This window comes from Kribbella alba (genome assembly GCF_039529635.1).
In the GTDB taxonomy this organism is placed as follows: domain Bacteria; phylum Actinomycetota; class Actinomycetes; order Propionibacteriales; family Kribbellaceae; genus Kribbella; species Kribbella alba.
Genome location: NZ_BAAANE010000004.1, coordinates 473,770 through 529,114, shown reverse-complemented (window position 1 = coordinate 529,114; position 55,345 = coordinate 473,770). Strand labels below are relative to the sequence as shown.

The 55,345-nt window shown below is 67.0% G+C and carries 61 protein-coding genes, 2 tRNA genes and 2 pseudogenes (2 of these 65 running past the window's edge); 41 read left to right on the top strand and 24 right to left on the bottom strand.

Annotation, left to right across the window (positions count from 1 at the left end):
* Window positions 1-215, bottom strand: partial view of a GAF and ANTAR domain-containing protein gene (locus ABD210_RS09260; protein ID WP_344110559.1) — the beginning only. It extends 484 nt beyond the left edge of the window; 215 of the gene's 699 nt are visible here — the first part of the coding sequence; the start codon lies at window positions 213-215; its stop codon lies off the left edge, out of view.
* A gap of 301 nt (window positions 216-516) precedes the next feature.
* Here ABD210_RS09260 and ABD210_RS09255 point away from each other — a divergent pair, with 301 nt between their 5' ends.
* From ABD210_RS09255 to ABD210_RS09230, 6 genes are all read left to right on the top strand, one after another.
* Window positions 517-825 (top strand): hypothetical protein, encoded by a 309-nt coding sequence (locus tag ABD210_RS09255; protein ID WP_344110558.1) that lies wholly within the window; start codon window positions 517-519, stop codon window positions 823-825.
* A 171-nt stretch (window positions 826-996) separates the two neighbouring features.
* On the top strand, window positions 997-1,980 hold the full coding sequence (locus tag ABD210_RS09250; RefSeq protein WP_344110557.1) for an aldo/keto reductase: 984 nt from the start codon (window positions 997-999) through the stop codon (window positions 1,978-1,980).
* Window positions 1,981-2,290: 310 nt separating this feature from the next.
* Window positions 2,291-5,041, top strand: coding sequence for a helix-turn-helix transcriptional regulator (locus tag ABD210_RS09245; protein WP_344112027.1), 2,751 nt, complete (start codon window positions 2,291-2,293; stop codon window positions 5,039-5,041).
* 425 nt (window positions 5,042-5,466) lie between these two features.
* On the top strand, window positions 5,467-6,060 hold the full coding sequence (locus ABD210_RS09240; protein WP_344110556.1) for a sensor histidine kinase: 594 nt from the start codon (window positions 5,467-5,469) through the stop codon (window positions 6,058-6,060).
* Entirely contained in the window at window positions 6,057-6,683 is a 627-nt protein-coding gene (locus ABD210_RS09235; RefSeq protein WP_344110555.1) for a response regulator, read from the top strand. Before ABD210_RS09240 ends, ABD210_RS09235 begins: the two co-directional genes overlap by 4 nt.
* 133 nt (window positions 6,684-6,816) lie before the next feature.
* On the top strand, window positions 6,817-7,098 hold the full coding sequence (locus ABD210_RS09230) for a DUF3040 domain-containing protein (RefSeq protein ID WP_344110554.1): 282 nt from the start codon (window positions 6,817-6,819) through the stop codon (window positions 7,096-7,098).
* A 101-nt stretch (window positions 7,099-7,199) separates the two neighbouring features.
* Here the strand turns inward: ABD210_RS09230 and ABD210_RS09225 are convergent, their stop codons facing one another.
* Together ABD210_RS09225 and ABD210_RS09220 are read right to left on the bottom strand one after the other, a co-directional pair.
* Complete coding sequence (locus tag ABD210_RS09225) at window positions 7,200-7,490, bottom strand: hypothetical protein (RefSeq protein ID WP_344110553.1); 291 nt, start codon at window positions 7,488-7,490, stop codon at window positions 7,200-7,202.
* Window positions 7,491-7,620: 130 nt separating this feature from the next.
* Window positions 7,621-8,184, bottom strand: coding sequence for a cysteine dioxygenase (locus ABD210_RS09220; RefSeq protein WP_344110552.1), 564 nt, complete (start codon window positions 8,182-8,184; stop codon window positions 7,621-7,623).
* A gap of 528 nt (window positions 8,185-8,712) precedes the next feature.
* Here ABD210_RS09220 and ABD210_RS09215 point away from each other — a divergent pair.
* A pseudogene (locus ABD210_RS09215) lies at window positions 8,713-9,033 on the top strand (integrase core domain-containing protein); the annotation flags it as partial.
* Between the two features lie 55 nt (window positions 9,034-9,088).
* On the opposite strand, the gene ABD210_RS09210 reads toward ABD210_RS09215, so the two are convergent.
* From ABD210_RS09210 to ABD210_RS09160, 11 genes are all read right to left on the bottom strand, one after another.
* Window positions 9,089-9,502, bottom strand: a complete 414-nt coding sequence (locus ABD210_RS09210; protein WP_344110551.1) for a hypothetical protein — start codon at window positions 9,500-9,502, stop codon at window positions 9,089-9,091.
* A complete protein-coding gene (locus ABD210_RS09205; protein ID WP_344110550.1) occupies window positions 9,499-11,760 on the bottom strand; it encodes an ABC transporter permease family protein in 2,262 nt (753 codons plus the stop codon). Before ABD210_RS09205 ends, ABD210_RS09210 begins: the two co-directional genes overlap by 4 nt.
* Window positions 11,761-11,831: 71 nt before the next feature.
* Window positions 11,832-12,419 (bottom strand): ABC transporter ATP-binding protein, encoded by a 588-nt coding sequence (locus ABD210_RS09200; RefSeq protein ID WP_344112025.1) that lies wholly within the window; start codon window positions 12,417-12,419, stop codon window positions 11,832-11,834.
* Between the two features lie 107 nt (window positions 12,420-12,526).
* A complete protein-coding gene (locus ABD210_RS09195; RefSeq protein WP_344110549.1) occupies window positions 12,527-12,868 on the bottom strand; it encodes a hypothetical protein in 342 nt (113 codons plus the stop codon).
* A gap of 490 nt (window positions 12,869-13,358) precedes the next feature.
* Window positions 13,359-13,496 carry a hypothetical protein gene (locus ABD210_RS09190; protein ID WP_344110548.1) on the bottom strand — a complete coding sequence of 46 codons (138 nt, stop codon included), beginning with the start codon at window positions 13,494-13,496 and terminating at the stop codon, window positions 13,359-13,361.
* Between the two features lie 365 nt (window positions 13,497-13,861).
* On the bottom strand, window positions 13,862-13,990 hold the full coding sequence (locus ABD210_RS09185; RefSeq protein ID WP_344110547.1) for a hypothetical protein: 129 nt from the start codon (window positions 13,988-13,990) through the stop codon (window positions 13,862-13,864).
* Window positions 13,991-14,318: 328 nt separating this feature from the next.
* Window positions 14,319-14,394 (bottom strand) — tRNA-Arg (locus ABD210_RS09180).
* Between the two features lie 92 nt (window positions 14,395-14,486).
* The gene (locus ABD210_RS09175; protein WP_344110546.1) at window positions 14,487-15,653 is read right to left on the bottom strand and encodes a chymotrypsin family serine protease; all 1,167 of its coding nucleotides are present in this window, start codon (window positions 15,651-15,653) and stop codon (window positions 14,487-14,489) included.
* Between the two features lie 218 nt (window positions 15,654-15,871).
* Window positions 15,872-16,480 (bottom strand): META domain-containing protein, encoded by a 609-nt coding sequence (locus ABD210_RS09170; RefSeq protein ID WP_344110545.1) that lies wholly within the window; start codon window positions 16,478-16,480, stop codon window positions 15,872-15,874.
* The gene (locus ABD210_RS09165) at window positions 16,477-16,971 is read right to left on the bottom strand and encodes a SigE family RNA polymerase sigma factor (protein WP_344110544.1); all 495 of its coding nucleotides are present in this window, start codon (window positions 16,969-16,971) and stop codon (window positions 16,477-16,479) included. The genes ABD210_RS09170 and ABD210_RS09165 overlap by 4 nt, the downstream gene beginning before the upstream one ends.
* 217 nt (window positions 16,972-17,188) lie before the next feature.
* A complete protein-coding gene (locus tag ABD210_RS09160; protein ID WP_344110543.1) occupies window positions 17,189-17,803 on the bottom strand; it encodes a hypothetical protein in 615 nt (204 codons plus the stop codon).
* Window positions 17,804-18,013: 210 nt separating this feature from the next.
* On the opposite strand from ABD210_RS09160, the gene ABD210_RS09155 reads away from it, so the two are divergent.
* Window positions 18,014-18,157, top strand: coding sequence for a hypothetical protein (locus ABD210_RS09155; RefSeq protein WP_344110542.1), 144 nt, complete (start codon window positions 18,014-18,016; stop codon window positions 18,155-18,157).
* A 62-nt stretch (window positions 18,158-18,219) separates the two neighbouring features.
* Window positions 18,220-18,708: a GNAT family N-acetyltransferase gene (locus tag ABD210_RS09150; protein ID WP_344110541.1), complete on the top strand. Its 489-nt coding sequence runs from the start codon at window positions 18,220-18,222 to the stop codon at window positions 18,706-18,708.
* A gap of 39 nt (window positions 18,709-18,747) precedes the next feature.
* Here the strand turns inward: ABD210_RS09150 and mscL are convergent, their stop codons facing one another.
* Window positions 18,748-19,122, bottom strand: coding sequence for a large conductance mechanosensitive channel protein MscL (gene mscL, locus ABD210_RS09145; RefSeq protein ID WP_425552647.1), 375 nt, complete (start codon window positions 19,120-19,122; stop codon window positions 18,748-18,750).
* A 140-nt stretch (window positions 19,123-19,262) separates the two neighbouring features.
* Window positions 19,263-19,895 carry a CpaB family protein gene (locus ABD210_RS09140; RefSeq protein WP_344110539.1) on the bottom strand — a complete coding sequence of 211 codons (633 nt, stop codon included), beginning with the start codon at window positions 19,893-19,895 and terminating at the stop codon, window positions 19,263-19,265.
* Here ABD210_RS09140 and ABD210_RS32430 point away from each other — a divergent pair.
* On the top strand, window positions 19,894-20,181 hold the full coding sequence (locus tag ABD210_RS32430) for a hypothetical protein (protein ID WP_425552677.1): 288 nt from the start codon (window positions 19,894-19,896) through the stop codon (window positions 20,179-20,181). The genes ABD210_RS09140 and ABD210_RS32430 overlap by 2 nt on opposite strands.
* A gap of 62 nt (window positions 20,182-20,243) precedes the next feature.
* On the opposite strand, the pseudogene ABD210_RS32425 reads toward ABD210_RS32430, so the two are convergent.
* Window positions 20,244-20,336, bottom strand: a pseudogene (locus ABD210_RS32425) (FmdB family zinc ribbon protein); the annotation flags it as partial.
* Between the two features lie 248 nt (window positions 20,337-20,584).
* Here ABD210_RS32425 and ABD210_RS09130 point away from each other — a divergent pair.
* Complete coding sequence (locus ABD210_RS09130; RefSeq protein ID WP_344110537.1) at window positions 20,585-22,912, top strand: hypothetical protein; 2,328 nt, start codon at window positions 20,585-20,587, stop codon at window positions 22,910-22,912.
* 91 nt (window positions 22,913-23,003) lie between these two features.
* Window positions 23,004-25,535 carry a penicillin acylase family protein gene (locus ABD210_RS09125; RefSeq protein WP_344110536.1) on the top strand — a complete coding sequence of 844 codons (2,532 nt, stop codon included), beginning with the start codon at window positions 23,004-23,006 and terminating at the stop codon, window positions 25,533-25,535.
* A gap of 18 nt (window positions 25,536-25,553) precedes the next feature.
* On the opposite strand, the gene ABD210_RS09120 is transcribed toward ABD210_RS09125, so the two are convergent.
* Window positions 25,554-26,105 carry a 5-formyltetrahydrofolate cyclo-ligase gene (locus ABD210_RS09120; RefSeq protein WP_344110535.1) on the bottom strand — a complete coding sequence of 184 codons (552 nt, stop codon included), beginning with the start codon at window positions 26,103-26,105 and terminating at the stop codon, window positions 25,554-25,556.
* Window positions 26,106-26,164: 59 nt separating this feature from the next.
* Between ABD210_RS09120 and ABD210_RS09115 the strand changes: the two genes are divergently transcribed.
* From ABD210_RS09115 to ABD210_RS09065, 11 genes are all read left to right on the top strand, one after another.
* Window positions 26,165-27,553 (top strand): UTP--glucose-1-phosphate uridylyltransferase, encoded by a 1,389-nt coding sequence (locus tag ABD210_RS09115; protein WP_344110534.1) that lies wholly within the window; start codon window positions 26,165-26,167, stop codon window positions 27,551-27,553.
* On the top strand, window positions 27,546-28,016 hold the full coding sequence (locus tag ABD210_RS09110) for a GNAT family N-acetyltransferase (RefSeq protein ID WP_344110533.1): 471 nt from the start codon (window positions 27,546-27,548) through the stop codon (window positions 28,014-28,016). Before ABD210_RS09115 ends, ABD210_RS09110 begins: the two co-directional genes overlap by 8 nt.
* A 10-nt stretch (window positions 28,017-28,026) precedes the next feature.
* Complete coding sequence (gene glp, locus ABD210_RS09105; protein WP_344110532.1) at window positions 28,027-29,253, top strand: molybdotransferase-like divisome protein Glp; 1,227 nt, start codon at window positions 28,027-28,029, stop codon at window positions 29,251-29,253.
* Window positions 29,250-29,732 (top strand): cyclic pyranopterin monophosphate synthase MoaC, encoded by a 483-nt coding sequence (gene moaC, locus ABD210_RS09100; protein WP_344110531.1) that lies wholly within the window; start codon window positions 29,250-29,252, stop codon window positions 29,730-29,732. Before glp ends, moaC begins: the two co-directional genes overlap by 4 nt.
* Window positions 29,729-30,217, top strand: a complete 489-nt coding sequence (locus ABD210_RS09095) for a MogA/MoaB family molybdenum cofactor biosynthesis protein (RefSeq protein ID WP_344110530.1) — start codon at window positions 29,729-29,731, stop codon at window positions 30,215-30,217. The genes moaC and ABD210_RS09095 overlap by 4 nt, the downstream gene beginning before the upstream one ends.
* A complete protein-coding gene (locus ABD210_RS09090; protein WP_344110529.1) occupies window positions 30,217-30,831 on the top strand; it encodes a GNAT family N-acetyltransferase in 615 nt (204 codons plus the stop codon). The genes ABD210_RS09095 and ABD210_RS09090 overlap by 1 nt, the downstream gene beginning before the upstream one ends.
* Before the next feature lie 98 nt (window positions 30,832-30,929).
* Window positions 30,930-31,736, top strand: a complete 807-nt coding sequence (gene sepX / locus ABD210_RS09085) for a divisome protein SepX/GlpR (RefSeq protein ID WP_344110528.1) — start codon at window positions 30,930-30,932, stop codon at window positions 31,734-31,736.
* Window positions 31,737-31,807: 71 nt separating this feature from the next.
* A tRNA-Ala gene (locus ABD210_RS09080) sits at window positions 31,808-31,880 on the top strand.
* Between the two features lie 98 nt (window positions 31,881-31,978).
* On the top strand, window positions 31,979-34,759 hold the full coding sequence (locus ABD210_RS09075; RefSeq protein WP_344110527.1) for an AAA family ATPase: 2,781 nt from the start codon (window positions 31,979-31,981) through the stop codon (window positions 34,757-34,759).
* A 190-nt stretch (window positions 34,760-34,949) separates the two neighbouring features.
* On the top strand, window positions 34,950-35,414 hold the full coding sequence (locus tag ABD210_RS09070; RefSeq protein WP_344110526.1) for a nitroreductase/quinone reductase family protein: 465 nt from the start codon (window positions 34,950-34,952) through the stop codon (window positions 35,412-35,414).
* Between the two features lie 72 nt (window positions 35,415-35,486).
* Window positions 35,487-36,395 carry an SDR family NAD(P)-dependent oxidoreductase gene (locus tag ABD210_RS09065; RefSeq protein ID WP_344110525.1) on the top strand — a complete coding sequence of 303 codons (909 nt, stop codon included), beginning with the start codon at window positions 35,487-35,489 and terminating at the stop codon, window positions 36,393-36,395.
* An 8-nt stretch (window positions 36,396-36,403) separates the two neighbouring features.
* On the opposite strand, the gene ABD210_RS09060 is transcribed toward ABD210_RS09065, so the two are convergent.
* A complete protein-coding gene (locus tag ABD210_RS09060; RefSeq protein ID WP_344110524.1) occupies window positions 36,404-36,931 on the bottom strand; it encodes a cupin domain-containing protein in 528 nt (175 codons plus the stop codon).
* Between the two features lie 54 nt (window positions 36,932-36,985).
* On the opposite strand from ABD210_RS09060, the gene ABD210_RS09055 reads away from it, so the two are divergent.
* The gene (locus ABD210_RS09055) at window positions 36,986-37,468 is read left to right on the top strand and encodes a winged helix-turn-helix transcriptional regulator (RefSeq protein ID WP_344110523.1); all 483 of its coding nucleotides are present in this window, start codon (window positions 36,986-36,988) and stop codon (window positions 37,466-37,468) included.
* A 291-nt stretch (window positions 37,469-37,759) separates the two neighbouring features.
* Window positions 37,760-38,434, top strand: a complete 675-nt coding sequence (locus ABD210_RS09050; protein ID WP_344110522.1) for a PIN domain-containing protein — start codon at window positions 37,760-37,762, stop codon at window positions 38,432-38,434.
* Between the two features lie 277 nt (window positions 38,435-38,711).
* On the opposite strand, the gene ABD210_RS09045 is transcribed toward ABD210_RS09050, so the two are convergent.
* Window positions 38,712-38,975: a hypothetical protein gene (locus ABD210_RS09045; protein ID WP_344110521.1), complete on the bottom strand. Its 264-nt coding sequence runs from the start codon at window positions 38,973-38,975 to the stop codon at window positions 38,712-38,714.
* A 410-nt stretch (window positions 38,976-39,385) separates the two neighbouring features.
* On the opposite strand from ABD210_RS09045, the gene ABD210_RS09040 reads away from it, so the two are divergent.
* Window positions 39,386-39,745, top strand: coding sequence for a YciI family protein (locus tag ABD210_RS09040; protein ID WP_344110520.1), 360 nt, complete (start codon window positions 39,386-39,388; stop codon window positions 39,743-39,745).
* A 276-nt stretch (window positions 39,746-40,021) separates the two neighbouring features.
* Here ABD210_RS09040 and ABD210_RS09035 read toward each other — a convergent pair whose 3' ends face one another.
* Together ABD210_RS09035 and ABD210_RS09030 are read right to left on the bottom strand one after the other, a co-directional pair.
* On the bottom strand, window positions 40,022-40,228 hold the full coding sequence (locus tag ABD210_RS09035) for a DUF4177 domain-containing protein (protein WP_344110519.1): 207 nt from the start codon (window positions 40,226-40,228) through the stop codon (window positions 40,022-40,024).
* A gap of 153 nt (window positions 40,229-40,381) precedes the next feature.
* Window positions 40,382-40,939, bottom strand: coding sequence for a group II truncated hemoglobin (locus ABD210_RS09030; protein ID WP_344110518.1), 558 nt, complete (start codon window positions 40,937-40,939; stop codon window positions 40,382-40,384).
* Between the two features lie 66 nt (window positions 40,940-41,005).
* On the opposite strand from ABD210_RS09030, the gene ABD210_RS09025 reads away from it, so the two are divergent.
* From ABD210_RS09025 to ABD210_RS09000, 6 genes are all read left to right on the top strand, one after another.
* Window positions 41,006-41,389: a hypothetical protein gene (locus ABD210_RS09025; RefSeq protein WP_344110517.1), complete on the top strand. Its 384-nt coding sequence runs from the start codon at window positions 41,006-41,008 to the stop codon at window positions 41,387-41,389.
* Window positions 41,390-41,399: 10 nt separating this feature from the next.
* On the top strand, window positions 41,400-42,254 hold the full coding sequence (locus ABD210_RS09020) for a hypothetical protein (RefSeq protein WP_344110516.1): 855 nt from the start codon (window positions 41,400-41,402) through the stop codon (window positions 42,252-42,254).
* Window positions 42,255-42,383: 129 nt separating this feature from the next.
* A complete protein-coding gene (locus ABD210_RS09015; protein ID WP_344110515.1) occupies window positions 42,384-42,764 on the top strand; it encodes a hypothetical protein in 381 nt (126 codons plus the stop codon).
* A 19-nt stretch (window positions 42,765-42,783) separates the two neighbouring features.
* Entirely contained in the window at window positions 42,784-42,963 is a 180-nt protein-coding gene (locus ABD210_RS09010) for a hypothetical protein (protein ID WP_344110514.1), read from the top strand.
* Between the two features lie 160 nt (window positions 42,964-43,123).
* A complete protein-coding gene (locus ABD210_RS09005; protein WP_344110513.1) occupies window positions 43,124-44,110 on the top strand; it encodes a response regulator transcription factor in 987 nt (328 codons plus the stop codon).
* 106 nt (window positions 44,111-44,216) lie between these two features.
* On the top strand, window positions 44,217-45,239 hold the full coding sequence (locus ABD210_RS09000; RefSeq protein ID WP_344110512.1) for a metallophosphoesterase: 1,023 nt from the start codon (window positions 44,217-44,219) through the stop codon (window positions 45,237-45,239).
* On the opposite strand, the gene ABD210_RS08995 is transcribed toward ABD210_RS09000, so the two are convergent.
* Complete coding sequence (locus ABD210_RS08995) at window positions 45,229-46,056, bottom strand: alpha/beta fold hydrolase (RefSeq protein WP_344110511.1); 828 nt, start codon at window positions 46,054-46,056, stop codon at window positions 45,229-45,231. The genes ABD210_RS09000 and ABD210_RS08995 overlap by 11 nt on opposite strands.
* Window positions 46,057-46,117: 61 nt before the next feature.
* Here ABD210_RS08995 and ABD210_RS08990 point away from each other — a divergent pair, with 61 nt between their 5' ends.
* On the top strand, window positions 46,118-46,864 hold the full coding sequence (locus ABD210_RS08990) for a TetR/AcrR family transcriptional regulator (protein ID WP_344110510.1): 747 nt from the start codon (window positions 46,118-46,120) through the stop codon (window positions 46,862-46,864).
* A 319-nt stretch (window positions 46,865-47,183) separates the two neighbouring features.
* Here the strand turns inward: ABD210_RS08990 and ABD210_RS08985 are convergent, their stop codons facing one another.
* The gene (locus ABD210_RS08985) at window positions 47,184-48,020 is read right to left on the bottom strand and encodes an ROK family protein (protein WP_344110509.1); all 837 of its coding nucleotides are present in this window, start codon (window positions 48,018-48,020) and stop codon (window positions 47,184-47,186) included.
* Between the two features lie 80 nt (window positions 48,021-48,100).
* Between ABD210_RS08985 and ABD210_RS08980 the strand changes: the two genes are divergently transcribed.
* The 8 genes from ABD210_RS08980 to ABD210_RS08945 form a co-directional block, all read left to right on the top strand.
* Window positions 48,101-48,712 carry a hypothetical protein gene (locus ABD210_RS08980; RefSeq protein ID WP_344110508.1) on the top strand — a complete coding sequence of 204 codons (612 nt, stop codon included), beginning with the start codon at window positions 48,101-48,103 and terminating at the stop codon, window positions 48,710-48,712.
* Window positions 48,713-48,768: 56 nt separating this feature from the next.
* Window positions 48,769-49,440, top strand: a complete 672-nt coding sequence (locus tag ABD210_RS08975) for a YcnI family copper-binding membrane protein (protein ID WP_344110507.1) — start codon at window positions 48,769-48,771, stop codon at window positions 49,438-49,440.
* 2 nt (window positions 49,441-49,442) lie between these two features.
* Window positions 49,443-49,955 (top strand): copper resistance CopC family protein, encoded by a 513-nt coding sequence (locus ABD210_RS08970; protein ID WP_344110506.1) that lies wholly within the window; start codon window positions 49,443-49,445, stop codon window positions 49,953-49,955.
* Window positions 49,952-50,935, top strand: coding sequence for a CopD family protein (locus tag ABD210_RS08965; protein ID WP_344110505.1), 984 nt, complete (start codon window positions 49,952-49,954; stop codon window positions 50,933-50,935). The genes ABD210_RS08970 and ABD210_RS08965 overlap by 4 nt, the downstream gene beginning before the upstream one ends.
* Before the next feature lie 48 nt (window positions 50,936-50,983).
* On the top strand, window positions 50,984-51,478 hold the full coding sequence (locus ABD210_RS08960; RefSeq protein WP_344110504.1) for a MarR family winged helix-turn-helix transcriptional regulator: 495 nt from the start codon (window positions 50,984-50,986) through the stop codon (window positions 51,476-51,478).
* A 93-nt stretch (window positions 51,479-51,571) separates the two neighbouring features.
* Window positions 51,572-52,135, top strand: coding sequence for an NADPH-dependent FMN reductase (locus ABD210_RS08955; RefSeq protein ID WP_344110503.1), 564 nt, complete (start codon window positions 51,572-51,574; stop codon window positions 52,133-52,135).
* A 1,542-nt stretch (window positions 52,136-53,677) separates the two neighbouring features.
* Window positions 53,678-55,207, top strand: coding sequence for an ABC transporter substrate-binding protein (locus tag ABD210_RS08950; RefSeq protein ID WP_344110502.1), 1,530 nt, complete (start codon window positions 53,678-53,680; stop codon window positions 55,205-55,207).
* Window positions 55,208-55,345: the 5' portion of an ABC transporter permease gene (locus ABD210_RS08945; protein ID WP_344110501.1), read on the top strand. It continues 801 nt past the right edge of the window; only the first 138 of its 939 coding nucleotides appear in the window; the start codon lies at window positions 55,208-55,210; the stop codon falls past the right edge of the window.

Below are 55,345 nucleotides of genomic sequence, written 5' to 3'. Positions count from 1 at the left end.
TACTGCGCCATGTCGAGATCCCACAGCAGCGCGTCGGTTGGCGCTGCCGTTTCCAATCGGCCGTCGGCATGCATGACTGTGATACTCGAGTAATCCACCTCTGGTAGCACCTCGACCGCAGCCGCAGTGATCCGGCTCAGAGTGTGGTCCAAGTCGCCCGGCGTCAGCGACTTCGACAACCGTCGCGCTGCCGCTACCAGTCCGTCGCTTTCCATTGTCGCCCGGTACCCACCGTATTCCGGGCCTAACTGGTGAGCGTGGCGTAGATGCCCGCACCGGCTGACGACTGAACTGATCCTGGGCGGGGAGCCCGCCGGGACAATTCCCCAGTCATTTAAGGACGATGCAGGTGGGGTCGGATCCCTGAGGGCAACCTCAGGTCGGTGACCTGATGGGCGACTTCGTTCACGGGCTGCAAGCGGGGTAAGGATTCGATAGACGGGCAATTGCGATCGAGGATTACAAGGGACAGCGGCGGGGTATTGCGGGCTCTTCGTCGATTAAGGAGAGACACACATGGCTCGGAACACGCTGGCTCGCTCAATGCATGACGTCGGACTCGCTGCCTGGTTCGGCGGCACTCTCGCTAACGCCGTGGCCCTCAACTCCGCGGCGTCGCAGGCCGGCACCCCCGGCAAGACAGGCGCGGTGGCCAACGTCGGGTGGAACCGCTGGACGTCCGTCAACGCCGCGGCCATCGGCGCGCACGTGATCGGGAGTGTCGGCCAGCTGGCTGGAAATGCCGGTCGGGTGCGGGGACAGAGAGGCGTTGCCTCGATGGCGTTAGCGAAGACCGCGTTGACCGGCTGGCCCGACGGTCCTTAGCGGCCCGGAGGGCGTGGTGTTTGTCACGTGCACTACCAGCCAGCCGGTACTGCGCGGCTGCGGCTGGCTGGAAGCGGAGTTGGCCACTGGCCCCGTCGCAATCGGACACGGCTCACGCGATGCTCGAGGCATGGAGATTTGCCGTCCGTGGAACCCGCGAAGGAGACGTTCGTGAGCAATCAACGAGAGCTAGGACGACAAGGGCTTGCGGTCTCGCAGATCGGGCTCGGCTGCATGGGGATGTCCGAGTTCTACGGCCGGGCCGACGAGGACGAGGCCGTCGCCACCATCCATCGTGCCCTCGACCTTGGAGTGACGGTCCTGGACACCGCCGACATGTACGGCCCGTTCACCAACGAGCGGCTGGTCGGTCGAGCTATCGCCGGGAGGCGGGATGAGGTGGTCCTCGCGACGAAGTTCGGCAACGTCCGGGGGCAGAACGGTGAGCGGCTCGGGATCCGGGGCGACGCCGAGTACGTCCGGCAGGCCTGCGATGCGTCGCTCCAGCGGCTCGGGGTCGACCATATCGACCTCTACTACCAACACCGGGTCGACCCTCGGACGCCGATCGAGGAGACGGTCGGCGCTATGGCTGAGCTCGTCGAAGCCGGCAAGGTCCGCTACCTAGGGCTCTCCGAGGCGGCACCGGCGACGATCCGCCGGGCCCACGCAGTGCACCCGATCACCGCGCTGCAGACCGAGTACTCGCTGTGGAGCCGGGACCCGGAGGACGACATCCTGCCGACGGTCCGCGAACTCGGCATCGGCTTCGTCGCCTACAGCCCGCTCGGCCGGGGGTTCCTGTCCGGCCGGTTCCGTTCGCCTGACGACTTCGACCCGGACGACTTCCGCCGGCACAATCCGCGCTTCCAGGGGGAGAACTTCGCACGGAATCTCGACCTGGTCGAGCGCGTCCAGGAGATCGCCGCAGAGAAGGGCGTCACGGCCGCGCAGCTGGCCTTGGCATGGGTGCTCGGTCAAGGCAACGACATCGTTCCGATCCCAGGCACCAAACGCGTTCCGTACCTCGAAGAGAACGTCGGCGCGCTCGATGTCCAGCTGAGCGCCGACGACCTCGCCCGGATCACGGATGCCTTCCCCAAGGGGGTCACCGCCGGCGAGCGCTACCCGGACATGTCGGCGGTGGATGTCTGACAGTCGACGGTGCCTCGGATAGCTACGCTGTTGAGACCGGCGATGCGGATCGTCGTGCCAGCTGCGGCCATCAGGCCGTCACAGCTTGGCACCGGCACACGGAAGAGATTTGCGATTGCTGACCTAGCCACGGTCGCGCTGATCCGCGCGCGTCGTCCCGGGGAGGACTCGGGTCTGCTCCCGTGGTTAGGCCCGTGGCACGTCCCTTGTGGGCCAAGTAGCGAGTACGTCCGTCACCGTCGCTGGTCTTCGGTGGCCTAGGCTGCTCATATCAGCGAGACTTGCCATTTTGAGCGGCAGGACGTCGATCATGAGCATCTCCAGGGGTGGTCCCGGAACGGGGCTTCTAGACCGGCGCGTCGAGCGCGGGGCAGTGGATCGCATGCTCGACCGGGCGCGGGCGGGCAACAGTGCTGTGCTGGTCGTGCGCGGCGAGCCCGGGATCGGTAAGACGGTCGTGCTGGACTATGCGGTGAGCCGGGCGTCGGCATCGGACTTCCGTGTGGTCCGGGCGTGGGGCGTCGAGTCGGAGATGGAGCTCGCGTTCGCCGGGCTGCACCAGTTGTGCGTGCCGTTGCTGGGCCGGCTGGAACAGCTGCCGAGGCCGCAGCGGGACGCGTTGGCGGTCGCCTTCGGGATCCGGGAGGGGCAGGTACCGGATCGTTTCCTGGTCGGCCTGGCCGTGCTGAGCCTGCTGGCCGCGACGGCGGAGGACCAGCCGCTTGCCTGCGTGGTGGATGACGCGCAGTGGCTCGACCGGTCCTCGGTGCAGTGTCTGGCGTTCGCGGCGCGGCGGCTGCTGGCCGAGCCGATCGCCCTGATCTTCGCCGTGCGCGGGCCCGGTGGCGACCCCGAGTTGGCCGGTCTGCCCGGACTGACCGTGACCGGGCTCGATAGCGCCGACGCGCGGACTTTGCTGGCCTCGGCGGTCGGCGGGCGGGTGGACGGGGAGGTGCGGGACCGGATCGTTGCGGAGACACGCGGCAACCCGCTCGCCTTGCTGCAACTGCCCCGCGGTCTGGGACCGGCCGAGCTGGCCGGCGGGTATTGGCTTCCCGACCCGCGGCCCCTGGCCAGCCGCATTGAAAGCAGCTTTCACCGGCAGTTCGAGTCGCTGCCGCGCCAGACGCAGCGGTTGCTGCTGACCGCCGCGGCCGATCCGACCGGCGCCATGACCTTGTTGTGGCGCGCCGGCGAGCTGCAGGGCATCCCGGCCGACGCCGCCGTGCCCGCGCAGGCCGCCGGACTGGTCGAGCTCGGCGCCCGGGTCCACTTCGGCCATCCCCTGGTCCGCTCCGCGGTCTACCAGGCGGCCTCGGCTGGTGACCGGCGGGAGGCGCATCGGGCACTGGCCGAGGCCACCGATCCCGAGGCTGATCCCGACCGGCGAGCCTGGCACCGCGCCCACGCCGCGGTGGGGCCCGACGCGGAAGTGGCAGCCGAGCTGGAACGCTCGGCCGGCCGGGCACAAGCGCGCGGTGGACTGGCGGCGGCGGCCGCATTCCTCGAGCGCGCAGCGGTACTCACACCGGACCCGGCGCAACGCGCCGATCGCGCGTTGGCCGCAGCGCAAGCGAAGGTCCAGGCAGGCGCGTTCGAGGCGGCAGTGCAGCTGCTGGGTATGGCCGAGACCGCACCGCTCGACGAACTCCAGCGTGCTCGCGTCGACCTCCTGCGGGCGCAGCTCGCATTCGCAGCAAACCGGGGCAGCGACGCCCCGCCACTGCTGCTGAGAGCCGCCAAACGGCTCGAGCCGGTCGATGCCGATCTGGCCCGCGACACCTACCTGGACGCGCTGAACGCCGCGCTGTTCGCGGGGGGGCTGGCAGTTCCGGGCGCAGGGCCGCAGGAGGCGGCCGCGGCGGCCCGTGCGGCGCCACGGCCGTCGCACCCGCCCCGCGCATCCGATCTCCTCCTGGACGGCCTGGCCGCGAACTTCAGCGAAGGATACGCGGCAGGACTGCCCCTACTCCGGCGCGCGCTGAGCGCCTTCGACCGGGAGACGTCGGCGGCAGAGGATCTTCGCTGGCTGTTTCTGGCCTGTACCGCCGCCATCCACCAGCGGGACGACGCCAGGTGGGACACGCTGTCGCGCCGACACGTCCGGCTGACCCGGGAAGCCGGCGCGCTGAGCGAGATTCCCATCGCCCTGACCCAACGCGCCTATTGGCTCTTCTTCGCCGGCGAGCTGGCCGCCGCGGCCTCCCTGGTCGAGGAACTGCAGGTCGCAACGGAGGCAACGGGAAGCCGCCTCGCGCCCTACGGCGCCCTGGGCCTCGCCGCGTTCCGGGGGCGCGAAGCCGAGCTTTCCGACCTGGCCACCACCACCAAGGACGAGGTTGTCCAACGTGGCGAGGGTCTCGTGATCGGCCTCACCGATTGGGCGACCGCCGTGCTCCACAACGGTCTTGGTCACTACCAGAACGCGATGGCCGCAGCCGAAAAGGCCAGCGCATACCTCTATAACGTGAGCTCTACCGCGATCTGGGGTCTGGTCGAGCTGGTCGAGGCGGCCGCCCGGACAGGGTCGCTCGAAATTGGGACCGACGCCATGCGGCGGCTGTTGGAGTCCACCAGTGCCAGCGGCAGCGATTGGGCCCTCGGGGTCGAAGCGCGCTCACGGGCACTACTGAGCGACGGGAAGACCGCCGATCGTCTCTATCGTGAGGCGATCGAGCGGCTTGGCCGGACCCGCATGGGTGCGGAGCTGGCTCGCGCGCATCTGGTCTATGGCGAATGGTTACGGCGCGAGAATCGGCGCGTCGACGCGCGCGAGCAGCTTCGCGTCGCCCACGAGATGCTCACCGAAATGGGTATGGAAGGCTTCGCCGACCGCGCCCGCCGAGAGCTGCTCGCAACCGGCGAAACCGTGCGCAAGCGCGCCCCGGACACGCTCACCGATCTCACGGCCCAGGAGGCCCAGATCGCCAAGCTGGCCCGCAGCGGACGCACCAACCAGGAGATCGGCGGCCAGCTGTTCATCAGCCCCCGCACCGTCGAGTGGCACCTGGGCAACGTCTTCGCCAAGCTGGGCATCACCTCACGCAAGGACCTTCGCTGACGCCGTCGCCGCGATCCGCTGGCGACCTCTCCGAGCAGTGGTCTTGCTGTCCCAGTAGTGCCCACGAGCGCGCTTCGACCCCGAGCCGATCCACTGCCGGCGGCAGCCGGCAGCTCCAGGATCAGCGTGGACAGGCGATGCCCGTACAGCTGGATCCACTCGCACCCGACCCACCGGAGCACGTCCCCGGGCTCAACCAGGGGAGTCGACCCCGGGTCTGCCCCGGGTCTGCCCCGGGGACGAGCCGTGCCGATCGACGTGAGGGTAATCACATCAGCGCACCGCACGGCGCGCTCCAAGAATGATTTGGCGGAACCATGTCCATGAGCACGATAACTGCGAAAGACGGCACGGAGCACAACTACACGGACCGGGGCGAGGGCCGTCACGTTGCGTACTCCGGACGGCAGGGTCTGCATCACCGCTTGACCGCGGAGCAGCTTGCGGAGCACGCCGCCCGGCTTGCTCGAAAGAACGAGGCGCTCGAGGATTTTGCGGCACTAGTTGCGCACGACGTGAAGTCGTCGCTCCTGTCCGTCCTGAGGAGCGACGAACCGCGCGAGGTCCTGACGCGGGCCTTCGAGATCGTCGACTCGATCCTCGCGGCAACGCGCGCCGATCGAGCTGATGGCGGCGCAGCACAGGGAGCTGACTGCGTGCAACAGGCCATCGCCGACCTTGGAGACATTCGCGCTGAGGTCATCACGACAGTGACCGACGAGTTCCCGATCCCGCCGGCTGCCCTCCGTATCGTGCTCCGGAATCTGCTGACGAACGCCATCGCGGCGGGGGCGGGGCGCATCTTTGTCTCGGCGGTTGCTCGCGGGGATCGGCGCGTGCTCGTAGTCGATGACGACGGCGCCGGGCTCGGCTCGACCGATCGCTACGCCACCGGTGCCCAGCTGGGCCTTGCCTTGAACCGTCGCCTGGTCGCCCGGTTCGGAGGCGTGTTGGAGCTCGAGCCGCGGGCCGGCGGTGGAACGCGCGCCGTACTTGTCCTCAACGGGGCCGACCGATGATCCGCGTCCTCCTTGTCGACGACCACGAACTCTTCCGTTCGTCGCTGCGCGTGCGGCTCGAGCACGAAGACGGGATCGCGCCGATCGGCGAAGCCGGAACCGCCGAGCAGGCGGTGATCAAGACACATGCATTGCAGCCCGACTTGGTCTTGCTCGATCTGGTCCTGCCACGGAGGAATGGCCACGACATCATTCCGGACCTGCTGAGAGTGGCCCCGCCGACGAAGGTCTTGGTCGTCTCGTCGCTCACCCAACCAACGTCGGTACGGCAGGCGATCACCGCCGGTGCGCGCGGTTATGTGCCCAAGCGGGCGTCAGACACCGAGTTGATCGAGGCGATCCGCCAGGTCGCGGCCGGCGAACGCTACGTCGATCCCGATCTGGGAGCGCAACTCGTCGTCGCGGATGGGCACCCGGCGCTCGAACCGATCAGCGATCGTGAGCGCGACGTTCTCCATCTGCTCGCGCTCGGATACACGAACCAGGACATCAGCAAGAAGCTCTACATCTCGCGGCGAACGGTCGATACGCACCGCGCACACATCATGCAGAAGCTCAGGCTCGACACCCGCGCCGAGCTAGTCCTGTTCGCACTCGCACACGGCCTGATCGGTGCGTCGTGATGTTCGCGACCGCCGGCAAGTTCGCGACCGCCGGCGAGTCCACGTCGCCCGAGCGCAGCATGACCAAACTCAACGCGACGCGACCGGCGTGCTGCCAACTTTGAGACCCAGCCACGTCAGGGGAGGTGTTCCATTGATCGGCGACGCCGAGCAGCGCCAACTGGCTGAGATCGAAATGGTGCTGCGCCGCGACGACCCGGCCTTCGTGCGACATTTCGACAAGTGGTCGCTCACACGGCGCAGGCGCCACGTCGGGGCAATACTCGCAATCCTGGTCGTGTCGGCGATCACTGCGGTCGCCCGGGTTCTCGGCGATGCCGGGACGGCAGTCATCGTGCTGTCTGTCACGGGCGGCATCGCTATCGCATTCGGTCTATGGCGATGTCGAGCACAGCTATCAAGGAGGTCGACATGATCCGCCAGCATCGCATCACCAGATCGGCAAGACCGCGCAAGCGGCTTCCGCTTGGCCGGTTCGTCGCCGAGGCAACCTACTGCCAAGGCCGCCTGCCAGAATCAGCTCGGCCCTCCGCTTTCTGAGTAGCCGGCGGCCGCCAGCAGGCGGCGCAGCCCGACCACCGCCTCGATCTCCGCGTCCTTGTGTGCGGGAATGTCGAAGAACCCCGTCTCAGAGCCGACCGTGACCTCGACCTTGCCGTCGTGGTGGCGCGCCACGGTACCCACGGCCTTCAGCAACGACACCACATCGTGCCACTCGATGTTGTGGCTCGCGGGGTGCTGGAAAATCTTGCGAAGGGTGTCACGGTGGTGGCTGGTGAGGTGCTCAGGTCCTGGGTTCGACGTCATCGCAGCTCCTCAGTGGTCAGTGGCCAGCGTACGCCTGCAGGACCCAAGCCCTCCGCGGTTCGGTCGACCATCTCGGCCTCCCACTCGTCTGGAGACCACTGCTCATTGTCGTCTGGCCCGGTGGTCGACATCAGTCGAGCGGGCGGAGCTCGTCGGCGTACGAGACGGAGACGCGGCGCAGTACGCCGTCATTGAAGGAGTACTGGCCCATCCGCCACAACGGCGGGCTGTACGCGTGCACGCTGACACTGCCCTTGCCCAAGCCGGTCAGGCGGTGGATATGGTCCGGGCCGAAGCCGTACACGTCACCCGCAGTCACCTCGGTCTCGATCGAGTCGACCCCGATCGCCAGGTTGTGCTCGACCAGCTTGCCGCGGGCAACCGCCACCGCGCCGGAGGAGACGTCGTGGTCGTGCCAACCGGTGTCGTTCACCGGGGTCCAGCAGATCAGCCAGACGTCGACGTTGGCGTCGCGGTGCAACGAGGCGAAGACGCGTTCCTCGTCGCTGTAGGCGACGTAGTCCTCCCATAGGCGCGGCTGCGCTGCGATCGACGCCGCGAGCTCGGCCAGTTCGCTCGGGTCCAGGTCCCGGCCGGGAAGGGTCTCCAGCGACAGAGAGCCGTTGAGCTCCACGAGCCGGCCGGCCTGGCGCGCGGGAACGACGGGCATGTCGGGAACGGGCTGAGCAGTCACTGCACTCCCTCTCGGAGTCGGCACAGGTTCGAGCCGTGCGGGTAGATCAGAAGGCTCAACGCTGCTGCGGCGAGCCGGCCCCGCTGGTGGTGGGCGCCGTCGTAGAGGCGGACGTCGTCACCCGTGACTCGGGCGACGGGGAAGGTGCCAGGTCAACTCGGCACGGGCCGCGTCGACGAGCCGGAGAGTCCATCTCAGTTCCTCCAGTCTTGGCGTTGGACGTCTCGACTATCGCCGCCACACGCGCGCCTGCGAATCCGAGGAACAACTGATCCGTCGCGGATAGTCTGCAGGTCGGCATCGCTGTGCGGGTTCCGATGTACCGAGCGACGCCACGGCAGTTTCCGATGCGCCGGCGCCGAGCACGGCACAGTCCGGGGCTGTGTCTGGCGCCGCGCGCATGGCTCCGTCGGGTAGAAGGCAACTGGAGAGGCGTCCTGCGAGTCACGGGCCAGCGCGGCCCCCGCCGCCATGGTCGCCGCGGCGCCGAACCGCGGTGGATCATACGAACGACTCCTTGAACCTAAGCAATACACCTCGCTCCGGTTCGGCGAGTCGCTGCACCTGGCCGGGATGACCCCCTCGATCGGGTCGGTCGGTGACGCCTACGACAACGCGCTCGCCGAGACCACCATCGGGCTCTACAAGACCGAATGCACCCGGGAGAACTCACCATTCCGCACCGGTCCACTGGCCCGGCTCGGTGACGTCGAACAGGCCATCTCGGCCTGGGTGCACTGGTACAACACCGACCGGCTCATGCCCCGCCTCGGCCGACGACCACCCGCCGAACACGAAGCCGACTGCTATGCATCAACCCGCGACGACCGACCGGTCGTTCACACATAACCGAGTGCATCAAACCCGGGACGATTCAGTGTTTGGGAGATCGGCTGAGTGCTAGCTAGTAGGGCTGGTAGGTCAACACGCTCCTTTCGCTGCTGTCGTCCGTCATAACCGTGGCTTCCTTGGCTTCGGTCCACTGCGCGCCCGGGCATATCAGCCGCGTGGCGAGAAGTGCGCCGTCCCGGCGCCAGGTCTCCTCCCGGATGTCTCCAGCGAGAGCGGCCTTGAGGGCTGTTGCTGCTTCGTCTTGCCCCTCGGGGTCATTCGGTGGCGTCGTGAACTCGACCGCGTCGCCGATCTTGATCGTGAGATTGTTCTCGGCCGCTGCCGCGATCGTCACGGCAATATGGTTGGCATCCGGAGCTACTAAGCGCAGCTCCTGGCGATCCACGTCGATCTCCAGCTTGCTCAGATCCTCGCCAAGGCTGCCTTGTAGTGATTCATAGAAAGCGTCAAAGGTGGTCGGCATCATGCCTCGTTTCTATTTGGGGTCCGGCTGTAATTGGCGATCAGGCTTCCGTAGGCCAGTAGGCCGCCTACGCCCGGCAGCATCCACGCCCATCCGAAGCCGCTGCCGTCGTGTGCTCCCGACATCCAGGCAGCCAGCAGACCGAGCCCTGTACCGACGACCACGGCGAGCAGGACCGGTGCACTGAAGCGGGTGGCCAGGTAGAACCTGCGGCGCTTGGTCAGTCCCAGGTCCCGCAGGAGGCGTCGGATGCTGGCATGGGAACCGACGAAGGCGACACCGAGACCGCCGATGAACAAGGCGGCGACTCCAAAGCCAATCAGTGCGGCCATGCTGCTCAGTTGCCGTTGGCCGGTTTCGTCAACGAAACCGGTGTCTTCGGCGACTTGCGCCGCGCCCGCGGACCGGCGGATGGTACTGCGCAGCTGGGCCTGATTGTCGGGTGTCAGATTCGACATGTCGAGCAGCACCAGAAACTCGTAGCCGGTCGGCCGCAAGTGATGCTTGACGGCGATCGGGCTGGCCGGCGACAAGACGGCTCCCGGCATATACCCACCAAGCTCAGAGCTTGGAGTAGCGGGGGTCGTACCGGCGTAGGTGATGGTGCCACTCGGCACTCCGATGTCGAGCAAGCCCACCTGATTGTTGCTGATCAGCTCGGTGTCGACTTGGAAAGCGCCTGTCGCGGCCTCACTGGACAGCGCAATGATATTGAGGGGCGATCGCTGGTCGGGTGAGTAGCAAAAGCTCGGTACGTCCAAGATGTTCTTGGTTGCAGCCTTGCTCAGACACGTGACTGTTGATGGGGATGTCACCCGCAGGGTTGAGGTCTGCTCGTCGGCAAGCTGGTAGCGGCTAAAGCGCTTGCCTCCGAGCTGTTGATACGCCTCGATGATGGCTTGGCGACCTTGTGCACCGACGCCGTTGACGAGCAGCGATCCGGCGGGCTGGGCGGGCCGCCACAGAGCCTCTGACGCCAGCGAGGTATGTAGGTTCCAGGCTGAGTACCACGTGGTCGCGAATACCAGAGCGGCAGCGAGCATCGCCAGTGGCGTCAGCGATCGGGCCAGTGTCCGTGTTACTACCGACGTCCCGTGACCTACCCCAACCGCTGAAAGACGCCAAGCAACGCCCGTCACTACCAGGCAGACCGTCAGCAAGTAGAAGGGCGCGGCCTGGAACGGGCCGCCAACCACGATTACCAGGATGCTCGAGGCCGTCGCTCCCAGCGCCGCAATCGCCGCCAATCGGTGCGGCAGCGCGGAGAATCTCCGCCCATATCTAGAGATCACCGCCACAAGCGCGGTGAGCAGTATCGCGGCGGCCGGGACAAGAAGGGCGAGCTGAAGCGTGGCGCGCAGCTGGAGCGAAACCCCGCCCCAATCCTGATTCAACTGCCTAGAGACAAAATCCCTACCCAGCCACAGACCACCGACCGACAGAGCTACACCAATCGCTGCCCCGCCCAGGCTGCAAACAACCGCTGCCCGCGCCGTGAGTAAGTTGATCGACCTGCCTGCCATCCCAACGGCCCGCAGCCCGTCGAGATCGCGCCGGAGTGCTCGAGTCAGTAGCAACATCAGACTGGCTAGCAGCACAACACTCAGCACCGCCAGCGACTGCACGGCGTACCGGATCGGCCGCAGGACGACGGTGGCAGCTCCGGCCGCTTCCTCGGACGCAACTAGCCTGATCGTCCGGGCTGACAACTGGCGCTTCTCGATTCCGGCTCGCAGCTGTGCGTTCTCGAACGGGTCAGCCGTGCCGACCCAAATCGTTGCCGGGCTGTCCTGTTCCGGTGTGGCCAGGAACGTCAGGGCCGCCGTGTCTCGCTGCGCGGCGTCTCGGCTAATGCCGGTGACCTTTAGAACAGTGGGTGTTGGGCGATAGGCCGTTACCTCATCACCGACGTCGACTCGCAGCAACTGAGCGGCTCGTTCGGAGATCAGCATTTCGCCGGCGACCTGAGGCGCACGGCCGGTCTTGACCACCGCCGGGACCCGATTGCCGGGCGGGGTGTAGCGCAGCTCAACCGGCACCTCTCGGTCACCGCGGCCAGCCGTGCCCGTCTTTTGCCAGATCGGTTGAAAGCTACCGCTCCGGGCGAGCGTCGGCTCAGCCGAGCCGTCGAGTACCTGGACGACGTACGGCTGGTTGGCGTAGGCACCGACAATGCTGCCTTGCACAGCTGCCTTGAAACTCGCGGAGATGACCGTAATTGCGGACAGCACGCCGACGCACAGCATAACGGCCGCTATCAACGCGGAAGCGTACCCGCGCCGACGAGTCAGGAGCCGGCGAGTGAGTCGGCTAGCACTCAACGGCTTAGTGCTCACCGCCGCACCAGCTCGTAGCGCTGCGGCGTCTGGTCAGCAACCGCCTCATCGTGGGTCGCGACCAGCACACTGACGTTGTCTTCCTTGGCAAGCATTAGCAGCAACTGCGCGATGCGGGCGCTGTTGGCCGAGTCCAGAGCACCGGTCGGCTCGTCAGCGAGCAAGACCTGAGGCTGGGTGATCAACGCGCGCGCGATACTGACCCGCTGTTGCTCACCGCCGGACAATGTTTCGGGATGGCGGCTCTCGAACCCCTCCAGATCCACCTTGCTCAACAGGGTCTTGATCGTCGCGTCATCGGCCGCTGCATCGCGTAGTTCGGCGGCTAACTGCAAGTTTTCGGCCACGGTCAGGAATCCAACCAAGCGGTAGTCCTGGTAGACCACCGACACTCGCGGATCAAGGACACCGCCCGACTGGCGGTGCTTCACAGCGCTGCCATTGATCGAAACGGTTCCCTGATCCGGAGCCTGGAGTCCTGCAACCACACGTATCAGCGTTGACTTTCCACTACCCGAAGGGCCTACGAGCGCTGTTGGCTCCTGCCCAACAGTCAAAGACACGTCTTGAAGAGGCCGCGACATCGTGCGGCCCTTTCCATATGTGACGGTCAGGTCGGTACATTCCAGCATTTGAGGATTCCTTGGGGATCAGCGAGGTCAGTGGAGAGTCGAAACCGCGGTCTTAACGGCTAGACGTGGTTGAACTCGATCTTGGTTCCGCCGAAGTCATAGGAGAACACGGTGTGCCAGTCGCTGTAGTAGTTCGTGTTGAGCCCCGTGAACCAGGCGGTGTGGTAGTCCGGGTTGCCGTTGTCGACGACCAGGACACCGCGTGCCTTGCTCTCGGCGTCGAGCGACCGACAGATTGCACGGACCCGATAGGCGTCCGGGCGGGCTGTCTGGGCCTTCTTTTCCCGATACGAACTGCAATCCCCGCCCACCGCCTGAGCGGCGGGCACCGAGAGCGCGAGGCTCCCGAGGATGGTTACGACTGCGGTGACGCAGGCGGCTCGTTTGTTGGTTTGCCTCACGTGTTCCCCCTTACCTAGTGGTTTGATACTGCGGCAGGGGAGAGGTCATCGTAGCTGTCTGCGTACGACACGACACAGCCAGTTTGGACTGATTCTGTTGCAACAACCTGCAACCATCCGGCTACAACCGGTGCCCTTCCGCTAGAGGCGACCCAATCGAGCGGGCCGACCGGATCTGTCCAAACCTCCTCTCTCGAGGGGGTCTGGCTGGCCAACGCCGTTCCTCGTGGGGCTGTAGCGGCGGGGAACGGCGAGGCCCACTTCGGCGGCATCCGTCCATGCCGTGCCGAATAGGTGGAGCGGCTGGCGCGGGCAGCCTCACTCGCATGGACCGCGCCAGCCGACCTTTGGGTCCCTGTCTGAGCCGGGAGGGAGCCAAGGGACTCGGGGCTAGCTCAGACAGGGAGGCATGGGTGACGAGACCGGCGAGGTGTGCGGCGATCCATCGCACGGACGGGCTGAAGACGACTCCCCACCGGTCCCGCCAGTTTTAGGGTGAGGGATTGGCGATGATGACCCGTGCGCCGGTTGTGCGCTCGAAGGTGTCCTTGACGTCATGGGTGACAGCCAGGGCCGCGAAGTGGAGGCGGCTGGGAATGACGACTGTCGTCACCTCGTATCGGTTCACGGCGTCAATGAGCGCTTCAAAGGCGGCTGGGCTGGTGGCGTTGTCCTCGACGTAAATCGTGCCCGTGGCGTAGCCCCTCAACAGCGGCGAATTGCTCTAGCTGGACCTTGGTGTCGGCTAGCTCGCCATCCGTCATGAGTAAGTGCTCAAGGATGTAGCCCAGCAGGAGAGGCCTCGTGTAATCGGCTGCTCAACTGCCACCGCCACCGGCTCGATGGTCACGCGCAGACTGGCAAAGTGCCGAGTCATGGCGGCCTGGTACCGCATCGCGGTCTCTGGCTCAGCCGTGTATTCGGCGATGATGTGCTCACCGAACCAGACCCGCACACAGCGGTCAGTTGGTAAAGGAGCTTCCGCAAGGGCCTTCACTGGCCACGCACCTCCGCCACGATGTCGCGGATTGTGCCGACATACATCAAGGTGGCGGCCGCAAACAGCCACTGGGCGGGAGTCAGAAGGACGAGCAGGAACGGATCACCAAGGAGCTGGCGCAAGCCGAACGCATCTTGGCTACCTCACAGATCGTTTACGCCGAGATCAAAGGGACGCTCGACCGGTGCCTGGATCTCCTCGGCCGATGCGAGGAGGGTTTACCGGCTCGGTGGCCCCGAAGTCAGACGTCTGTCCAACCAGTTCATGTTCGAGAAGCTCCAGATCGATGTGCAGGACGACAAGCCGGCCCGCGTGACGCGGGCAGAGCTGCGGGAGCCCTTCGCCACCATCCACCGCCTGGCTGCACCGGCTGGGATCCGCCCGACAACGGGTGCTGACAAAAGAGCCTCGGCCGCCTTTCTGGCGGTCGAAGTTCGCAAGTTGGCTATATGGTGCCCCCGGCAGGATTCGAACCTGCGACGCACGGTTTAGGAAACCGACGCTCTATCCCCTGAGCTACGGGGGCGCACGTGATGGTCGGCTCGGATGACGAGCCTGGGACAGCCTAGCGGAAGGCCGAGGGGAAACTCGAAGGAGATCAGGCAGTTGGGCGTCGGGTCAGCCGGTTAGGGCTCGGACGCCCAGGTGGCCGGCTATGGAGTCGTAGCGTTCGGCGTACAAGGTGGTGCAGCGGGAGGCGGAGCAGCCCGAGCCGGCGAAGGCGATGCCGCGGATGGTGGCGGTGGTGGAAGTGGGGCGGGTGTAGATGGGGCCACCGGAGTCGCCGCTGACGATGGCGATCGCGCCGCCCCGGGTGGCTCGGATCACGTAGGTGGTGCAGCCGTCGACGTCGCAGTACTTCGCGGACGTGGAGCGGACGGTGATGCCGCACAGGGAGGTGCTGAAGGAGCCCGACTGGCAGATCGAGGTGCCGACTGCGGGGTCGCCGCCGCCGGTGACCGTGCGAACGTTGGCCGAGTCACCGGGGCCATCGGTCCAGATCTTCGGGCCGTAGGAACTGCCGGCCATAAGGGACTGGTCGTAGTCCGGGTAGTCCTTCCGGACCGTAGTGGTGCCGTAGTAATTGGCGCCGGAACGCCACACGGTGCCGACGCCACCGCAGTGGCCGGCGGTGACCGAGCCGCGGGTGTTGGTGGCGCGGATGACGACCGAGAATCCGGCTGAGCAGCTCTTCGTGGTGGAGGTGATCCGCGCGCCGCCCCAGTGGCCGCCCTTCGGGGTGTCGTTCAGGCGGGTGGTGCGTTGGGGGCTTCCGGCAACCACCGCGACACCGTCCACAGCTTGCAGGCCGGCGATCGAAGCAGGCGACGTGGTCGCCTTGTCGTATTCGACGGTCACCTTCTCCGAAGCCGGGTCGAGGTCGGCGGTGAAGGTCGTCTTCGAAGCGTCAGCCGACCACGACCGTGCGCCGATCTTGTTCCAGGCGGCGGCGATGGACTTGGCCGAGCGACAGCTGCGTTCCACCGTGAGCATCTTCATCCCGGCCGACGGGACATGACGCGAGACAGCAGCCTGGTACTTCTTCTCGTCCATCACCGAGTTGTCGAGCACGACCTTGTAGCCGGTCTCTGAAGAGCCCAGTACGCCGACGATGCCCTGGCTGAGGCCATACGGCAGGCCAGAGGTCGGGCGACCTGTCACAGTCAGCGGCTCGACCGATCGCACCGCGGCGGAGACACCTTCGCCGATAGCCTGGCCGAGCGGGCGGGGATCCGTCGTGCTGGTCGGCTGCGACAACCGCTGGGCGTCGGTCGAAGTAGTCATCGGACCAGCGTGCGAGCAGTTGGTCGGTGACGTCACCGAGGCGGAGGTGGGCAGCGCTGAAGCAGATGCGACGACCAGTGAGAGGGAGGAGAATGCGAGCAGCGGGACGGTAGCTGTGAGTCGCACTAAGCTCCCCAATCGGTGGACGGCCTCCATGAATCGTCCGGTCAAGGACTCCGCATAGTCAATAGCCGATCACCGTCCGCAAGCAAATTTGACTACCGTGCGCGAGCGTAGCTCGCAACTTCACGCCCGTCGCCGCCGTAGAACCGCAGCGTCGACTGATCGCTGCTGATGCGCTTGGCAGAGGCGAGAACGAGGGTGTGCGGCACGTTGCTGCACTCGATCAGTCGCTGGCCGTTCGCATGACTGGCGAATTCGCCGCGCTGGCCGATCGAGAAGGTCCCGCTGATCCCGTTGCAGCCGTCGGAGCCGGTCCAGGTCCCGTCGGGGCTGAACGTCAGCGTCGGATCCTCGGGTCGAGCCGCCTTGAGCGTGGTGAACCCGCTCAACTTCACCGGTCGCCAGGTGCCCGACAACGCCTGCATCGTGGTGACCGGCGTCGCACCAGCGGACTTGGTCGCGGGCGCTGGGGTGCCGGCGGCCGGCTCAGGCGACGATGATTGACCGCCGCTGTGCAAGCTGAAGCCGATGGCTGCGATCACGGCGACCGCAACGGCGGCACCGCCCGAGGCAACCCAGGTGCGGCGTTGGGCCTCCTTGGCACCAGTGGTCGCCCGGCCGGCTAGGTCAGGGGCCAAGGGGACGGAAGCAGCGGCACGTTCGAACGTTGCGCGCAGGTCTTCCTCAAGTTCTGTCTTGCTCACGGCAACCTCTCATCAACACGGTGGGACTGCCTCGTCTTCCGGAGGGCGGCGAGCGCCCGGCTGGCGGTCGCGCGCACGGAAGACGGTTTGATGCCGAGCAGGTCGGCGATCGTCCGGTCGTCCATGTCCTGGTAGTAGCGCAGGACCAGCACGACCCTCTCCCGGGCCGACAACGTGGCGAGGGCTCGCCAGAGGTCGTCGGAGTTCACGATGTCGGTGGCGGGATCGGGCACCGTGTGCTCGGAGTCGATCTCGGCCGCCGGAGCTTCGGTGAAGGACCGCCGGCGCGTCATCGACAGATAGGAATTGATCAGGATCCGGCGCACGTACGTATGCGGGTCGTCCGCCTTCTGGACCTTGCGCCAGGCCCGGAACGCCTGCATGAGCGCGATCTGGGCCAAATCCTCCGCCCGCTGGTAGTCGCCCGAGACGGTGAAACCGAGGCGCACCAGTTCCTGGCCGCGCGCGGACGCGTACTCCTCGAACTCCACTCGCAGCTCCCAGCTTGGGCGTACAACACCTCACACCTATTAGACGCAGTGAGCCACCCAGGGTGCTGCAAAGGTTGACGCACAGTTGCATCTCACCCCAGCAGGAACTGCCGCATCTGGTTCCGCCCGGTGGGATCCGTCCGGCTGCCCAGCAGTAGCGCGACACCTAGCGGGTGACCCCGGCCCGGACGGCTTCGGGGGGCGCGTCCGGGCAGGGTCAGCGCAAGCCGAGCGACTTCACCAGTTCGGGCGAGACCTGCCGAGGCGACGCGAGCTCGCCGGGCTTGCCCTGCCCTTCCAGCGAGGTCGCCACCAGGCGGCGGCAGCCGTAGGCCTCGGCTGTGTACGAGAGCACGCCGCGATCGTTGTCGGTGAATCGCAGGACGTACGTGGGCCCGAGCTCTTTGGTGCAGATGTTCGGCTTCTTGGCTACGGGCTGCGCGCTGTTCACCAGCGCGAACAGGTCGGTCGCCTGCTTGGCCATCCGCGTGGTCTTGACGGTGGCATAGGACTGGCCGGTCGCCATCGCGTCGTACTGGCAGATCGTCACGCTGACCGGATTGAAGGCGGACTTGGCCGTGCCCTTGCCCCAGGTCACCTTGTCTACGGCGGCTCGGACGGAGGCGATCGTCTCGGGGCAGTCCATGCTCGGCGTACCGCTGGGGTCGGGCGGCGTGGCGGTCGGCAGGGTCGGTGCGCTGGGGCTGGCGGGCGTTTCAGTGGGCTGGGCGGCGGGGGAAGCAGCGTCCTCGTTACCGCAGGCGGCGGTGATTCCGAGGACAGCCACGACGATCGACGCTCCGATGAGGCCCCGTGTCCTTGATGCACTCACGACTCGGTCCTTCCGGGTTGGCAAGGAGGTCCATCATGGTCGACCGAGGTCCCACTGGTCGTGTAAGAACTGTCACGGCAGGGCGTCTATCTGGTCACGGGTCGGATCGAGCGGCAAAAGTGCCCGATTTGTAACGTCTGCGGGCTGTTCGGCCGCCGATTGCGAAGCATCCGGAGGGTACGAGCTGGGCGCTCACGTAATCTGGGCGGTATGACGAGCCCGTACGAAGACGACGAGCCGCTGCTGCCTGACCAGACGCGTGACGACGACCCGCGCAGTTGGGGCGAGCACGATTCGGCCACGGATGACGACGACGAGCGCATCCTCCGCGAGGTTCCGCCGCACCACGGATGACCGCCGACCTCTTGCGGTAGTGGTGTTGTGGTCGGCTGAGTTCCGTTCGAGGGGGAGTTGCTGTGGAGTTGCGGCCGTTCGAGGGCTCGTACACCGCTCTGGTGGCGAGCTGGGCTGGTTCGGCGCAGGAGGTCGCGCTGCTGTCCGGGCGCGAGGACTTCCCGTTCCCGCCGGAGCTGGTCGACAGTTGGCGGAAGGTCGCCGAAGACATCCAGCCGTACTTGTTCTTCGACGGGGTGGACCCGGTCGGCTACGGGGAACTGTGGCTCGACGATGAGGAGGACGAGGTCGAGCTCGCCCGGATCATCGTCGCGCCGGCGCTGCGGGGCAAGGGGATCGGCACCGACTTCGTTCGCGCGTTGCTGGGTCAGGCCCTCGCGGCCGGCCTCGCAGACGTCTTCCTGCGGGTCCGCCCGGAGAACGAAGCAGCGATCAAGACCTACCTACGCGTGGGCTTCCAACCTGTCGACGAGCGGCTCGCGGCCGAGTGGAACGAGCCCCAGCCCATCGAGTACGCCTGGCTGCAGTATCCGACCAAGAGCGAGGCGTAGCCCGCACGCCCCGCCCGGTCGAACGTTCAGCCGGTGGGCTCAGGTGCGAGCCCGCAGAGCGTCGCGGATCTCGACCAGCAGTTGCTGATCCGTGGTGAGCGGCTCGGGCTCGTCTTCAGCGGTGTCGGCTCGCCTCGCGCGGCGCTCCTGGATTTTCTTCATCGGCACGACCAGCACGAAGTAGACGACGGCCGCGGTCAGCACGAAGACGATCAGAGCGTTGATGATCGCCCCGATGTCGACGAGCGACTTGTCGTTGCCGTCGACGATGTGGAAGGCCAGGCCGTTCACGTTGGTTCCGCCGATCGAGGCGATCAGCGGTGCGACGAGGCTGTCGACCACGGTCTTGACCACGGTCGCGAACGCGGTGCCTATCACGACCGCGATGGCGAGGTCGAGGACATTGCCTCGCATCAGGAATTCTCTGAAGCCCTTGAGCATTGCTTGTCTGCCTCCACGATGCGGGGCCCCGACGGACCCTCGGCGGTCTTTACCTCGCAAAACGTAGGGCCAACGGCGGGGAGGTGCGAGGTACCGCGCCGCAGCGGCACGGATCAGCCGCCGCGGTCGGCCGTCAGGGCGATGGTGATGCGGGAGTTGGTGGCGGACTGGGCGATCCGGCCGACCACCTCGGGTGATGCGGCGATGACCACCAGAGCACCCGAAGCCGCGGTTGCGGACGCGCGGCCACCCGGCAGGGCGATCACGCCGACCGCCTCGGCCACCCGGCCGGCGGAATCAGCCGCGCTGCTCGTCGCGGCGTACAGGTCTATCCGGTCGCCGACGCGGAGGAGCCCGGCGATGTCGGCGTCGTCGAGCCGCAAGGGATACGCGAGCAGGCCCGCGGCCACAGAATCAGGGGAGAGGAATCGAGCGTCGGTCAGCGTCTCGCCTGATCGCACAGGTGCTGCCAGCACACGTTTGGCCATGTCGGCCCCCGGAGTCAACGCGCCGGCGGGAACAACGTCCGCGGGTAAACGCACCGTCCGCAGATCACCCGCGCCAGGCACGGCTCCGCCCGGGAGATCGTGAGCGGCCGCGACGACGGCAACTGTAGGAGGAGGGTCAGGGGACAGGGCGACGAGGCCGAAGTACACGGCAGCCGCGGCGGTCACCCCGGCGAGCAGCCTGCGGTGCCACCGAGCGGCCTTCAGCAGGTCGCGCAGCACGGAATTCGATCGACTCATGCCAGAGAAAGTACGAGTCTCCCCGGCGGCCGGGCCCCGTTTGTCCACAGGACCCCGGAAGGATCAGGCAGCGCTGCTCTTGCTTGACGACCCGCCCGACGAGGACGACCCACCCGAGGACGACCCACCCGAGGACGAGCTCCCCGAGGACGAGCTCCCCGACGACGAGCTCCCCGACGAGGAGCCACCCGAGGAGGACGACGAGTCGGAGGAAGAAGACGAAGAAGCAGCCTCGCTCTTGGCGGGCACCGTGCTGGTGCCGGCGGAGCGACTGTCGGTGCGGTAGAAGCCGGAGCCCTTGAAGACCACGCCCACCGCGTTGAAGACCTTGCGCAGTGCACCTTCGCAGTTCGGGCAGACCGTCAGGGCGTCGTCGGTGAAGCTCTGACGGACCTCGAGCGAGTTGCCGCACTCGGTGCACTGGTACTGGTACGTCGGCACGTCATTCCCCTTCAAGCCGCTGGCACTCACACTACTCGACTGCTAATAATGCTTCACAGGCCCGAAGTATTCCAATTCCGGCCAGTCGACGGCACGCGCCGGCACCGGAGTCCAGTCGCCTTGCCGGTATGGACCGGATTTGCAGGTACCTGCAAATCCGGTAACCAAAGGGCCTCTTGAGGCGTCTCCCAACTGTGGGACAACTGGGGTGGAGATTGGATGACATCCGAGCCCGAACACTGAGAGTGATGCCGGGCGCGCTCAGCTGGGGCGGAGCCTGCCTACTACTGGCCAGATACGGCACGCCGTGGTGGGCGATCCTGCTGTTCTCGCTCTATCTGGCGGTTGGCATCATGCTGCCAGGCGTCCTGCTCTGGCGCCGGCTGCGCGGCAACACGGACGGATTCGCCGTCGACCTCGCGTTCGGAACCGCGACCGGCGTGGCCCTCTCGATCCTGGTCTACATCCCCGGCCGCGCGATCGGCGTACCGCTGCTCCCGGTGATCGTGCCCGTCGCCACGGTCGCGGCGTTTCTCGCCGTGCCGAGCCTCAGACCCCATTGGCAGAGCAACCGAGCACCGATGCCCGTCTGGTGGGCCTGGTCGGTGGCAGCAGCTTGCGCGCTCGGCCTCTGGGTGATCACCCGCAACGGCCTCGCGATCGAGCCGATCGCATTCCCGGACGCCGCGTTCCAGTACAGCGACATGTCCTACCAGCTGGCCCTGGCCGCGGAACTGAAGCACCACATGCCCGGCCAGATACCGTTCGTCATTGGCCAGTCGCTGAACTACCACTGGTTCCTGCACGCCGAGGTCGCTGCCACCAACTGGCAGACCGGTATCGACCTGGACCTGTTGCTACGCCGGCTGTTTCCGATGCTGTGTGCGATTCTGCCGATCTTGTCGGTCGCAGCACTCGCCACCAGGCTGGCCAGGCGTTCGTGGGCCGGCCCGCTGGCCGCCTGGCTGCTGCTGGTCGTCACCACGTTCGACGTCTACGGCTGGGGCGGCCGTGACCTCATCAGCCAGGCGCCGTATGCGACGGCAGTCCTCATGTACAGCCTCACCCACGCCTTCGCAGTGGTCCTCGCGCTGCCTGTCATCTGGCTCGTCATCTGCCTACTCAGGGGAGACACCAGAAAGGGCAACTGGATCCTGCTGGCGGTAGGCCTCGCGGCTCTGGCAGGAGCCAAAGCGTCGTTCGTGCCGATGGTGCTGGCGGCTCTCGCATTTGTGGTCGTCGTGCAGCTGCTGACTCAACGCAAGCTCGACCGTACGGTGATGGGCCTAGCGGTGGCAGCCCTGCTCGCCTTCGCCTTCGCCCAGGTCGTGCTGTTCAGCGCAGGCTCATCCGGCGTCGGCATCGCATTCGGCCAGAGCTTCCGCGCGCTGGCGACCAGAGTGGGCTTCGACAGCCACTATGGCAGCCGCGCCGACGCCTTGGTCGTCCTCGGTACTACGGGCGCCACGCTTCTGGTGTCCTGGGCGATCGCCGGCCTGGGCATGATCGGGTTCCTCAAGGACCGGCGCTGGATGGACCCGGTGGCGGTGTTCCTGATCGGGTTCCTGGTGGCCGGTCTGGCAGCGGGTACGCTGCTGCGTCACCCCGGCTTCAGCCAGCTCTACTTCGTTCGGGCAGCCTTCCCGGTCGCCATCGTCGGCTCGGTGTGGGGCCTGACCCTGCTGTTCGACAAGGTCCGCCTCCGGGCCCTGCTGCCGCGGATGGCTCTCGCACTGCTGGGCGGCATGGTCCTGGCCAAGATCCTCAGCGCTCTGACGCCGGACAAGCCGGTCAAGAACCAGGGTGTGGTCTCGGTCAGCCTGCAGGTCATCGGACCCTGGCTGGCCGTCTTCGTTGTCGCCGCAGTCGTCGCGGTCGCAATCCGCTTCACCAAAGAGAAGACCCTCGCGCTCGGCCTCGCAGTACTGGTCGTGTTCGGCGTCTGCTCGGTGTACATCCCGGAGACCGTGGTGACGACGGTCGGAGACAAGGTGTGCGTGTCTGGACCGGAGCAGCCGGACTGCCGCCACACCAGACGGCAGATCCCGGCTGGGGGCGCCGAGGCTGCCCGCTACATCCGCGACCACTCGGCAGTCAGCGACCGGCTGGCCACCAACTCGCACTGCATGCCCGTCTACGCCGACAAGAAGACGTGCGACGCCCGCAACTTCTGGCTCTCCGCGTACGCCGAACGCCGAGTGCTCGTGGAGGGCTGGGCGTACACCCCGACCGGTCAGAGCCGCAAGGACGCCAACACGGGCCCCTTCTGGGACAAGCCACTCCTCGCAGCGAACGACAAGGTCTTCCGCAACCCGACCAAGCAGGATCTGGACTACCTCTGGACCAAGTACGGCGTGCGCTGGCTCGTCTTCGACAAGATGGTGTCCCAGCCCTCCGCCGAGCTGAAGCCACTCTGGCGCTACAGCTCCGGCACGGTCGACGTCTACCAGCTGACGCCGCCACGTAGCCCTGAGGGCGTCGGACCCAGAAGGTCCAGCAGCGGCTATCAGGTTGCGGACGTGCACGATCACGGTCCAGATCGGCCGCCGGGACCGCGAGGTACTCGACCTCAGTGATCAGGTGCATACAACGGCGACGGTGCTGGAGATGTGAGCAGTGTGGGAGCGGCATTTGGGGTGTGCGACCGCATTCTCTACGGTTGGGTCCGTGCGTCGCCTGCTCAGAGTCATCATCGCCAGCGGTATCGCCCTCGCCACTGCGCTCCTGGTGGTGGCGGGTACCGGCATTTTCGTCGTCCGTCACTCGATCCCCTCGTACGACGGGACGGTGGAGCTGCCGGGGCTCGATGCGGACGTCGAGGTGGTTCGCGACGCCAACGGCATCCCGCAGATCTACGCCGACAAGCCGGGCGATCTGTTCGCGGCGCAGGGCTACGTGGCCGCTCAGGACCGGTTCTTCGAGATGGACTTCCGCCGCCACGTCACTTCGGGCCGACTGGCGGAGCTGTTCGGCAAGGACGCGCTGGAGACGGACAAGTTCGTCCGCACGATGGGCTGGCGCCGGGTCGCGGAGAAGGAGTTGGGTCTGCTCAGCCCGTCCACCCGGCAGTACCTCGACGACTACGCGCGCGGCGTGAACACCTACCTGGACCAGCACTCGGGATCCGGCCTCAGCCTCGAGTACGCCGTACTGTCGCTCAAGGGCACGGAGTACCACCCGGAGCCGTGGACCGCGGCCGACTCGCTGGCGTGGCTGAAGGCGATGGCGTGGGACCTCGGCGGCAACATGGACGAGGAGATCACCCGCACCAAGCTGGCTGCGACTCAGTCGGCGCGCAGCATCAACAGCCTCTACCCGGCGTACCCGTACGACCGGAACGAGCCGATCCTGCCGACCGGCTCGGTCGCTGCGGACGGCAAATTCACCTCCGCGTCGCCGGACAACCAGGCACGTCGGCCGATGTTGACGAAAGACTTCCTGAAGTCGCTCGACACCGTCGACAAGGTGGCCAAGGGACTGCCTGAACTGCTCGGCCGCGGCGACGGCATCGGGTCGAACTCCTGGGTCGTGTCCGGCGAGCACACCACCAGCGGCAAGCCGCTGCTCGCGAACGACCCGCATCTGGGCGCCACCATGCCGGGGATCTGGACCCAGGTCGGGTTGCACTGCAACAAGTTCAACCCGCAGTGCCCGTTCGACGTGTCCGGCTTCAGCTTCTCCGGCCTGCCGGGCGTGGTGATCGGCCACAACAGCGCGATCTCCTGGGGCTTCACCAACCTCAACCCCGACGTGATGGACCTCTACCTCGAGCGGCTGGACGGCAACGGTGCGCTCTACAACGGCAAGATCGAGCCGCTGAAGATGCGCACCGAGACCTTCAAGGTCGCCGGCCAGAAGCAGGACGAGAAGATCATCGTCCGGGAGACCCGGCACGGTCCGCTCATCTCCGATGTCGGCGCCGACGAGAAACAGACCGGTGAGCTCGCCGCCAAGGGCAAGAGCCCGGTGCCGTACGGCGTGGCGCTGCGCTGGACCGCGCTGACCCCAGGCCGGACGGCGGACGCGCTCTTCGCGATCGACCGCGCCCAGAGTTGGGCCGCCTTCCGCACCGCGGCGAGCATGTTCGAGGTGCCGTCGCAGAACCTGGTGTACGCCGACCGCGAGGGTCACATCGGCTACCAGGCTCCCGGCCGGGTTCCGATCCGACGGGCCGGCAACACCGGCAACATGCCCGTGCCCGGCTGGGACCCGAAGTACGAGTGGACCAGCTACATCCCGTTCGAGGCGATGCCGACGGAGTTCGATCCGGCCGACGGGATCATCGTGACGGCGAACCAGGCCGTGGTGCCGAAGTCGTACAAGTACCAGTTGACCAACGAGTGGGACTACGGCTACCGGTCCCAGCAGATCCTCGACCGGATCCGTGCGGCGGGCAAGCTCGACGTGAACTCGATGGCGGCCATCCAGCTGGACACGAAGAACCGCAACGCCGAGATGCTCGTGCCGTACCTGCTCCGGATCGGCATCACCGACAGCTTCGACAAGCAGGGCCAGGACATCCTGCGCGGCTGGGACTTCACCCAGCCGGCGGACTCGGCCCCCGCGGCGTACTTCAACGTCGTCTGGCGCAACCTGCTGTCGCTCACCTTCCACGACCAGTTGCCGGAGTCGGCCTGGCCGGACGGCGGGTCGCGTTGGTTCGAGGTGATGCGCAACCTGGTCGTGCAGCCGAACAACGGCTGGTGGGACGACCTGGGTACGCCGCAGCGGGAGACCCGCGACGACATCCTGCGCGAGGCACTCGTCAACGCGCGGGCCGAGATCACCACGAAGATGGCGCGCGAACCTTCCAACTGGCAGTGGGGCAGGCTGCACAAGCTCACTCTGACGAACCAGACGCTGGGCAAGTCCGGTATCGGCCTGGTCGACAAGCTGTTCAACCGCGGCCCGTACGAGCTGGGCGGCGGTTCGTCCACCGTCGACGCGACCGGCTGGGACGCGTCCAAGGGCTACACCGTCACCGCGACCCCGTCGATGCGGATGGTCGTCGACCTGTCCGACTTCGACAAGTCACGGTGGATCAACCTCACCGGCGTCTCCGGCCACGCGTTCTCGTCGAACTACACCGACCAGACCGACCTGTGGGTGAAGGGGCAGACGTTGCCCTGGGCGTTCACCAAGGGTGCGGTCGAGTCAACCCGCAAACACACGCTGACCTTGACGAAGCCTGGGAGTTAGCCTGCCAGACCGGTGCCTCTAGCTGAGGTGAATTAACCGGGTGGGCGTGAGGGCTGCTTGGACCGGGTGATCGTGGGGAGCGGCGGGGAGCTCGTCGAGGATCTCGGTGTCGTAGACCGCCGCCCAGATCGGCGTACCGGGGGCGACCCTGGCGAGAGCGCGATCATACGAACCGCCACCACGCCCCAGCCGTACTCCGTTGAGGTCGACCGCCAAGGCCGGGCAGATCACCAGGTCGGCGGTGGCGATCGTGTCGGGCCCGAGGTCCACGGGTGGTTCCGACAGCCCGAGGCGGCCGGGGACCAGATCGGCCGCGCCGGGGGCGATACCCCAGCCCAGGTCGTTGTCGGCGTACAGGATCGGCAGCAGCACCTCGTGGCCGGACGCCAGCAGCCAGTCGATCAGTGAGCCGGTCTGCGGTTCCGGGCCCATCGATACATACAAGGCGATCCTTCGGGCTACCTGCACCTCATGCAACGAGCGCGCGACGTCCAGCAGCCCCGTCCCGGCGGCGGATTTGTTCCGGGCTGCAAGCAACGACTGGCGCGCGGCCGTCTTGGAGGAGAACACAGCCAGATGGTACGGATGGCGAAATGCCGCGGTTACAACGCGTCCCCTAGGGTTGATGCATGAGTGAGGCAGGTCTTCGACAGGCACAGGAGAAGATGCGCGCGGCCGGTGCGGCCGACGTGGCGATCAAGGTCTTCTCGCACTACTACCGGTTGCTCGAGTCGGGCCAGCGGGGCACGATCCACGAGTCCGACATCGAACCGGCAGGTGATCTTCCTCACCTCGAAAACCTCGACACCGACGCGGACGCGATGCGGGCCGGCCTGGCCGAGACCGTGGTGATCAAGCTCAACGGCGGCCTCGGCACCTCGATGGGGGTGACCGGGCCGAAGTCGGCGCTTCCGGTCAAGGACGGGCTGAGCTTCCTCGACATCATCGCCCGGCAGATCCTCAGCACCCGCGAGACGTACGACGTCCCGCTGCCGCTGGTCCTGATGAACTCGTTCCGCACCCGGGCCGAGTCGCTCGCTGTGCTCAGTCGCTACCCCGACCTCGAGGTCGAGGGGCTGCCGCTGGACTTCCTGCAGAACATGGAGCCCAAGCTGTTCGCCGACGACCTGACTCCGGCCGAGTGGCCCGACGACCCCGAGCTGGCCTGGTGCCCGCCCGGCCACGGCGACCTCTTCACCGCGCTGGTCGCCTCCGGCACGCTCGACGCCTTGCGCGAGCAGGGTTTCCGGCACGCGTTCATCTCCAACGCCGACAACCTCGGCGCCACCCCGGACGGGCGGATCGCCGCCTGGATGGCCGAGCACGACGTGCCGTTCGGGATGGAGGTCTGCCGCCGGACCAGGTCGGACCGCAAGGGCGGACACGTCGCGATCCGCAAGTCCGACGGCCGGCTGATCCTGCGAGACAGCGCGCAGGTCGCGCCCGAGGACACCGAGTCGTTCCAGGACATCAAGCTGCACACGACCTTCAACACGAACAACCTCTGGATCGACCTCGACAGGCTGGCCGAGCTGATGGACGGGCACGACGGCATCCTCGGGCTGCCGATCATCGTGAACAAGAAAACCGTCGATCCGGCTGACTCGAGCTCGCCGGAGGTGATCCAGCTCGAAACCGGGATGGGCACCGCGATCGAGACATTCGAGGGGTCCCAGGCCGTGATCGTGGACCGGAGCCGGTTCAAGCCGGTGAAGACCACGAACGACCTGCTGGTGCTCCGCTCGGATGTCTACGAGCTGGACGATGCCGGCGACCTGACCACCACGCACGAGGGCGACGAGCCGTATGTCGATCTCGACCCGGAGTTCTTCAAGATCCTGGCCGACTTCGAGACGCGGTTCCCGGCGGGGCCGCCGTCGCTGGTGCGGGCCGAGCGGCTCGAGGTCCGGGGTGATGTTGCCTTCGGCAAGGACGTGGTGATCATCGGCGACGTCGAGGTGGAGGCGGCGCCGGGGGAGCAGCGGCAGATCCCCGACGAGGCCGAGCTGCGTGGATGACCTGCTGATCCGGCCGCTCGAGCCGTACGACACGGACGAGGCTGCCGCGGTCTGGTGGAGGTCCCGGCATGCGGTGGGCTCCCAGCTTCCGCCGGCGATCCACACCGAGGCGAAGGTGCGGAAGTGGTTCGCCGACGTGCTGCTGCCGGACGGGCAGAGCTGGGTCGCGCTGGACGACGGGCGGATCGTGGCCGTGCTCACGCTGGACGGCGACGACCTCGACCAGCTGTACGTCGACCCGGACGCGGCCGGCCAAGGGGTCGGCTCGACGCTGGTCGAACTGGCGAAGGACCTCCGGCCGGGCGGGCTGGCGCTGTGGACGTTCCAGAGCAACACCCGGGCGCAGGCGTTCTACCGCCGCCGTGGGTTCGCGGAGGTCCGCCGTACCGACGGAGCCTCGAACGAGGAGCGCGCCCCCGACGTTCGGATGGTCTGGGGCGCCCATCCGGAGGCGTCACACTAGGATCAACCGGGTGAGACGCAGTGTTGACGAGCATCTGGAAGTAGTACTCGGCAGGGTGAAGCCGCTGCCGCCGTTCGAGCAGCCGTTGATGGAGGCGCTCGGGCTGGTGCTCTGTGAGGATGTCGTCTCGCCCGTGAGCCTGCCGGGCTTCGACAACTCGGCGATGGACGGGTACGCCGTACAGGCCGCGGATCTGGCCGGTGCTGCGCAGGACAAGCCCGTCACTCTGCCCGTGGTCGGCGAGATCGCCGCCGGGCGGAGCGAGCACATCGTGGTGACGCCGGGGACCTGTGTGCGGATCATGACAGGCGCGCCGATGCCCCGCGGCGCCGACAGCGTCGTACCGGTCGAGTGGACGGATGGCGGAACCGCCTCGGTCCGGATCACGCAGCAGCCTGCGGTGGGGGCTTCGGTACGCCGTGCTGGCGAGGATCTGCGCGCGGGTGACCAGGTGATGGATTCCGATACCGTGCTCGGCCCGCGGCAGATCGCAGTACTGGCGGCTGTCGGGCGAGCGAGGGTCACGGTCCGGCCGCGACCGCGAGTGGTCGTCGTGTCGACCGGCGCCGAGCTTCGCGAACCGGGCACGCGCCTGGGCGAGGGGCAGATCTACGACTCCAACAGCTACACGCTCGCGGCCGCGGCTCGCGAGGCCGGGGCAGTGGTGTACCGGGTCGGCATCGTGGACGACGATCCGAAGAAGATCATGGACACGCTGTCGGACCAGCTCGTCCGGGCCGACCTGGTGATCACGTCGGGCGGCGTGAGCAAGGGCGCGTACGACGTGGTCAAGGAGGTCTTGTCCAAGCTCGGCACGGTCGACTTCCCGGAGGTCGCGATGCAGCCGGGCAAGCCGCAGGGTTTCGGCGTGATGGGCGAGGACGAGGTCCCGATCTTCACGCTGCCGGGCAACCCGGTCTCGGCGTACGTGTCCTTCGAGGTCTTCATCCGCCCCGCGCTGCGCAAGCTGATGGGAGCGATGCCCTACCGCCGTACGCCGGTGCCGGGGGTGATGCTGAACGGGTTCTCCTCGCCTGCCGGTCGACGGCAGTTCGTCCGCGCAGCGGCCACCCCCGGCGACCAGGGGTGGATGGCCAGTACAGTCGGCGGCCACGGTTCACACCTGCTCGGCGGGTTGAGCCGATCCAACGCACTGATCGTGGTGCCCGAAGACGTCACCTCCGTCCGGGCCGGCGAGCAAGCGGAGCTCTGGCTGCTGGACGAGGAGACCGGATGACGGAACCTGCGGGTGGGCTGACCCATGTGGACGCCACCGGCGCCGCACGGATGGTCGACGTGTCCGGCAAGGAGGCAGGGGCCCGCCGAGCCGTTGCCTCGGGCAAGGTTCTGGTCTCGGCCGAGGTGGTCGCCGCGCTGCGCGGTGAGGGAGTGCCGAAGGGTGACGCGCTGGCCGTTGCCCGGATCGCCGGGATCATGGGGGCGAAGCGGACGCCCGACCTGATCCCGCTGTGCCACCCGATCGCGATCACCGGGGTCAAGCTCGACCTCGAGGTGGCGGACGACGCAGTACTGATTGTTGCCGCGGTGAAGACGACGGACCGCACCGGTGTCGAGATGGAGGCCCTGACCGCCGTCACCGTCGCCGGCCTGGCCGTCATCGACATGGTGAAGGCACTCGACCCGGCAGCCGTGATCACCGATGTCCGCGTGGAGTCCAAAGAAGGTGGCAAGACCGGATACTGGGAACGCCCGTGAAGGCGCTCGTCATCAGCGTTTCGAACCGAGCCGCCGCCGGGATCTACTCGGATACGACCGGGCCGCTGATCGCCGAACGGCTGGCTGCCTGGGGTTTCTCGGTCGACGGTCCGCAGGTGGTGCCCGATGGTGCTCCGGTCGGCGAGGCTCTCGTCGCGGCGGTTGCGGCGTCGTACGACGTGGTGGTGACCACAGGCGGCACCGGCATCTCACCAACGGACGAGACACCCGAACGCACCGCGGCAGTGCTCGAGACGGAGATCCCTGGTATCGCTGAGGCCATCCGTGCCTACGGTGTCTCGAAGGGCGTCGCCACTGCCTCGTTGTCGCGTGGATTGGCCGGTGTGGCGGGCAAGACGGTCATCGTGAACCTGCCTGGTTCTCGCGGTGGGGTGAAGGACGGACTGACCGTGCTCGAACCGGTGCTGCGGCACGCGATCGATCAGGTGCGAGGCGGCGATCACCCGCGGACGGACCAGGACTGATGGCAGTCGTGCACTGGCCCGTGGAACTCAGACACGGGTTGGTCGGCCTGAGGCCGCTGCGCGCCGGCGATGGCGGCGAGTGGAGTGCCGCCCGCCAACGCAACATCAGTTGGCTCCGCCCGTGGGACGCGACGCAGCCGCCCGGCGCCGAAGACGGCGCGCGCACATTCCGGGCGATGGCGCGTGACTGGAACCGCCAGGCACGGTACGGGCGGATGCTCCCTTTCGTCATCACGTACGGCGGGGCTGCCGCGGGTGGGCGGTCCAAGTGGCCGCTCGTCGGGCAGTTGACCGTCTCGGGCATCACCTATGGCTCAGCGCGCTGGGCGAACCTCGGCTATTGGGTGGACGAGCAGTACGCCGGGCGCGGCATCGTTCCGATCGCTGTCGCCCTTGCCGCGGATCACTGCTGGTTCACGCTCGGCCTGCACCGCATCGAGGTCGCGATCCGTCCGGAGAACAAGGCGAGTCTGCGGGTGGTGGAGAAGCTCGGCTTCCGCTACGAAGGCGAACGGCCGCGCTTCCTGCACATCGATGGGCAGTGGCGCGACCACCGTATCTTCGCTCTGAACGTGGAGGAAGTCGGACCGGGGTTGGTTGCCCGACTGCTCTGATCACGCTGCGTGCTTATTCACACCAGTCACACGAGTCTTCTTGCGACACACCGGCCCACATGCCCCACCTGAACCGTCAATGGTCTTAGCGTCGTCGCATGGGGACGACAGGGCTGATCTATGTGGCGATCGTCGCCGCGTGGGCTGCCTACCTCGTCCCGATGATGCTGAAGCGCAATGACGAGGTGAATCAGCGCCGCTCGGCGGAGAAGTACTCGTCGTCGGCTGCGCGCGTTCTCTCACGTCAGAGCGACGTGCAGTCGCGCTCGCGGTATGCCGTGCGGCCTGCTGGTTCAGAGTCGGCTTTGGTGACCGACCCGTCGCCGCCAAAGCAGTATGTCCCGAACCGGGCCCGCCGGGTGGCTGCGATGCGCCGCCGGCGGGTGCTGTCGATCCTGACCCTTTCGCTCCTGTCGGTCATCGCATTGGCCGGCCTGGGAATGCTGCTGTGGTGGACCGTCGCGATCCCGTCCACCCTGATCGTCGCGTTCGTCATACTGACCCGCGTCCAGCTCCGTCGCCAGGCACGTGAACGTGCTGCCTTGGCCGCTGAGCGCAGGGCGCGTGCCGAGGCGCGCCACGAGAGCGGACCGGCTACTGCACCTTTGTCCCCTGACCACGAGCTGACGGTCGAGGTGAAGCTCCCGGTGGCCCCCGAGCCAGTGGTCGAGCCCAAGCCCGCGGTCGCCACCGAGGGCCTGTGGGACCCGGTGCCCGTGACGCTCCCGACGTACGTGATGAAGGAAAAGGCCCCCGACCGGACAGTCCGCACCATCAGCCTGTCCGGCCCCGAAGTCTTCTCCTCAGCCCGCACCGCCGACCCCGAACCAGAAGCGGCCCGCGCAGTACCAGAGCCCGCTATCGAGGCGGAAGAACCCGAGATCCGCCGCGCGGTAGGTGACTGACCTCCCGGTTTCGGACAGCGACCATCTGCGTGTTAGAGTTTCGCGGTCGCAAGGCACCAACGCGGCATCCTGGGGCTGTGGCGCAGTTGGTAGCGCGCCTCGTTCGCAACGAGGAGGCCAGGGGTTCGAATCCCCTCAGCTCCACCCAGTACAACGGCCGGTCTCGGATGAGACCGGCCTTCTGCTTTGGCCCATCACGCACTCACGATCGCAACGCCGCGGCGTGTAGCGTCGGGTTGACGATGACCACACTTTCCCCCATCCGTTGGCGCGCGTCGGGGCTCATGGGCCGGCGTGCGGAGTGTGACGTTCTCGACCGGTTGGTCGGCACTGTTCGTGCCGGTGAGAGCCGGGTATTGGTGGTGCGTGGCGAGCCGGGCGTGGGCAAGACGGCGCTGCTGGACTACCTCGTGGAGCAGGCGGCAGGCTGTTCGGTGGCCCGGGCCACCGGTGTCCAGTCTGAGATGGAGCTAGCCTTCGCCGGCCTGCACCAACTGGTGGCGCCGATGCTGGAACGGCTCGACGGTCTGCCGGTACCGCAGGCCGATGCACTGCGGACGGCGTTCGGGATCAGCTCCGGTCCGGCACCAGACCGGTTCCTGCTCGGCCTGGCAGTGCTCGGACTGCTGGCTGCGGCTGCTGAGGAGCAGCCGCTGATCTGTGTGGTGGACGACGAGCAGTGGCTCGATAGCGCCTCCACGCAGGTCCTGACCTTTGCCGCGCGCCGCCTGGAGGCGGAATCGGTCGGCGTGGTCTTCGCCGCGCGCACCCCCAGCGACGAATTCGCCGGGTTGCCCGAACTTACCGTCCAGGCACTGAACGAGGCCGACGCAGGCGCGCTGCTGGACTCGGTACTCACCGCGCCGCTGGACCCGCGGGTCCGGGACCAGATCGTGAGCGAGACCCGCGGCGTCCCGCTGGCGATACTGGGACTGACCGAAGAACTGACCCCGGCCGAGCTGGCCGGCGGGTTCGGGCTTCCCGCCGGGATGCCGATCTCGACCGGGATCGAGGACAGCTTCCGGCGCCGAATCGACGCACTGCCAGTCCAGACCCGGCGGCTCCTGCTTCTCGCGGCCGCCGACCCCCTTGGCGACCCACTGCTGGTATGGCGAGCCGCCAGGCGACTCAACATCCCGACTGAGGCCGCGACACCGGCAGCCCAGGCAGGCATGCTCGAGTTCGGCGCCCGGGTGCGCTTCCGCCACCCGTTGGTCCGCTCGGCCGCCTACCGGTCAGCCACTGTCCAGGACAGGCACGACGTCCACCGCGCCCTGGCCCAGGCCACCGAGCCACAGGTCGATCCGGACCGCCGCGCCTGGCACCGAGCCCAAGCAACACCGGGACCCGACGAAACCATCGCCGACGAACTCGAAAGCTCCGCCGCACGGGCCCAAGCACGCGGCGGCCTGGCCGCAGCGGCCGCCTTCCTGGAACGCTCCGCCGAACTGACGCTCGACCAGGCGAACCTGGGACGCCGCGCGCTCGCAGCCGCCAGGGCCAAGCATCTCGCGGGTGCCCCGGACGACGCGCTGAAGATGCTGGCCATGGCGGAAGGCGGCTCTCTCACGGAGTTGGAGCGGGCGAAGACGGACCTACTGCGCGGCCAGATCGCGTTTGCCTCGGGCCGTGGCAGCGAGGCTCCGCACCTGCTGCTCGAAGCGGCAAAGCGGCTCGAACCACTCGATGTCAGCCTTGCTCGCGAGACCTACCTGCAGACTCTTGCGGCCGTGACCTTTGCAGGCCGCCTTTCCAGCCCCGGCGGCGGGGTACCGGACGTGGCGTTGGCCGCGCGAGCGGCTCCGCCGCCGTCGCACCCGCCGTGCGCGCCCGACCTGTTCCTTGACGGGTTGGCAGCGCACTTTTGTGACGGCTATGCGGCTGGACTGCCCATTCTGCAACGGGCGCTGACGCTTTTCGGCGCCGACATGTCCGCAGCGGAGGAACTTCGCTGGCTGTGGCTGGCCGGAATCACTGCCTTGCACGTGTGGGATGACGAGGACTGGGGCGTGTTGACCGCCCGTCACGTCCAACTCGCCCGCGAGACCGGTGCACTCAGCGAACTTCCCCTCGCTCTGACATCGCGAATCTTGAGTCAACTGTTCGCGGGCGAGCTGACTGTGGCAGCCACCCTGACCGACGAGCTGCGGGCGGCGACGGAGGCGACGGGAAGCAACCTCGCGCCGTACGGCGCCCTCTTTCTCGCCGCAGTCCGCGGCCGCGAAGCCGAAGCCTCCGCACTTGTCGAGACCAATCGCAAGGACATCGAGCGGCGTGGTGTAGGGGTCGGCGTAACTACCACCGCGTGGGCGAGAGCCGTGCTGTACAACGGGCTCGGCCGCTATGAGTGGGCACTGGACGCAGCGCAACAGGCCACCGACTATCCGCTGGACATTGGTACGTCGTACCTGGCGTTGGGCGAGCTGGTCGAGGCCGCAACGCGCACCGGCAAGCACGAGATAGCAGCCGATGCTCATCGGCGGCTGGTTGAGGTGACCCACCCCAGCCGAACGGACTGGGCTCTTGGTGTCGAAGCGCGTACGCGTGCCCTCTTGAGTGAAGCCGAACCCGCCGAGAGTCTCTACCGCGAGGCGATCGAGAGGCTCAGCCGCACCCGGGTGCGGCTAGAGCTCGCCCGCACGCACCTCCTCTACGGCGAATGGCTGCGACGCGAGAGCCGCCGGGTCGACGCACGCGCACAGCTGCGTACGGCCCACGAATTGTTCACCTCGATGGGCGCACAAGGGTTCGCCGATCGCGCCGGTCGCGAGCTGCTGGCGACGGGCGAGACCGTCCGCAGGCGCACGGTGGAGACTGCCGGCGAACTCACCGCACAGGAGGCCCAGATCGCGCGGCTCGCCCGCGACGGACTGTCGAACCCGGAGATCGGTACCCGGCTGTTCATCAGCCCGCGAACGGTCCAGTATCACCTGCGCAAAGTCTTCACCAAGCTAGGCATCAGCTCCCGCAAGCAGCTCGGCAACGTGCTTGCCAGCGACCCCACGGCCATCGCGAAGTCCTAGTCGCAGCCGGCATCCCTCTCGGCGCACCGCGGGTCATCACCGGTCTGTGGCCGACGCGCTGGCAGGGTGTTGCCCGACGCTTCAATGCGCACCACTCGGCTAGCGCTAGGACTGTCCACTGGCGGATGCGATCGAGGGCCACGCCAAGGACGCTGAACCCGAATCAGCCAGCGATCGAGAGACACTCACCATGAGCTTTGAAAAGACCCCGAGCGGGACCCGCGGATCCCGTGCTCCGTCTCGGTCAAACGCGTTCACGCGGTTCATCAGCCGCACGATGGTCAAGTCTCATCGACGCAACGGTGACAAGTTCATGGGCATGGACGTGCTGTACCTGACGACCGTCGGTGTCAAAACGGGGCAGAAACGGCAGAACCCACTGGCCCGCTTTCCAGACCGTGACGGCAGCTGGCTGGTTGTCGCATCGTTAGGTGGGTCAGCGCGCAACCCCAGCTGGTATCACAACCTGGCGGCGCATCCCGATCAGGTCTGGATCGAGGTGGCCGGTGATCACTTCCGGGTGACCGCTGAGCAACTGGACGGGGAAGCTCGCGAGGCGGCGTGGCAGCGGATCATCGAAAGCCAGCCACGCTATGCCGGCTACCAAGCCAAGACGGACCGCGTGCTGCCGATCCTCCGGCTGTCTCCCGCCTAGAATCCCTGACCGCCGCTCTCGACGCTCACTCAGGACACCCGAAAGATCGGCTTCCGAAAGATGGGCACTGTTATGACCTGGAAATCGCCGCCCGACCTGACCGGCCGCACCTACGCGGTCACCGGCGGCAACGCCGGAATCGGTTACTTCATCTCCGAACAGTTGACCGTCGCGGGCGCCAAGGTCGTGATCCTCGCCAGGAACGCTGACCGTGCACGGGCCGCCGCCGACGCGATCCGTAGCCAAACCGGCAAAGCAGTCGCCGCTACCCTGCCGCTCGATCTCGCCGACCTGGACTCGGTCGCCACGGCTGCAGCCGAATTGTCCAAACAGGACCGCCTGGATGGGCTGATCCACAACGCCGGCATCACCGCCGGAAAGCAACGCCGGACCACCCGCCAGGGCTTCGAACTCGTCGTGGGCACCAATCATCTCGGACACTTCGCGCTCGCGGCACAGACCATGCCGATCCTCGCCGCCACGCCAGGCAGCCGAGTGGTCCTCGTCAGCAGCCTCACGACCAAGCTGGCCAAGTTCGACCCTGAAGACCTGCAGAGCGAGCAGTCCTACACGCAGCAGAAGGCGTACGCACAGTCCAAACACGCCGTCCTGCTCTTCGCCTTCGAGCTCGATCGCAGATTGCGGGCGTCCGGAGTGGACGTTCGCGCCATCGCGGCACATCCTGGCCTCGGTCTGAACATGTTCAGTCCGGCTCGACCCGGGATCAACCGGGCGCCTAGGGTCCGGTTGCCGTTGCCGCTCCAGGGAAAGGATCGTGGCGCGCGGCCGGCAGTGCGCGCGGCCACCGACCCGGATGCGCTCGGCGGTCAGTACTACGGACCGAAGTACGGCATCTTCGGCCGACCGGTCGTAGCGTCACCGCCACAAATCAGCGGGAATCGCGAACTGGCCGCGCGGCTGTGGACCCAGTCCGAGCAGTTGACCGGTGTCACCTTCGAACTCCCTGCAGGTGAACGATGAACGCGACTTCACATGTCTGGGTCGGGTAGCTGGATCCCTTGACCCAGGGCGTTGATGATGGGCAAGCGACGGAGCCATTCCTCGTCGTCCACACCCGGGACGGGTTCACCGGGCCTGGCCGGCTCGGCCTGGTCGGCGATGATCTGCTCCATCCCGGGCGGGGTGAATATGAAGAGCATCCTCGCTGCGTGGTTGCCGACGTTGTGGAAGCGGTGCCGGACGCCGCGGGGAATGTGGATGAAGTCGCCGGCGACGGCGAGGAAGGTGGTGTCACCGTCCAGGAACTCCAGCTCGCCGGACAGCAGGTAGAAGGCCTCCTCCTCGTTCGGATGCGCGTGCGGCGGCGGCCCGCTGCCGGCCGGCACGGTCGCCTCGATCAAGCCGAGTCCGCCGTTCGTCTGCGCACCGGTGGCCTTGATGGTGTAGACGTCACCGGCCGCCCAGACGGTCGGGCCCTGGCCAGAGGGCACATAGAACGCGCCGGGCTTGAACCAGGCCGGATCTTCGTGCGGAAGGTCGGACCAGGGAAAGCTCATGCGGTCACCACTCATTGATTGGGTTGAGATGGGTCACCCATCAGCCTGCCGCCGGTGACACTGGGTGGCAAGAACGCACTTTTCCGCTACCTGGTACCACGGAAGGAACCGACATTGATGAAGGTGGCCGTGCCCGGGCAGCCGGCCGCGTGGACAGTCGACGGCGTGCCTGAGAGGCCGGAGCGGTGTGAGCTGATCCGGTCGATGCTGGGGTTGCTCGGTCAGAGATGGCCGGTGCTCGTGCTGCAGGTGCTCGGCAATGGTCCGCTCCGGTTCAACGAGCTGCGCCGGGCGGTCGCGCCGGTCACGCAGCGAATGCTGAGCGCGAGCCTGCGTGGTCTCGAACGAGACGGGCTGATCACCCGGACGGTGTATCCGTCCGCCCCGCCCAAGGTCGAGTACAAGCTGACCGAGGCCGGGCGGACTCTGAACGTCGCCCTCTACAACATCGCGGACTGGGTCGATGCGAACCTCGAGACGGTGACCGCGGCCCGCGCCGCCTACGGGGCCAAGTCGCTCACCCACCCGCTTGAGTGACAGGCCCGTGCCATATAGCCCTCCAGCCTCCACTTCCTGCTCGGGCGAGAGCCCCGTGGGCGCATCTGGATCCGTTCCTCCCGCAGGATCGATCTAGCTGTCTTCAGGTGGTGCAACAGGCCGGTCTCCCACCTCGGGAGCCCGGCCTCTTGCATGGCTATGTTGCTTCTGTGTCGCTGTGTTTCACGGTCGGCTGGCCAAGTTGCCTCTGCTGGGCAGGCGTGTCATTATTGCGCTCTAGCTCCCCACCGTCCTCCGGGACTGGTGGGGCTTTTTCTTTCGGGGGGCCGGATGCAAGACCTGCGTGCCGTCGTGGTGATCGACTATCAGAACGTCCACCTGACCGGCCATCAACGCTTCCAGGCGACCAAATACGGACCGAAGCACGACGCACTTGTCGATCCGTTGTTCTTCGCTCAGCAGCTTCTGCAGGTCCGCAACGCGCGACAGCGGCTCGATCACCCCTGTGCCGTGCTGAAATCCGTGGACGCCTTTCGCGGCGAGCCGAGTCCGGACCACGAGCCGAGGGCGTACGCGCGGAATCAAGCTCAGAAGGCCCACTGGGAGCGTGACAAGCGCGTAAGGGTGACGCTTCGACCTCTGAAGTACCGGTACCAGTACGACAGCGGCGGGCGTCCGGTTCGCGATCCGGTCACCGGGATCAAGATTCCGGTCGGGCCTCCGTCGGAGAAGGGCGTCGACGTACTGTGCGCCCTCGCCCTCGTGCGGCATGCACTACGCGACGATGCCGATCTGGTCATCCTCGCATCGCTGGACAGCGACCTGGTCCCCGCGGTCGATGAGGTCCTGTCGCTGGGGACGGCCAAGGTCGAGACCTTCTCCTGGTATGTGGCCGGAGAGAATACCTACGAGCTCCGGCCCAGCGATCGTTCGCAGCGGATTTGGAACACCCGGCTGACTGAGGCCAACTTCCTGAACTGCATCGATCGCAACAAGTACAGCTGAACATCTGCGTGCAAAGCAGCAGTCGCTCCGGGGAGCAACGTTCACTCCCCGGAGCCGTACAGCCTGAGTGTCCACTCGCCTGCCGGTACTCAGTTCGTGCACAAAGTTCGAGGAAGTTCTGTCAGCGGGTTCGTCAAGCCGAGACCTTGCCCTCGAAGTGGCTGCCGTCGTAGTCCCATCCGGGTGCGATCTCGATCTGCAGCGTCGAGCCGATGTTGGCCTTCGGGATCGCGAAGCCATACCGGGCGGTCTTCTTCTTGCCGGGCGGGATCGAACCCTAGAAGCCTCCGGCCAGGTTCTGGTCCGAGTCGAAGACCGTGTCCGCCTGGTCGCCATTGGCTCCGCTCGCGATCACCTCGGCCCGGCTCGTGTCGAAGGTGCTGGATGCGCTTTTCTGCAAGGTGACTGTCACGATGACTCCGATATCGCCCGGCTTTCCACCGGCTGCGTACTGGCTGATACGGAACCGCTTGAGGCTGGTGACCTGGGCCTTCAGGCCGTCGCTGTACGTGAACCATTGCGTCGCACCGACCTTCGCCACGTTGGGTTCGGTGTCGGTCGGGGCTGTCGTCGGGCTCGTCTCCGCCGGTGCCGCTGTGTCGGTTGTGGCCGGTCCGTCCGTAGCTCAGGTCGTCTGCCGTCTGACCGTAGGGCTCCCGCGCCGCCCCGCTAGCAATCATGGGAAATGCGGTACGACTCGACATGCCTCAAGGGCGCCTTCGGCGTCGCTGCGCGATCGAGCAAGCTCGACCCGTGACCCCTACCGGCCAACCTGAGGTCGGCAGCTATCGGCGCGATGCCGGAGGACTGCCCGCGCGGTTTGACGCGTAACCCTCATAGACCGGTCGCTGTCAGAATTCTTCCGGCAACCTGTCGGATCCGGAGTGAGGCGTTCGTAGCAGAGGTGAGAGGCGCGGCCGGAAGGAGGCCGCCGGGACAAGGAGTGATGAGATGACGTGGTACCTGATCTCGTTCGAAGACGGTGCGATGGACTTCCCCGAAGAGGACCTGCCTGACGTGGCCGAGGACGCCCACGCTGTGGTCCAGGAGGCCAAGGATGCAGGCGTGTTCGTCTTCAGCGGCGGGCTGGACTACGGCGCGAAGCACGCCGTTGTGGCGACCGACGGGATGATCACCGATGGCCCGTACCCGGAGAGCAAGGAGCTCATCGGCGGCGTCTTCGTTGTCGATGTACCCACCTGGGAGGCGGCCCTGGAGTGGGCCGCAAAGGTCGCGGTCGCCTGCCGCTGTGCGCAAGACGTGCGCGAGTTCTTCCCGTTCCGACGGCCTGACCTAGAGAAATCACGTTGATGCAGGACCTGCTACCCGCGCACGGCCTGCCACGCGAGACGGCGCCCTGAAGCATGCCTCCAAAGGCGTGCCGGGACAAAGGCAGGGTCGAAGTGCGGCCCTTCCAGAGCGAGGCATGCAAGGCGATCACCCGGGCTCACCGGGCCCGGGTGAGTCCGCCAACGGCCAGTCAGACGCCGATCATTGCGATGGAGTTCGAGGAGGTGACAACCACTCCTGACCGTGCCGCTCCGAGTCCGCAGGGAGGGAGGCCAGGGGGCGAATCCCGTCAGCCCTTCACCGGTACTCCCTCTTGAAGACGTAGTTGGCTCCACCGCCGCCAAAGCTGGTGTCGTTCTGAATCGCGACCAGCTCCCAGCCCTCCTCGCCCAGCTCGTTGAGCTTGCGCTCGCTCTTGAGGAGGGTCATCTTCTGGAAGACCTTGTACTCGAACCGAGGACCGGTGTACTCACGGGGTGGTCCGGCCTGCTCTGGTCGTTTCATAGTGCCTATCTTCGAGGAGAGAGCATGTCGTCGGGCGGCAGGTAGGTGTCGTGTTCCGCGTAGTACACGACAGCCTCACGCCGATCGGCTACGGTCGGCGCCGCGCCGCCGCGGTGGCCAGTCCAGGCTTCGATGACGCCGCCGTCTGGCTGGTCAGGAGTCCGGCCAGTGCCAGTGGGGGACTTCGCGGAGGGGGTGCAGGTCGGCTTCGGTTTGGGCGTGGGAGTTCTGTACTGCGACTCTGGAGCCGAACTCGACGTGCTCCCTCAGGGCAGTTCGGAAGGCGTGGTCGGCAGGTAGGCCCGCCTTGTCGGCTGCTGCCAGGTAGAGCTCGACGAAGCGGACGCGTTGGGGTTCTGCGATTGCCAGGCCGCGGTGGGCGTCGATGAGCTGGGCGAATCCGACGCTGCGGCTGAAGTCGTCGGGACCACCGAACGACTCGGCATCGAAGGCGGTGAGGTGGTCGACGTGCTCTGGCCGGCCGCTGCCGAACAGCGGTTGGAGCAGCGGATCGGCTAGTACGTCGGTATAGAAGATGTCGACGAACCCGCGAAGCGCACTCCACCCGCCGGCGTGCTCGTAGAGCGACTTCTGGGCAGGCTCTGGACCTTGGCCCGAACCGGACGATTGTTCCGACGCGATCTCCATCCCCCAAGGCTGCAGGGCGACCGGCGAGTGCGTCCAGCAGAACGGCAGAGTCGACTGCTTCACAGCGGGATCACTGTATGTCACTCTCACTGTGTGATCACTCCTGGTCACATTCCTGTGGGGGGAAGCATGAGCAAGGATCTGCACATCTTTACGAACGGGGTTGATCCGTTCGTGTTCAAGGTGAAGAAGCTCGTGGTGCATGTGCACGCGGGGGCGCCGCCGGCGGGAGTGGGGCCGGTGGCTGGTCAGCCGGGGGGCGGGGCGGCAGCGGGGCCGGCCGGTTATACGCCGGTTGGGCCGCTGCTCGGGGTCCGGGTGATGTCGGCCGGCGACGAGTATCTGCTGGAACAGGTCGATGGCTGGCGGAGCGACTGGGCGGAAGGCAAGGTGATTGCCCGGACCGACTCCTACGATGGGCCGTCGCTGTCCCAGTTGGATTCGGTCCTGGAGAGTCTGTCCGACGCCCAGAGCGACGACGTCACCGCTGTCGTCATTCAGCTCGACGGGTAGGGGCCCCACGATGGCGGAGGCACAGTCGACGCTGGACGCCGCATCGGAAAGGATCCGCGAGACGGCCAAGTGGCTGACGATCAGCCTGGCCGCACTCGGGGGTGTCCTGGTCGCGGGCTCGCAACTGAGCGACATCGGCGCGCTGCAACTGTGGAGCGACCGCTTCTGGACGGCGGTAGTCGGTGCCGCGATCGCGGCGATCGGCAGCGGCATCATCCTCGTTGCCACGATCAACACGGCAGCAGCGCCGGCCGTCAGTCTCAAAGAGCTCGCCACCGACCCACCAAAGGGTGCAAGGGATGCGATCACCGACGAGACACTCCTCGACAATCGCACCGATGTGAAGGCACTCAAGGACGAGTACGTCGAGGCGATCGAGGACCGGGAACGGAAGTACGCCGCGCACTTGGCCGAGCTCTCGAACGACGACAGAAGAGAGAAGTTCGTGACCGCCAACGCTCGCGTGGTGGCGCTTCACAGTATCGCCAAGAACCTTGTCGACGTCTCCTCCTACCGTGAGCTTGCCAGGCTGTGGCGGCTTGCCCGGATAACGATCGTGGCCGGCGGGGCGATCGCCGCACTCGGCGTCGGCGTCTTCGCCTGGGCGGCCAATCCACCGGCGAAGGTCATCGCCAGTACTGCGGAACCAGCGGTGCTGGCCGCCCCTGAACGGTCGACGATCAGTCTTACGCAGCAAGGACGCGAAGCGCTCGGAACCCAACTAGGCAAGGACTGTCCGGTGACGACCCCGATCACCGTTCTCAAGCTCGGTAGTGCCGATGCGGGATCGGATGTCCTTGTTCAACACACCGGCTGCACCAGCCTGCGGTTCATCCTGGTGCCGGCCTGGGGAGCAGCCACCTGATTAGGGGACTCGCAAGTACCTAATTCCTGGGGTGAGGTGGGTGAGAGCTCAATGTCATGCCTCGGGCGATAGCGGAGCGTGGTCGGCCGTGGAAGGGTGAAGCCTAGGGACGGGGGAGGGGTGTCACAGGTGCCGGAACTCAACGGGGGCGCTGAGCGGTTGTTGGCGGTTGCCGAGGGTTTGCCTGACTCCATGGGGGAACGGGAGCGGTTGATCCTCGGGCTCGACATCGTGGCATCAGAGGAGTGGTCGCGGGTGGTGGTGAGGAGTTCGGCCGAGGACGTGGAGGGACTCCGGCCGGCGGCGGTGAGCTACACACCGAACGAGCTCAACCAGGTGGTGAGCTTCGCGAGGGCGGTGGCCGGGGCCTACGGGTTCAAGCACACCGAAATGGCGCACATCGCTATCGGACTCGTTCTCACCGCCCGCGGCCGCGACGGATTCGACCAGCTCGGGCTGGCCCGGATCGTCGGAGAATCCTTCTGGTTCGGCTCGACGGCCCCGGTTTGAGCGCAGGTCACCCGGCCGGATGAGAGAGTCGGTGGGCGGCCGTTGTCGATACCTCGTGGACAAGGTGTTCGTCCTCGTCTCACGGCTCGTCGGCTTCTTGGCCGACGGCCACGTTTCGGCGAATGACCTGTACGCCGCGGCCCGTAGTACGGGCGAATCGCATGCGATCAGCTGCGCGGGAACGACGACGCCGAGCTGACCGCACTGCTGCGGCCGTACGTCGATCCGCTGTCGGTCTGGGGCGATGAGCCGAGCTGGTGCCGGCTGGCTCGATGACTGGAGCGGTCGTTTGACACTTGGCAACCGAGCGTGACGGCGGCATAGTGCACGGTGGATGCTGATGAGGGGATCGTGCCGCCGTGGATGAGAACAGACCCGCCCCTTTGCGGGTCGATGCAGAGACCGCGATCATCCTGCGCGAGGCGTACCACAAGATCGAGGCGCTGTTTCGCGGCGACCACTACGGCCTTTACGACTACATCCGCGCGGTGACCGGCAAGATCGCCCGGGTCGACACCTTCTACGTCGGCTTCCTGCAGGGGTCCAGCCGGGTGCGCTTCCCGTACGCCTACGACAGTGGGAAGTACATCGATCCCGACACGCACAACTTCGGCCCGAACGGTCAGACGGCCTGGCTGCTCAACCATCGGCAGACGTACCGGCTGGCCTACGACAGCGGCGCGGTGTTGCGGCGCGGGGTGCCGATCGGTGATGTCGGAAGGATTTCGCAGGACGCGGTGACCGTGCCGATCTTCCGGCCCGCGAAGAGTGGACCGGACCAGCTCTTCGGGATGCTCTCGATGCACAGCTACGAACCGAACAGCTACGACGACAACGTCGTGCGGGCGTTCGAGTGGCTCTGCGGTGTGGTGGCGCGGGTGCTGACCCGCGAGGTGGAGGACCGGGAGGCATTGCGGCGGTTGCCGGCTGGCGAGGAAGGTCCGAACCTGCTGACTTCGGATCACGTCATGGAGTACCTGGCTCACCGGATCGCCTCGCTCCGGGAGATCGCCGGCGAGGCGATGGCCGAGCCGGAGGCAGCCAGCGCGGCGGTCCAAGGGCACCTGACCCGGATCGTCCGGGCCACCGAGCAGATCCAGTCGGAGCTGATCGAAATGCTGCTGGACACCGACGAGGGACCCGAACGGCGCTACCGGACTCTCACGCGCGCCCAGCAAGGCGTAGCGGTTCTGCTGGTGGACGGACTGGACAACGATCAGCTCGCCGCGGAGCTCGGGATCAGCCTGAACACAGTCAAGACACACCTCAGCGCGATCCTGAAGAAGTACGGGATGGCCAACCGGGCGCAGGTGGCCGATGACATTCGGAAGTACCTCGCTCGCTGAGCGTGAGCAGTCTGTTCTCAGAAAGGGATGTTCATCCAGGGGTGGCGCGTAGTTCATCGAGGAGCCGAAAGGTGAGCGGGTAGCCCTCCTCTGAACTGGAGTAGTCGTGAGAGTTCGTCGTACCCCTGTCATCTCCGCCTGCGTCGCCCTGGTCGCGCTGACGATCGGCATCCCGTCCGCCACCGCCAGCAGCGGCGGCCACACCGATGACTCCTACACCTTCGCCGTGATCGGCGACATCCCCTACGGACCGACCCAGATCGCGGCCTTCCCGAAGGTGGTCCAGCAGCTCAACGCCGATCCGAAAGTCAAGCTCGTCAGTCACCTCGGCGACATCAAGGACGGCTCGTCGCAGTGCACCGACGAGTACTTCGCGCAGGTGAAGACGCAGTTCGACAAGTTTGCCGACCCGCTCGTCTACACCGTCGGCGACAACGAGTGGACCGACTGCCACCGGGCGAACAACGGGTCGTACAACCCACTGGAGCGGTTGGCCAAGATCCGGTCGACCTTCTTCCCGACACCTGGTCAGACGTTGGGTCAGCACCCGGCCAAGGTCACCACCCAGGCCGCGCAGGGCATTCCCGAGGACGTCCGGTTCACCCGGGACGATGTCGCCTTCGCAGCGGTGCACGTCGTGGGCAGCAACAACAGCCTCGCGCCCTGGACGGGCAAGACCGCGCCGACGCCGGAGCAGACCGCCGAGGTGCTCGGCCGCACGGCCGCCGTCATCCAGAACATCCGCGACACGTTCGCGCAGGCTCGCCAGGAGCACAACAAGTCGGTGGTGATCCTCACCCAGGCCGACATGTTCGACCCGACGGTGACCAACCCGACGTACGCGGACTACTTCGCCTTCCAGCCGATCGTGCAGGCTCTTGCGCAGGAGGCTTCGGCCTTCCCCGGACCGGTCTACCTGTTCAACGGTGACAGCCATGTGTACAACAGCGACCAGCCGCTGGCCGCCGGGTCGAAGTGGCTTTCGCTGTACGGCGTGACCAAGCCGGTGACCAACCTGTCGCGGGTGACCATCGACGGATCAACGGCGGTGAACAACTACCTTCGCGTGACGATCGACCCGCACAGCAAGGCCGTGCTGAGCTGGACCCGGGTGCCTTTCAGCTCCTGAGCCAGGGCTCAACCAGCGGCAGGATCCGGGTGGCCTGCATCGCTTGCATGTGGTCCAGATCGGCAAGCAGGTGCACGGTCCAGCCGAGTTGTTCGAGTTGTTGCTTGTTCCTCTCGACGGCCGCGCCGATGCTGACGAGGGCGTTGCCCCAGCGATCGCCGTACTGGATGTTGTCTGCGCTGCCGACGATGCAAAGTCTCGGGCAGGTGATCCTGGACTGCGCGGCATGGTCGTCGAAGGACCGCAGTGCACGGTAGAGCGTGGCGAACTGCTGAGTCTGATCCTTGCTCAGGGCAACTTGCACGCTGTCCCAGTCGCCGGCTTCCACCCCGGAGTCGGCGACTGGGGCGCCCGCCATGGCATGGGTGGCTTCGGTGACCTGGAGCATAGCTTCGTACGGACCGTCGAGGGGTGGGTATCCGCCCATCGCCAACGCAGTCAGGCGATCCGTGCGGATGGCCAACTGAAGGCCGGACATGCCGAGCCAGCTGTAACCGTAGTACGCAAAGGTCGGGGCCTCTGCGGCGTCCGCAATGGCCAAGAGATCGGCGACGAGATTGTCCGGGGTGAGGGTCGCGGGCTTCGGGTGGGCCATGAGGTGACCTTCGTAGTCGAAGGCGATGACGCGGAATCGTCGGCTGAATCCCTCGACCAGTGAATGACCCAGGGCCGGATCGGCTCCCCACGCTCGCAGTTGCTCGGTCTCGGGCCCTTCGACCGGAGCCGCCGGGTTCACCGGCAACAGCAGGTTCGGCGCGTCGTCCGGCCCCTGAATCTCCACGTCGATGGTCGATCCGTCGTGCAGCGTGACGATCACCTATTACTCCTTACGTTGTATAGTGTTCTTCAGATTAACACTGTACGGCGTAAGGAGAAAAGTGACCGAGTACGCCGGCCAGGGCGAGGCGATGCGCACGCTCGAGCTGCTCTGGGGCAAGGCGGCGTCGCCCAAGCGCGGTCCGAGTCAGAAGACCAGCGTCGGGGAGATCGTCACCACCGCTATCGGGATCGCCGACAGCGAAGGGTTGAGCGGGGTCACCATGAGGGCCGTCGGCCGGGAGCTCAACCGTACGGCGATGTCGCTCTACACCTACGTCCCCGGGCGTGACGTGCTCGTCACGCTCATGTACGACCAGGTTCATGCCGAGCTGTCAGGTCCGCCGAAGACGGGGCACTGGCGGAAGGCGATCTTGACCTGGTCCGAGCGGTTGCGGGAGTTGTACTCGCGGCATCCGTGGTTGCTGGAGGTGTCCCAGGCCCGGCCAGCGCTGGGGCCTCATGAACAGGAGGTGCTCGAAGGACTGCTGCGGATCCTTGCGGGCGCGGGTGTTGCGACGGCGGTCCGTCCTTCGGTGACGAGCGCGCTCTACAGCATCGTGCGGGAGGCCGCGAAGCGAAAAGTCGAGGCGGCGGCCGAGTCGGAGCAGGGGGCTGAGTGGTGGGCCGAACGGGCGAAGGCGCTCGACGCGGTCGCGCCAGATTTCGCCGAACGCTTCCCGGAGAGCGTCGCGATCGCCCGCCGCCAGTCCCGCTCGGGTGACCAGCCCTGGCTCAAGGCTGCCGAGGAATCCTTCACCGGTGCCATCACTTTGCTCCTGGACGGAGTCGAGGCGAGGTCGGACTAAGGAGGGTTCGCCGTAGATCTGAGGTGTTGCGCCCGATGGGGCGTTGCCGGTCTCAGCAGCACGGTGGAGGTAGACGGCGATCCTCGCGCTGATGCCATCGCGGCGGCGACGGCCAGGCTGTCGATGGGCGACGAGTTGGCGATCGTGGCTGAGCTCCACGTGCTCGGCGACGACCTCGCTCAGGTCCTGCTCGTCGAGCGCGACCTCGGTCAACCGGTCCTCGTCGTCCAGCCCGTCCGGGCCCACCGACGCGGCGTCGAGTTGGGTACGAAGTCGAGGTACGGCGATCCGGGCAGCGGGTTTGCGGGACGGCATGGCCTCACCGTAACCAGTGCGCGGCCGCCCCGATCAACGCGGAGTGCTCGGTATCGGCGGTCACCGAGCAGGGCAGCGGGAAGAAATCCTGGACGAGGTCGAAAGCGCCCGAGATCGAACCACCGAGAACCGCACGGGTGGCGCCGAACCGCTCCATCCAAGGTCCGAGGGCAGCAGCCAACGCCCTGAAGGAATCGTCGATCACGTCCTCCGCGGCCGCTTCACCGCGGCGGGCCGACTTCGCGATCTCGCGGACGCCGACCTCCCGCAGCCCGCTGACCTTGCGGTACTGGCGGACGATCGCGCGAGTCGAGATCGAGTCCTCGAGCGGGAATCCGTCGAAATACGTCCGGTAGAGCTCGCCACCCGGCGGCACCGTCTCGCCATCCCGTACCGCTCGTCCGTTCAGCAGGAAGGCCGAGCCGATCCCGGTTCCGATGGTGATGCCGACGCAGCGGTCGAGCCCACGCAGTTCCCCGGCGGTCCACTCGCCGACCGCGAACGCCTCCGCGTCGTTCACGAACACGACCCGGTCGAGCTTCAGCAGGTCTCGCAGGCTCTTGCCCAGGTCGTGCCCGTAGAGGGCGTCGAACTTGTCGACCCCGCGGTACCAGGCGACGCCGGTCTCGTAGTCGAACGGGCCCGGCAGCGCCACCACCAGACCGTTTGCCAGCGGCAACTGATCGGCGGCTTGGGTGACCTGGGCAAGGATCTTCCCGGCCGGGCCTTGCGAGTCCAGCTTCGCGCGGTGCACGATCTCGACATCCCAGCCGCCCGGCGTGACCACCGCCGCCGTGACGTGACTGCCGCCCAGCTCCAGCACCGCCACACCCGCATTCATGCGGACCATCATGCCTGAACGGTTGCCGCGCGCAGCGGTCTTGGAACTATGGTTGAGCGGCAAGGGTGAAGGGGGACCGGTTGCGTGCCGAGACGAGTGCGCCTTCCGCTGTCGTGACGCTGAGCGTCGCGTTCGCGGTGGCCGGGCATGTCCTGGTCTCGGACGGATCCGTGCCTCTGGCCGTAGTTCCGCAACTCCTGCCGCTCGCCGGAGCCTGCTGGCTGCTTGGTGAGTTCCTGGCCGGTCGGCGCGGCCTCTCGATCGCGGTTCTCGCGGGGGTCCAGCTCGTCGTCCACCTGACCCTGGATTCCGCGCACGAGACGCCGCCCGCCGCAATGGATATGCCAACCGGCCACAGCCAGATGCACGACATGCCGATGCCCATGCCAACGCCAACGCCAACCGAGCCGCCGATGCACATGGGATTCAGCGGTGCGCTGACCATGGCCGCGGCTCACCTGCTGGTGCTGCTGGCCGGGGTGGTGCTGATCGGCCGCGCGCACGATTGGGCCGCACGAGTACTGCGGATCCTGGCGCGGCTGGTTCCGGAACTCCCCGCCGGGCTGATCGTCGTACCAGCCGTCGGCCGGGTGCTGAGCGCAGTACCGGAGCTTCCGCATCGGACGCGGCGTTGGCTGACCTCCAACGTCTCGAGGCGCGGGCCACCCGCAGTACGAGCAGCCTGGTCCTGATCCGGTCACGGGAACACCCGCGGCCGGGTGAACTCGTGTGTCCGTGAAAGGTCCCCATGTCCAAGAAATTCGTACTGCGCGCTGCCGCGATCGGCGCGGCCTCCGCGCTGGTCTTCGCCGGCGCGGCTGGTTCGGCGTCGGCCCACGTCACGGTGTCGTCGCCCGACGCCAAACCGGGTGGCTACGCCAAGCTGGTCTTCCGGGTTCCGAGCGAATCCGACACGGCCGGCACCACCAAGCTCGTCGTCTCGCTGCCCAAGGATCACCCGTTCGCCAGTGTCGGCGCGCAGGTGAAGGACGGCTGGAAGGTCGAGAAGACCAAGGAGAAACTGGCCGCGCCGGTCAAGGTCGGCGACGTCAACCTGTCCGAGGCGATCACCACGGTCACCTGGACCGCCGCGGCGGGCGGAGTGCCGCCGAACGACTTCGACGAGTTCGCGCTGTCGGTCGGCCGGTTGCCCGAGGGGGTCGACTCGCTCAACTTCCCGGCGGTGCAGACCTACAGCGACGGCGAGGTCGTCAAGTGGGAAGAGATCGCGAATGACGCCGCCGACAAGCCCGAACACCCGGCACCGTCACTGAAGTTGACCACTGCGATCACCCCCGTGGCCGCAACGACCAGTGACGCGAAGCCCGACACCCTGGCCCGGGTGCTCGGCGGTGCCGGGCTGTTGGTCGGCCTGATCGGACTGGCATTCGGTCTGCGGCCGCGCAAGGCGAAGTCGTAATCATGCGTCGGCTAGCTGCCGTGCTGGTGGCGTCGCTGCTCACCCTGGTGGCTTCCACCGGGTTGGCAGCGGCGCACGCCAAACTCGAATCGATGACGCCGGCCGATGGCTCGACCATGGGCGTCCCGCCCACCCAAGTGGTACTGACCTTCAACGAACCGGTCGGCAGCACCGGCGCCGAAGTACAGGTGAAGTCGCCCAGCGGCACCAACTTCGCCACCGGCGACATCCAGGTGCTCGACAACAAGGTGACCCAGCCGGTCGGAGCACTGACCGAGGTCGGCAAGTACACCGTCGACGCCCGGATCGTGTCCGCCGACGGCCACCCGATCACCGTCACCGGCAGCTTCACCGTGACCCATGCCGGGCACGGCGCGCAGCCTGCCGTTGCCACCCGTCCGGCGAACGAGCAGGGCAATTCGAACGTCGTGGTGATCGCCGTGATGGCGCTGGTGATGCTTGTGGTCGTTGCTCTGGCCGTCGTGATCGTGCGCCGCAAGCCCGGGCCCGAATGAGGATTCGCACCAGCCACCTGCTGGCGCTCGCAGTACTGGTGATGGTCGTCGCCCTGCTCGCGGCTGGTGGCGCACCAAAGCCTGTTCCCGCCGGCCTGAGTGGTGCCGGTACTGCGGTGTCATGGGCCGTCCCCGTACTGCGGTTGCTGGGTGACGCGGCTGCCATCGCGACGGGTGGTGCCGTGCTCGCGGCCGTCGTGTTGCTCCCAGCAACGAATGGAGAGCTCGGAGAACAAGGGCTTCGGGCTTGCCAGGACGCCGCGTTCGCCGCAGGCATGTGGGCAGTCGCGAGCATCGGCGGCTTGATCGTCACCGCGGCCGTGATCCTCGGCATCCCTTTGTCGGAGCTGACCGCGAGGGCCGCTGACGCCGGTTCTCTCAACCAGGTAAGGGCTCTCGCGGTTGCAGTCGTCTTCACGGCAGTCCTCGCAGTGGTACTCAGCGGTTGCCGCACCGTCGCAACCGCGCGAGTAGCTCTGGTCCTGGCGGCCGCGGCTCTGACCGCACCGCTGTTGACCGGGCATGGCGCGATCGAGCGAACCGCCTTCTGGTCCGTGCTGGCAACCGCCTCGCTGGTCATTCACGTCTTCGCGGCGACGACCTGGATCGGCGGTCTCGGCTCGCTGCTGCGCTACGCCCGGGGCGAGATCGGGGCGGTCGAGAGGTTCAGCCGGCTGGCACTGATCTGCGCTGTCTCAATCGGTGTCACGGGACTGCTGACAGCCGAGATCCACCTTGGCGGCCGCGACGACGGCTGGGGGCTGATCACCCAATGGGTGACCACCGGCTATGGCGCGCTTGTCTTCGCCAAGGCCGCCGCGTTCGCCGTACTGGTCTCGATCGGCTGGTGGCACCGCCGTGCCACCCTCCCCGCCCTGGCCGCCGACAGGCCCGCCGCCTTCTGGCGACTCGCCGCAGTCGAACTCGGCCTGATGGCCGCCACCGTCGGCCTGGCCGTCGCTCTTTCCCGGACGCCCTGAGCTGCGCGGACTCAGTGATACGTCAACAGGTCCAAGTACGATGGTGGGATGACTGAAACACGGTGGCTGGATGCGCGGGAGGCGCATCTGTGGGAGTCGTACCGTGACGCGTTCCGCGAACTCACGACCGAGCTGGAGAACCGGCTGATCCGCAACTCCGGTCTGTCGGGCGCGGATTACGCGCTGTTGCACCCGCTGTCGACCTCTGAGCACGGCGTACTGCGGACGCGTGACCTCGGGCGGTCCGTCGGCTGGGAGCGGAGCCGGTTGTCCCACCAGGTCAGCCGGATGGAGAAGCGGGGACTGGTCGCTCGCGAGGAGTGCGCGTCGGACGCCCGCGGCTCGATGGTCCGGCTCACCGACGCCGGGCGCGCCGCGATCGAGGCGGCCGCGCCGGACCACGTCGAGGCGGTCCGGGCGTACGTGTTCGACAAGCTCACCCGCGAGGAGCAGGACCAACTCGCCGAACTGATGGACCGCGTGCTGGCCGGGCTGCCCGCCCACGACCCCTGCCGGGTCGACGACGGCACCGGGGACTACTGACCGGACACCTTGGTTGACGTGTCCACCCGATCTGCTAACTTTGGTGATACGTCACCAATTGGTGCGCAGACCCTCCCTTGTGAAGGAACTTTCATGCCCAAGATCGCGATCATCCTCGGCAGCACCCGGCCCGGCCGCAACGGCGAAGCCGTCGCCAAGTGGGTGCTGGACATCGCCAAGCAGCGCAGCGACGCGCAGTACGAGCTCGTCGACATCGCCGACTACAAGCTGCCCCACCTGGATGAGGCGATCCCGCCGTCCGCCGGGCAGTACACCCAGCCGCACACGCTGGCCTGGGCGGAGAAGATCGCCGAGTTCGACGGCTTCGTCTTCGTCACCCCCGAGTACAACCACTCCACCTCCGGCGCGCTGAAGAACGCGATCGACTTCCTGTTCGCGGAGTGGAACAACAAGGCGGCCGGCTTCGTCAGCTACGGCGCCGTCGGCGGCGCCCGCGCGGTCGAGCACCTGCGCCTGGTGATGGGTGAGCTGAAGGTCGCGGACGTCCGCAACCAGGTCACCCTCTCGCTGATCACCGACTTCAAGAACTACAGCGAGTTCACCCCGGCCGACTACCACGTCGCCGAGGTCGGCACCATGCTCGACCAGGTCGTCTCCTGGAGCAACGCCCTCGCCACGGTCCGCGAAGCCGCCTGACCCCTTCGCACCGCCTGACCTGGCGGCGGCTCAACGCCCCAAACCAGCCGCCGCCGTCGGTCGCCCGTTCAGCCAGCTTGGCCAGGAACTGCGCCGGCACATTCCAGCCGCAGAGTTCGGCCGCCGAGGAATCCACCATCGGCACTTCAATCGCGGTCGCCAGCCGCGACGTTTCGCTGGCAGGCTCCCGGTCGACCACGATCTACCACTTCCCGGATCGACCCGCCGTGCGCTCTTCCCGGATCGACCCGCGGACGTCGTTCCCACTTCCCGGCTCGACCCGCCGTGTGCACTTCCCGGATCGACCCGCTGATGTCGTTCCCACCTCCCGGCTCGACTCGCCGACCTTGCCCGACTTGCCGGGTCGACGCGCCGAAGTCGTTCCCACTTCCCGGCTCGACTCGCCGACCTTGCCCGACTTGCCGGGTCGACGCGCCGAAATCGTGACGGCGAACCGGCGCGCCGAGCCGGGTAGTGGGGGCCCGCCGGTGAGTCGGGCCGGGTAATGGGGATGTGTCGGTGAGTCGGGCCGGGTAGTGGAGGTCCGCCGCGCGCCGAGCCGGGTAGTGGGGATCCGCCGGTGACTCAGGCCGGGTAGTGGAGGTCCGCCGCGCGCCGAGCCGGGCATGGATTCCACTCGCCGGCTCGACTCGCCGCTGGAGGTCGCCTCGCACTTCCCGGATCGACCCGCTGACGTCGTTCCCACCTCCCGGATCGACCCGCCGACCTTGCCCGACTTGCCGGGTCGACGCGCCGAAATCGTGACGGCGAACCGGCGCGCCGAGCCGGGTAGTGGCGATGCGCCGGTGAGTCGGGCCGGGTAGTTGGGGGTGGGTTGGTGAGTCGGGCCGGGTAGTGGGGGTCCGCCGGTGAGTCAGGCCGGGCAGTGGAGGTCCGCCGCGCGCCGAGCCGGGCATGGATTCCACTACCCGTCTCGACTCGCCGCTGGAGGTCGCCTCGCACTTCCCGGATCGACCCGCTGACGTCGTTCCCACTTCCCGGATCGACCCGCCGACTTTGCCCACTTCCCGGATCGACCCGCCGACCTTGCCCGACTTACCGGGTCGACGCGCCGAAATCGTGACGGCGAACCGGCGCGCCGAGCCGGGTAGTGGGGATGCGCCGGTGAGTCGAGCCGGGTAGTGGGGATGCGCCGGTGAGTCGAGCCGGGTAGTGGGGATGCGCCGGTGAGTCGAGCCGGGTAGTGGTGGCGGTGGTAGGCGGGTCGAGCCGGTAGTTGGGGTGGGTAGGCGGGTCGAGCCGGGTGGTGGGGATGCGCCGGTGAGTCGAGCCGGGTAGTGGGGCCGGGGTGCGGCGTGGCCGGGGGCGGGGCGGCGGAGCGTTCAGGCGGCTGTGACTAGGAGTACATCCGGGTAGTGAGCGGTGACACGCCGTTACGGGCGTCGTGGGGGCGGGGTCTGCCGGAAGAATGATCTGCGTCCGTTCAGATGCGCCTGAATTTGACAACTATTTTCATTAACGGCAGGATTCGACCCGGCGACCACTCCTCGTCGGAGCCCCCTCACCGTGAAGGAAATGCGGATGTCCGAAGCTCTGAACAGACGAGGATTTCTAAGCCTGGCAGGTAGTTTGGCCGTTGCGGCGGTCAGTGGTTGCGGGGCGGACGAGACCCCGGCGGCGGCTCCGACGTCCGGTGGACGGCTGCGGGCGGTCTTCGCCGGCGGTGGCGCCAAGGAGGTTCTCGACCCCCATCTGCAGAGCTTGTTCGTCGACATCGCGCGGCACAAGGCGATGTTCGAGAAGCTGGTGGAACTCGGCCCGGATCTGAAGCCGGTGCCTCGGCTCGCGGAGAAGTGGGAGCCGGACGCGCAGGCCGCGGCCTGGCGGTTCACGCTGCGGGACGCCACCTTCCACGACGGCCGGAAGCTCACCGCGGAAGACGTGCTCTACAGCCTGGCGCGGATCACCGATCCGGCCGCGCCTGAGCGGGTCGCCCAGTCATCGCTCGCCTCGCTCGACCTCAAGCGTTGCCGAGCGATCGACAAGAAGACCGTCGAGCTGACCTTGACCGCCCCGAACGCGGAATTCCCTGCCCTGCTGGCCGGAATCGGCACCCAGATCGTCCGCAACGGATTCAAGGATCCGACCAAGCCGATCGGCACCGGCGCCTTCCGGTTCGCCTCGTTCGAGGCGGGTCGGTCGATGGTGGCCAGCCGCTTCGACGACTACTGGGACGGCCCGGCCAGGATCGAGGAGCTCCAGGTCCTGTCCGCCGACGCCGAGGCCCGGGCGAATGCGCTGCAGGGCGGCCAAGCGGAGTACGCGAATGAGATGACCGCGACCTTCGCCCGGACCGCCGAAGCCGGGAAGTCGGTGAAGATCGTCGCCGCGAAGGGGTCGACCACGCAGGCCTTCGTGATGAAGGTGGACCAGCCCCCGTTCGACAACCCCGACGTACGGCTGGCCTTCAAGCTGCTCGCGGATCGGCAACGGTTGGTCGACGTGGTGCTCGCCGGCCGGGGTGTCGTCGGCAACGACCTGTTCGGCAAGGGCTTCCAGTACTACGCCGACCTGCCGCAGCGCGAGCGGAACGTCGAGGAGGCGAAGGGGCTGCTGAAGAAGGCAGGTCTGCTGAACAAGGAGCTCCAGTTCTTCAGCTCCGATGCCTCGGCCGGGTTCGTCGAGGCGGCGACCTTGTTCGCGCAGCAGGTCGGGGAGGCCGGGCTCAAGCTCAAGGTGGTCACCGGAAGCGCACAGACCTATGCGAAGGACCTGCTCACCCAGGGCCTGATCGGGAGCCACCGGTCGGGCGCGATGCCGATCCCGCAGTACATCACCGACCGGTTGCTGTCGAAGTCGCCGTTCAACGTGACGCATTGGCGCAGGCCGACCTTCGATGCCGCCTTCGCGGCCGCGCAGGTGCTGACCGATGAGCCGGCGCGAGCGGCGAAGTACGGGGTACTGCAGAAGACGCTGCGGGACGAGGGCGGCATCATCGCGTGGGGGCATCCGGACTTCCTCGTCGCCATCTCCCCGAAGGTGCAGGGTGTTCAGGCGGTGCCGCCGAACACTCTGGACTCGGGCCGGTTCGACAAGGTGTGGCTGGCCTGAATGCGGTCGTACGCCGCTCAGCGGGCTGCCTTGGCGGTCGTCCAGCTGGCCGTTCTGTCCGTCCTGGTCTTCGTGCTGACCGCGTTGCTGCCGGGCGACGCCGCCGACATGCGGTTCACCGAGACGCTGACGCCTGAC

What these genes read in the sequence shown, in the direction of transcription:
- ABD210_RS09255 (WP_344110558.1), top strand. Translation starts at nt 517, where the DNA reads ATGGCTCGGAACACGCTGGCTCGCTCAATGCATGACGTCGGACTCGCT.
- ABD210_RS09245 (WP_344112027.1), top strand. Translation starts at nt 2,291, where the DNA reads ATGAGCATCTCCAGGGGTGGTCCCGGAACGGGGCTTCTAGACCGGCGC.
- ABD210_RS09235 (WP_344110555.1), top strand. Translation starts at nt 6,057, where the DNA reads ATGATCCGCGTCCTCCTTGTCGACGACCACGAACTCTTCCGTTCGTCG.
- ABD210_RS09225 (WP_344110553.1), bottom strand. Translation starts at nt 7,490, where the DNA reads ATGACGTCGAACCCAGGACCTGAGCACCTCACCAGCCACCACCGTGAC.
- ABD210_RS09210 (WP_344110551.1), bottom strand. Translation starts at nt 9,502, where the DNA reads ATGATGCCGACCACCTTTGACGCTTTCTATGAATCACTACAAGGCAGC.
- ABD210_RS09200 (WP_344112025.1), bottom strand. Translation starts at nt 12,419, where the DNA reads ATGTCGCGGCCTCTTCAAGACGTGTCTTTGACTGTTGGGCAGGAGCCA.
- ABD210_RS09175 (WP_344110546.1), bottom strand. Translation starts at nt 15,653, where the DNA reads ATGACTACTTCGACCGACGCCCAGCGGTTGTCGCAGCCGACCAGCACG.
- ABD210_RS09155 (WP_344110542.1), top strand. Translation starts at nt 18,014, where the DNA reads ATGACGAGCCCGTACGAAGACGACGAGCCGCTGCTGCCTGACCAGACG.
- mscL (WP_425552647.1), bottom strand. Translation starts at nt 19,122, where the DNA reads ATGCGAGGCAATGTCCTCGACCTCGCCATCGCGGTCGTGATAGGCACC.
- ABD210_RS32430 (WP_425552677.1), top strand. Translation starts at nt 19,894, where the DNA reads ATGCCAGAGAAAGTACGAGTCTCCCCGGCGGCCGGGCCCCGTTTGTCC.
- ABD210_RS09140 (WP_344110539.1), bottom strand. Translation starts at nt 19,895, where the DNA reads ATGAGTCGATCGAATTCCGTGCTGCGCGACCTGCTGAAGGCCGCTCGG.
- ABD210_RS09130 (WP_344110537.1), top strand. Translation starts at nt 20,585, where the DNA reads ATGCCGGGCGCGCTCAGCTGGGGCGGAGCCTGCCTACTACTGGCCAGA.
- ABD210_RS09115 (WP_344110534.1), top strand. Translation starts at nt 26,165, where the DNA reads ATGAGTGAGGCAGGTCTTCGACAGGCACAGGAGAAGATGCGCGCGGCC.
- moaC (WP_344110531.1), top strand. Translation starts at nt 29,250, where the DNA reads ATGACGGAACCTGCGGGTGGGCTGACCCATGTGGACGCCACCGGCGCC.
- ABD210_RS09090 (WP_344110529.1), top strand. Translation starts at nt 30,217, where the DNA reads ATGGCAGTCGTGCACTGGCCCGTGGAACTCAGACACGGGTTGGTCGGC.
- sepX (WP_344110528.1), top strand. Translation starts at nt 30,930, where the DNA reads ATGGGGACGACAGGGCTGATCTATGTGGCGATCGTCGCCGCGTGGGCT.
- ABD210_RS09075 (WP_344110527.1), top strand. Translation starts at nt 31,979, where the DNA reads ATGACCACACTTTCCCCCATCCGTTGGCGCGCGTCGGGGCTCATGGGC.
- ABD210_RS09070 (WP_344110526.1), top strand. Translation starts at nt 34,950, where the DNA reads ATGAGCTTTGAAAAGACCCCGAGCGGGACCCGCGGATCCCGTGCTCCG.
- ABD210_RS09065 (WP_344110525.1), top strand. Translation starts at nt 35,487, where the DNA reads ATGACCTGGAAATCGCCGCCCGACCTGACCGGCCGCACCTACGCGGTC.
- ABD210_RS09060 (WP_344110524.1), bottom strand. Translation starts at nt 36,931, where the DNA reads ATGAGCTTTCCCTGGTCCGACCTTCCGCACGAAGATCCGGCCTGGTTC.
- ABD210_RS09050 (WP_344110522.1), top strand. Translation starts at nt 37,760, where the DNA reads ATGCAAGACCTGCGTGCCGTCGTGGTGATCGACTATCAGAACGTCCAC.
- ABD210_RS09040 (WP_344110520.1), top strand. Translation starts at nt 39,386, where the DNA reads ATGACGTGGTACCTGATCTCGTTCGAAGACGGTGCGATGGACTTCCCC.
- ABD210_RS09035 (WP_344110519.1), bottom strand. Translation starts at nt 40,228, where the DNA reads ATGAAACGACCAGAGCAGGCCGGACCACCCCGTGAGTACACCGGTCCT.
- ABD210_RS09025 (WP_344110517.1), top strand. Translation starts at nt 41,006, where the DNA reads ATGAGCAAGGATCTGCACATCTTTACGAACGGGGTTGATCCGTTCGTG.
- ABD210_RS09020 (WP_344110516.1), top strand. Translation starts at nt 41,400, where the DNA reads ATGGCGGAGGCACAGTCGACGCTGGACGCCGCATCGGAAAGGATCCGC.
- ABD210_RS09010 (WP_344110514.1), top strand. Translation starts at nt 42,784, where the DNA reads ATGAGAGAGTCGGTGGGCGGCCGTTGTCGATACCTCGTGGACAAGGTG.
- ABD210_RS08985 (WP_344110509.1), bottom strand. Translation starts at nt 48,020, where the DNA reads ATGAATGCGGGTGTGGCGGTGCTGGAGCTGGGCGGCAGTCACGTCACG.
- ABD210_RS08975 (WP_344110507.1), top strand. Translation starts at nt 48,769, where the DNA reads ATGTCCAAGAAATTCGTACTGCGCGCTGCCGCGATCGGCGCGGCCTCC.
- ABD210_RS08970 (WP_344110506.1), top strand. Translation starts at nt 49,443, where the DNA reads ATGCGTCGGCTAGCTGCCGTGCTGGTGGCGTCGCTGCTCACCCTGGTG.
- ABD210_RS08965 (WP_344110505.1), top strand. Translation starts at nt 49,952, where the DNA reads ATGAGGATTCGCACCAGCCACCTGCTGGCGCTCGCAGTACTGGTGATG.
- ABD210_RS08960 (WP_344110504.1), top strand. Translation starts at nt 50,984, where the DNA reads ATGACTGAAACACGGTGGCTGGATGCGCGGGAGGCGCATCTGTGGGAG.
- ABD210_RS08955 (WP_344110503.1), top strand. Translation starts at nt 51,572, where the DNA reads ATGCCCAAGATCGCGATCATCCTCGGCAGCACCCGGCCCGGCCGCAAC.
- ABD210_RS08950 (WP_344110502.1), top strand. Translation starts at nt 53,678, where the DNA reads ATGTCCGAAGCTCTGAACAGACGAGGATTTCTAAGCCTGGCAGGTAGT.